Raw genomic sequence first — 57,671 nt, 5'->3', positions numbered from 1 at the left:
TTGCAAGGTAGTAAATAAATCGTCATATACACGCATTAACCTACCTTGACCAACTGCGGCTACTGCTTGTTTAAGGGCGATCGCTTTGGGACGTTCCGTTAAGCCCAATCTTGCGCAGCCCACACCTACAGCACCGGAGGAAACCAAAATTACTCGATTGCCCTGCTGCCTTAAATAGCAAAGTGTTTCTACTAAAGTGGCAATGGTAGAAAGTGCTAGTTGCCCTGTTTCTGGTTGGGTAAGGCTAGAAGTGCCGATTTTGACAACAATCGTTTTGGTCATTGGTCAATTGAAGTATGAAGTGTGTAGACGCGCAGCGGCTTGCCGCAGGCTAGTATGAAGTGTGAAGTATGAAATTACTCGACTCATCAATGGATGGTGCTTGTATCGAAAAAATCTCACTTCATCTTTTCTAGATAATGATTTTTGTTTTGGACTATTAAACGCCAGTGAGGGAGTCGGCAGAGCCGCCCACAGCACTGGCTCCTCTGGACTAAAAAGTAAAGCGCCAATCCTTCTATTGGTGAAGGCTGACGCTCTACTAGTTTATAGTTATTTACTATTTACTAGGGTCTTTTTTTGCTGACCCCATGTTATTAATACTTATAATCTCCCGTTTTTTGTGTTTCCAAATAATTTTTAATTATTTCTTTAGATTTACTTTCCTGATGATTTGTTAATTTTTGTCACTTGAGCTTTGTTTAGAAGTGATCGAGGCTCCCAAGATTTCAGAAAACCAAACTTCAAAGTTTCTGATGGGATGGGAACGCAGGGCTGCATCAGGATGAATAATCGGTTCTACAAGAATTGTAAACATTCCCAGACGATTACCTGCTAAAACATCAGTAAACAAGCGATCGCCCACCATTCCTACTTGATGTGCAGGTAAATTCATTGCCTGGAGAGCCTCTCTAATTTTTCGGCGAGAGGGCTTGGCTGCTCCCAAGTAGTAAGGTAAATTCAAGGAACGCGCAATGCTGCCAATTCGAGCTTCACTTAAGTTATTGCTTACCAACCACAAATCAAAATTGATGCGGATTTCTTCTACCCATTGCTTGAGTTCTGGTGACGCAGTCCCCACTGTAAAAGGAACTAAAGTTTCATCCACATCTAATACCAGTCCCTTCAGCCCATATTGTTGAATAATTTCTTTTGTCAATTGCAATACTGAACCGTGTAAAATCAAGTCAGGCTGTAAGAGATTGTTCCAGGTCATAGACAATATTTCAGAATTACAATTAAAAATGCTTTAAATCAAGAGCATTTCTTTAATACTCACGAATTAAAATCCAACCGTCAATAGTTAGAAGATAGTTTATGTTGGATTTAGAGAATTGGTACTGCCAAATCTTTCTAAGAGCGCCTAACCATGCGCTCTTAGAAAAATGGTTTGATGTGTGAATTTAATCTTGGGTTTTTAGAGAAAATCCTGAATTTTTTGCTAAAGTTGTGCAGAAAAATTCGCAATTAAAAATTTAAAAACGAGACTGTTTTATTTTTAATTTTGAATTTTTAAGATTTTATTCCACTTCGTTAAAAAGTTGTTCTTCTAAAAGTGGCTGCACTTGGCGAAATTCTTCTGGAGACAGTAATTCTGGTTCACCATTTTTTGTCATTCTGGCAAAAAATAACAGGGGATCGAGGGGGGTATAAATTGCATACTCCTGTTCTTCGTGATAGAAACTGGCGAGTAACTGTAGTTGCTCTGGTTCTAAATCTGTTTCGTCGTCTTCTATTTCTAATGTAAAAAGCTCAGACTCATCGACAGCAGGTAATTCACCAGCGACTGTCAAAGCGTAAGCAGTATTTTTGAGAACCAGGTTTTGCTCAGATAAAACTGCTTGGGCGGTACTAAAAATTTCTTCTAGGATGGCATCATCTTCTACTAAAACGGCTTCTTCTTCCTCGTCTTCACCTTCCCAAGCGAAAATTTCTATGGGTGAGTCCACAGGAAGAAGTAAGACATATTCTTGCCCATCTACAGAGAGCGAATGTTCTATATAACATTCGAGGGTTCGCCCTGTGTCATCAGTCAAGGTGATGGAAACTGTTCCATCGCGATCGTTATCTTCAGAAAATGGAGAGGAAAACATAGCCGATTAGTTAAACTTTATCTATACTCGCAACTGTGAAAATTGCTTTACTGTTGAATGACAAACAATGTCAAGCAAATAGTTTTATGCTAAAACACAACTGCTAAGTAATTGCTTTCAGAATATCATGTCAAAAGCTATCAATACTCGACAGCCGCTCAACTGCGGAAGCTCGTCTGGCATCTAGCCATTGTTGCAAAATTAAAGCTGCTGCTTTCCGGTCAATTAAACCTTTATTCCGAGATGGGGAGCGGTTTTCTGCTATAATCATTTGCTCTGCTTGAAAAGAGGTCAAGCGCTCATCCACATATTCAATAGGTAGCTTGAGAGCCTTACCTAGTCTGGTGGCAAATTTTTGCACCTGGCGAGCCTGGAATCCCAAAGAACCATCCATTGAATAAGGTAAACCAACTACTAAGATTTCTACCTGACGTTCATTGACTATATGTTGAAATTGCTCAACGTCGCGCTCAAAAGATGAACGTTCCACTGTCGTAATTCCGGTGGCGATTAAACCTGTGCGATCGCATCCTGCCACACCAATTCGCTTACGTCCAATATCTAAACCTAGTGCTGAAATATACTGCTTTGTGGTCATTGTCATAAGTGCTAAGTAGTGAGTGCTGAGTGCTAGATACTTATCCTGCACTTTGCACTGCTACCTTTTATCCTACTTTTCCTGCTGTGTATCTCCTGATTCATTTTGGCTAGATGTTTCAATGTTACAGTTGTTACACTTAAAGGCTATAGGCTCTGATTTGGTTGGCACTGGTATATCTGAGGATGGCTGCTGTCCAGTTTTTGCCCATGACATCCCGCCAGGTATTGGTTTACGTGCTGGTTGCAGACCTTGCAGTACATCAGTCCATTGAATGCCTTCGAGAGAGACAAATTTTGATTCTCTGAGTTTGTGCCACACTGAGCGGGACATAATCAAAGTATGCTCAATGCGTTTTGCCCCAATCCGTTCTAAATATTCTTCTCGTTCTGGCTGATAGTCTAAAGAAGCCAGTCGCAAAGATTGTTGAGGGAAGTCTTGAGCTATCCGCGCCAATTGCGAAAGTAACTCTGGATACAGCCAAGTGTAAGCAGGGTGAACAGTCAGCGTCGCCACATGGGGAGATTCTCCTTTGCGGTCAAGCTGCACTTGAAAATAGCCAATTGCGGCTTTGCGTTGAGGTTCAAACACATAACCGCTGACGACTTCTGTTTTGGTGATCCACTGCTTCACTGCGTCAGTTAAAGCACCGAATAAGCTGGTTTTAAAATCGCGGGTGTTGCGGTCAAATACCTGACGCACCAAAGGCGGCATTGATGCTGTATCCAGTTGGTAAAGTAACTGAGCATCAGCGTTACTCACTGGCAGCAAATTAGGTAAATCTGGTTCTGCTTGTGCTAATTCCGCGAGTAATTCGGGTTCAATTTCCCAGTATGTAATTTCTGCTAAACGTTGAAATCCATTTTGTCGATAAAGTGCTAGTGCTTCTATGTCGTTGATATTGACTTCTAATAGCCAAGTCCGCGCTTCTAAAATCGACTCAAAGCAATGACGCAACAATTGTGAGCCAATCCCTTGCTTATCCGCACTTTGATCTAGCATGACTCGATCAATGCGCCAGGTACTGCGGGTGCGGTTAAACGGTGACACTTTAATCATCCCCAACAGCGTCCGTCCCTGTTCAGCTACATAGGCGCAGAAACGATACTGTAGAGGATTAGGGAACCAACTCAAAAATTTGAGTAATCCATACCAACGACGAAGTGATTGCATCTGACGGTTGGCAATGCTAGAACCGTTGGGAGTCATAGCGGCGAATGACTCTTGATTTAATCGCTCAATTCCATCCAGATCCCGATAGTGGACTGGCCGGATGACAACGCTGAGATTTCGAGGAAGTAATGAAGTCATTTTGATTCAAGCGGCCATGTAGCCTTAACTAACTGCTCGTGGGTGGAACTGCTGCAATAATCTTAACGGCTTGCCGTTGCTGGCTATTGCTTCAAAAGGTGGATTTTAGTGATTAAATGCTTAAAATAGCAAAAAAGCAGATTTGATGAGTGCGCTATTGGCGTTAACCCAACAATACCTGCTTTTATTTTATTTGACTTTTAGTTAAATTTCCTATATTTACAAACCTTGCCGCGAAATTAACTTTTCAAAGGTGGCTTGGGTTTGATGGAGAAGTTGCTGGCGACTGTCCTCTACAGTGTGTTTTAGGGTTGGAACCAGATTGCGAGCTTGCAGGGTCATATGCATCTGTAAATGGGCAACGTATTCGCTAAAATCTTCGTTTTGTACAGTTTTGCCCGTTACTAAATTTGATTCCATTGCCACTGTTATCTCCTTATAGCGCTGTTGCTTCACATCATCAAAACTTATCATGTTGCTTGGATAATCTTTATTATTTTGCAATGAAGTTTAACGGTTGTTTGTAATTAGGGAACAGGGAACAGGGAAAAGATGAGGGATTATACCATTTTGGATTTTGGATTTTAGATTTTGCGAAAAGTTGAGCCAGTGCGTTGGGGAGACAGTGCGTTGCGGAGGTTCCCTCCGTTGTAGCAACTGTCGTCGGGTTTCCCGGCTTGAAGCGACTGGCGTTGTAAGGGTGTGAGGGGATAGGGTTTAAGAGTTTTGTTCACTTACGCCCTACACTCCTACACCCTTCATATTTCATACTTCACACTTCATACTTTACTCACGCAGGACGTAGCCAACACCGCGCACGGTTTGAATCAAGCGTTTTTCGTGATTGATTTCGAGTTTGAGGCGCAGGTAGCGGACGTAAACTTCGATAATGTTGGAATCACCCATGAAGTCGTAACCCCAGACTTCTTCTAAAATGCGATCGCGTGTGATTACTTGTCGGGGATGAGAAAGTAAATAATCGAGCAAATCAAATTCTTTGGCGGTGAGTTCAATTAACCTGTCGCCGCGATAGACTTCTCTGGTGCGGCGATTTAAGCTGAGATCTTCAAATTCTAATATGTCTGCTGCGTCTGCTTCCTGATTACGGCGCAGATGAGCGCGAACTCTGGCTAATAATTCTTCCACACTAAAAGGTTTAACTACATAGTCATCAGCACCTGCATCTAAACCAGCAACGCGATCGCTAACTTCATCTTTAGCTGTTAATAATATTACTGGGACTTTATCGCCAGTACTTCGCAGGCGGCGGCAAATTTCTAAACCCGATAACCCAGGTAACATCCAATCTAAGATAACTAAATCTGGATGCAGCTCCCGCGCCGCAGTAAGTGCAGTTAATCCATCGTAGGCGACACTGACTTGATAACCTTCGTAATTCAGTTCCAATTCGATAAATCGCGCCAGTTTGACCTCATCTTCTACAAGTAAGATGTGCGTCATATTGATGATTTGAGTGATTTCAGCAAGGTAAAGCAGTAATTAACACAGACTCAGAACTAGTTAGATGCATATCTAAATTGATTCTGAATTAGCTTAGTATAGATTACAGCAGATAACAAGTGTGCGTCTGTAATTACCGATAGCTGCGCTTATTGACTTCCAAAGTTTAGCAATAAACAGTTACATCTTCACCACATTCATCAGCAAGATAACACAGCGCCCGAAAACGCAGACTTACTAATTGCTCGTAAAGCGGGTTGAGTTTACACATTGCCGGAATGTGAAACAGTTTTCGACCAAACAAAGTGACATCTCGTTCAAACGGACATTGAGATGGTATAACTCTACACAAAAAATGAGCTAATTGAGCGTTATGAAATTCTCTGCTGTCCAACCATTCACGAACTGGTTGTAAGAGGTCTGTGTGTAAATGAACTAAAGTAATGGATGTCATAGTGTTTCACCTTAATGAGGTTATGAGGTTAGAACCTCTAGAAAATATAGATTTGAGTTAATTAACTTTATGCAGCGATCGCCTGTGTCTGCTACACTCACAGATGATGTTTTCTCTGTGGTAACGTATTTAAATACAAATCCTAACTCTTAGATTTCGGAATCATTTCTTGGGTTCCCACACTTGTTGTGCAGCACGCTAGGCTAGATATCGCTGCCATCCAAGTGCTAATACCAATGACTGACAACTTTATCACTAACAAAAAAGTCCTGTTTAACAGCTGGGCATCAAGCTACGATTGGATTTTTCCTTCAATATTTTATCGAGCTATCCATAAACGGTTATTAGAATACGTTGATCTATCAGAGCCAGTCAACGTACTAGATTTAGGCTGTGGTACGGGACGCTTACTCGAACGCCTAGCCACAAAATTTCCTCATCTGCGTGGTACAGGCTTAGATTTATCTCCGAATATGTTGCGTATAGCCAGACTCAGCAACCGTCATCATCCACGTTTAATTTATGTCGAGGGTAATGCAGAGTCTCTACCCTTTGGCGAAGCTCAGTTCGATGCTGTTTTCAACACTATCAGTTTTTTACATTATTTAAAACCTCAACAAGTGCTGAGTGAAGTAGCACGAGTGCTTACCCCTGGTGGACGCTTTTACCTAGTCGATTTTACCTCTAAAAAAGAGACAGAACCTGAAAAACTACCAATTTCTCCTTTGGGAGTCAGGTTCTACAGCCCCAAGCAACGAGAAATTTTAGGTTCTTCATCTGGGCTTGTGTGTGAGAGTCATCATTATTTATTAGGGCCTGTTTTGCTAACAATTTTTGCAAAAGCTCAATAGTCCTTTCCCCTGCTCTTTGTTACTGCCTTTTATATTGCATAAATACTACAGGCACTCTTAATAGCCTTTTAGCCAATTGAGAGACTCCAAATTTCCGCTTGAGAGATGGAGGTAGGTTTTCAAAAGAAACTGGTACAAAACCAAAGCGCCTGTAAAACTGTGATAGTTGCTCACCTAAGCACTCTAGGTATAGTGGTTCTGTAGCTTGATTAATCAGATGTTGGGTGAGCAAACTGCCTAAACCGCGACCTCGCCAATTTGGTGCAACAACCAAACTACCAAGTTCTTGTACGCCTAAAAAATTACGTAGTTGTCCGCAAGCGATTAAATTACCGTCACATTCGATAACGGAGAACTGTTGCCAACGTAATTGAGTAGGGTCAAGTTTAGCTGAAAATACTAATGATAGAATTGACCACTTATCAGCAGACTTTGCCCGACGCAGAATACATCCAGATGGTAAGGGTAAATTTTTTGAAGACATCAATTACTGTGAGGCTTTTTGTATTTTTAATCACTAAAATATACTGGTTAAATTAATTTTAAGTCTATAGTTAACACCAATTGATCAATTAACTTGTTCTTTCAATAGTACTAAATAATACTTATGGCAGAGCAGGCAATCAGTCAGAACCATATTTTAGATAGATAACTTTACATTCTTAATTTTTCTAAAATAAAGCCAACAATAAAAGGAGTTGAAAGTTATGACTGAAGAAAAAAAGTCTAAAAATCAAGATACTACCCCTACTGCTTCTGGTGGCTATCAAACCCCATTACAAGAAGATATTCGCAAAACTGGTGATGCTTCTCAATCTGATGCTAGAGATACTGCAAAACCAGAAGCACCTGGTGAAGATGATGTAGCAGGTAGCCCTAATCAAGGTACTGAATCTCGTTAATTTGATTCAAATAGATAGAACTGGAATAGTTTGCTCTAAGTTTTTTCATAATTTTGAGTCAGCAAATATTGAGTGGGTATATCTTATAAAAACGATAATTACCTGCTCAATTTTTAAATTTAATATAATTTTGTAACTTGTAATGACGAGTTATTGAAAAAATTAGATATCAAAAATAACAATATTTTATTTTGTCATCTATCAATAGAGGTATTTTGTTATATTCCCAACTTCTTTGAGAAGTTGGGGATATTTTTGCGCTTTGTTGTCTTTGATGGTTATTGACTTTTTAAAGCAGCTACTAATTCAGCCATCAATAAAGATAAATATTAAATATAAGCAAAACTTGTATGATTTTTTTCAATTGTGAATGTATCATTTGATTCAGATAACTGTTAATGAGCTATCTGATTCAGTTATCAGATGCACTCCTGCGAGTCGCTCATGAAGAAACTTTCAGAAAAATTTGTTGCAGGTGGTTTTGCTTTAGCATTACTACTACTATTTGGTGTTGGTATAACTTCTTTCATCAGCTTCAAGAAGTTAACAGAAGAAAAGCGATGGGTACTTCATACTCATAAAGTTATAGAAGCTTTAGATCATCTGCATCTTGGTCTGAGCAATGCAGAAGGCGCACGTAGTAGTTACATTTTCACGAAAAAGGTAGTTTATCAAAAAGTTTATGAGCAAGAAAAGCAAAAAGTTGCTCAACAGATTCAAATTATTAGGCAGTTAACTAGGGATAACTTCAATCAACAAGACCGAATTAACCAGCTTGAACTTAAAATTAAGCAGAAATTTGACTTATTACAGGAATCTATTGATATTTTCGAGCAACAAAATTTGTCAAAAGCTGTGGAAGTAGCTACAGCTGATCAGGCCATCAATATCGACAGACAACTCAAAAATATTACTCAAGCAATATATAGTGAAGAAAAAACACTATTGCAACAGCGGGCATTATCTACAAATGGACATTTTAGTCAAGTTGTTTTTGCAATGGCGTTAGGATATGGTTTGAGTTTTTTTCTGATAGTAGTTGTTTATTTGCTACTGCAAGAGCAAATTAGGATTAATAAAGTTTTGTCGGCAGATGCCATTTTGTTAGAACAACAAGCGGCAAAAGCAAAATTGGTCAATATTTTAGAGACTGTTACCGATGCTTTTGTAGCTTTAGATTGTAATTGGTGTTACACCTACGTTAATCAAAGGGCAGGACAAATTTTTAATCGTCGTCCTGAGGACTTGATTGGCAAAAATATCTGGGAAGAGTTCCCTGAAGGTGTGGGACAAAAATTTTATCATACTTATCACCAAGCTTTAGCAGAACAGAAAGTAATTGAGATAGAGGAGTATTATCCACCGTGGGAGCGCTGGTTTGAAAATCGGATATATCCCAGCCAAGAAGGGCTATCCATTTTTTTTCAAGACATCACACGTCGCAAATTGGCAGAACTGGCTTTAGAAAAAAGTGAAAAACGTTATCGCTCATTAGTACTTGCTACATCTCAAGCAGTCTGGATAGCTGATGATAGGGGATTTCCTAAAGAATATTCATCGTGGTTAACTTTAACAGGGCAAAGTCAGGAAGACATTCAAGAATGGGGATGGTTGAATGCAATTCATCCTGAAGACCAGGATTTTTCCCAGGTTTTATGGAATCAGGCGATGGAATGGAAAAGTCCTTATAAACTGGAACATCGTGTGCGAGTGGCTGATGGTAGCTATCGATTTTTTGCTGTGCGTGGAGTTCCCATACTGGATGCTGAAAACCAAGTTCAAGAGTGGATAGGTACTCATACTGATATTACAGACCGCAAACTAGCAGAGGAAGCACTGCAACAAGCGAAAGCAGAACTAGAAATTAAAGTTCAAGAACGTACAGCTGAATTACAAAAACTCAATGAAGAACTCAGAAACTCGAATCAAGAATTAGAACAGTTTGCTTATGTGGCTTCTCATGATTTGCAAGAACCATTGCGGGCTGTGACGGGCTATAGCCAACTATTAGTGGAGGAATATCAAGAGCGGTTAGATGAGTCTGCCCAGGAATATTTAGATTACATCATTGATGGTGCGAAACGAATGCAGCAGTTGATTCAAGACTTGCTGGCGTATTCTCGTGTAGGCACTCGTGGTCGAGAATTTACCCTGACTGACTGCAATGCTGTACTTCAGCAGACTCTGGGTAATTTGCATGTTGCGATCGCCCAAAGTCAAGCTATCATCACTTATGATCCATTGCCGGAAATACTCGCCGATAAAACCCAATTAGTGCAATTATTCCAAAATTTGATTGGTAATGCCATCAAGTTTCGCCGTAAAGATGTGCCTCCACGAATTCATATTAGGGCAGTAAGAAGACAGGATGCAGGGGTGCAGGGGTGCAAGGGAGTAGGGGAAGAATATCTGACTCAGGACTCAGCACTTAATACTCAGCACTACGTTTGGTTGTTCTCAGTACAAGATAACGGTATTGGCATTAAACCCCAGTACCTTGACCGGATTTTTGAAATTTTCCGTCGCCTGCATACTCGTCGGGAATTTCCGGGTACGGGTATTGGCTTAGCTATTTGTAAAAAAATTGTTGAACGTCACAATGGTCGCATCTGGGCTGAATCTCAGCTAGGGGTGGGTACAACATTTTATTTAACCCTTCATGAATCAGTTACCTGAAAAATTTTGGTCAAATACGTGTAATATATGGTTAATGACAGTATTAAAAATGGTCAGGCATTCCGGCGCATTGAAATTTTGCTAGTTGAAGATTCTCCTAGCGACGCTAATCTCACTATAAAAGGCTTTCTGAATGCCAAAATCGCCAATAACTTGCATTGGGTAGAAGATGGCGAAACGGCAATGAATTATCTGCGTCAGCAAGGAGAGTTTGCTGATGTTCCACGTCCAGATTTGGTTTTACTCGACCTGAATTTACCGGGGATGGATGGACGGGAAGTGCTGGCAGAAATAAAATCCGACCCCAGCTTTAAATGTATTCCTGTTGTTGTGTTGACCACTTCAACAGATGAACAGGACATACTACGTTCCTATAATCTCAGTGCTAATTGCTATGTCACAAAACCCCTTGATGTCTACCAATTTATTGAGGTTGTGCAGTTAATTAAAGATTTTTGGTTAGCAGCGGTCAAACTGCCACTAGATTCCTCAATTTAATAGTGTCTTTTTCGATTTGCCCAATATGAATTATGATTGAGCATTGTTTTCACAATGAAAGAATCAGATGATTGTTGGGCAAATTTATATAAACGGATTTTATGCAAAAAATGGTAATTCACGTTCTATTAGTAGAAGATAGCCCTACTGATGCTAAACTACTGCATCAAATATTTGTACATGCCTATCAACAGGAGGTACGGATGATGCATGTTGAACGATTATCTGAGGCGATAGATATAAGTTTGGCAGGTAATAACCTCACAGCAGATGATTCTGAAAATGATACTCTTAAACCAGATAAATTTGATGTTGTTTTGTTAGATCTGGGCTTACCAGATTCGGTTGGAATAGATACTTTAAAAGAATATCGAGCTGCTGTAGCAGATATTCCTGTGGTCGTTTTAACGGGATTTGATGATCAAGAGTTAGCTATGCAAGCTTTAGCAGAAGGCGCTCAAGATTATTTAGTTAAAGACCAAATTACTATCCAACAGTTAGTGCGTGCCATTCGCTATGCTATTGAACGGGAAGAAATTCTAAATAAGTTACGGGAGAGTGAAGAAATTAGCCGTCAAGCGTTAGCTAAAGAACAACAACTTAACGAGTTAAAGTCAAATTTTGTGGCAATGGTTTCTCACGAGTTTCGCAACCCAATGACTACAATTCGGACTGCTATAGATATACTCCAAAATAATAATAATCTGAGTGAGGAGCGAAAAAATTTATATTTTGAACGTGTGCAAGATGCTATCAACCACATGCTTCAGTTGTTAGATGAAGTGTTGTTTCTAAGCAGAAGTGAAGCTGCCAGATTAGAATACAAACCTGCTTCTTTAGATTTAATTAGTTTTTGTGAAGAAATCACAGCAGTATTTAATATGAAGGCTGCTGGCCAACAAAATATTACCTTTAGCTATGAGGGAGAATGCAATTTAACTTACATGGATGAAGAATTACTATATTGTATTTTGACTAATTTAATTTCTAATGCTGTTAAATATTCTCCGCCCCAAAGTCATATCAGATTTAATTTAAATTGCAGAGATGGTATGGCAATTTTTCAGGTTCAAGATCAGGGAATGGGTATTCCTGAAAAAGACCAAGTTAATCTCTTTCAAACTTTCTATCGAGCTAGTAATGTGCGGCGAATTCAAGGCACAGGTTTAGGATTAGCTATAGTGAAAAAGTGTGTAGATTTACATGGTGGTGAGATAAGCCTAGAAAGTCGGCAAGATATGGGGACTACGGTAACAGTAAGACTGCCATTAAATTATAGTAGTTAGAGTAAGTAACAGTCATATGAAAAAGAGATTAGGGATTAGAAATTATTGTTTTTGACTTGTTTTTAATGATTAATTAGGGATTAATAAATAGGCTGGCAAAGTAATTGTAAATATACTACCTTCACCTAAGCGCGATCGCACCGTTACATTACCACCCATACCCTCGATCAGTGTTTTGACTATTGATAATCCTAAACCACACCCACCAGTAGAACTAGTACGCGCTTCATCTAGTCGATAAAATCGCTCAAAAATGCGCGATTGGTGTTGTAAAGGAATTCCATAACCTTGATCGCAAACTTGAATGATGGCTTGGTCTGCTTGTTGATGAAACTTCACAGTTACAGTAGTTTCTGAATCAGAATACTTAACAGCATTATCAATTAAATTTAGTAAAACTTGTTTGAGGCGATTGTAGTCAGCTTTGACTTCAATTGGCTGGTTGGTGGATTCAATGGTAATCTGGCGATCGCTATAACTTTTAGCCATGACTACAACTTCTGTTACTAAGTCATTCAACAAGCAGCGTTCCAGGCGAAAATGCAAATGACCACTATCTGCTCTGGCTAAATCAAGTAAATCTTGTAAAAGCCGAATGGTACGTTCTGCTTCTGCTGCGGCTGTTGCTAATGCTTCTTGTTGAATTTCAGTTAAATTATTCTGCCGTCGTAAGACGCTTTGTAAGTAGCCATGTACGATGGTGAGGGGTGTACGTAACTCATGAGATACATTACTCACAAATTGTCGCTCTTGCTCCCACGATTGGAACAGACGCGATAACATCATGTTGTAGGTTTGGGTTAATTCTCTCACTTCGCTGGGTGCATTATCTAAATAAATTTGTGCTTTTCCTAAGTCTGCAATAGAAATGACTTCAGTCATTTGACTTAACTGGCGTAAAGGTTGCAATGAACGTTTGATATAAAATGCGATCGCTACAGAAATTGTTGTAATTGTCACAAGACTGCCTATTCCCAAACTCTGCACAATTACTAAAAACATCCTTTGTTCTTGGGTCACATCCTGCGCTACAAACAATGTCCCCATTACCTTACCTTGTAATGTTAATGTACTACCACACAAAACAAAGTAGCTTTTGCCCATTTGTTTTACTAGGGGTTCCATCGATATTTCAGTTAAATAAATTAACTCAGATGTTTTGTTATTTGGTAGTTTATTTAAATTATCAGATTGAGCTAATATCTGATTTTGAGAATTTTTTACCCATAAAAATGTCTGAGAACTGCTTAAATTATCAATTGCTTTTTGTAACCCATTTTCCGAGGGATTAATTTCAGTATAAAGTTCTACATTATCAGGTAAACGTTGAACAATTTGTTGAATATTGGTCTTATAGCTATTAATTAAAAATTGCTGCATTTTCCAGCTTGTCCAGATAGCAAGACTACCTAATCCTAAAGCTGAAACCGCAGCAATCCCAATTGTGAGTCGAACTCGTAACGAAAAAACGTCAATTATGCGAAATATTCTCGAAATTTGATTCACTTCGGTGCTTGCGTGTTTGGTGTTGGACAAGTTTTATTGACATAATCACACTGATAAATATAAGGTTCCTGCCAACTCAAGGGAATTTCTAATAAATCTCTTGTGCCTGTTAATCCTTGACCGATAAATAGTAACAGAGCTATACAATTTAAAATTGTGTGAATTACTCGCCAGCGATGAGATTTATAAATATCTTGTACAATTGCCAAAGAAAAAATCATCAGTAAAGCTGCTGTAATCCCAATATAGTAGTGTGACCAGTACCACTCGTTAGTCCGACGATAAACGCCATCTTGACAGCCTAAAATTACTAAACCAGCACCAGTTAAGGTGGCAAAAACACCTCGCCATGACTTCTGTTTTGCTTGATAAAGTAATACTAAAGAAGCAATAGTTGCTACAAAAATTAATAATATAAAAATCACTTGAAAATTAGCCGTATTCCATAATTGCTTTTTGATAATGTTTTTGCCAATCGGATAAGCTAAACCTACCAATGTTAATCCTACAACTGCACTGGTTAGCCAATCACCTAACTGTTTATGCTCTTTCCCGACTACAGGGGGAATTTTACTCTTACCTTCGTTTAAACTTTGCAAACGGCGTTGACGTGTTTGCCATGCAAAATTAACAACATTCCCAATTAAAGGAAAGACAAAAATAACTGCGATCGCTGGATGTAAAAGTCCAAGAAAATCTGCTATTTCCATAAAATATTTTGTCGTAGAATTATTGTGATTTTGTAATATTAACAGTATGCCAGAGTGATAAGTTTACTTATAAATATATTAATATAGCAATCCTACTTGATTTACAAACTCTTCGTGGAGGCAGGGAACAGAGAACAGATTTGTTTAGATCTCATTTAGGATTGCTATATCACCCAACTCTGCATAATGTAATGTTGAACTGAGGATTGGGAAAAATTTTTAGCTTCTTCAATTTAAAATCTAAAATTTCCCATCCTTAAATCAGTGTCTAGACTTTCAAATTATTTAACCGCCTATACTTGCGTAACCAAAAGTAGCATTAAATTTTCGACACCAGACCGCTACTGATTGATATCCAGACAAATTAAGATTGGCAGGTAAAGCGTAGGTTTGGCTACCACTAAACTTTCTGAGGCGAGCAATTAAAGCATAATCTTTTCTTTTCACACCATAAATTGGCGGTGTAGAAGAGCGATGTAAAATCACGAATACATCAGGGCCACTACTTGTTCTAAAATTCCGATCAAACTGTAAGTATCTTGTTTTGTTTCTAGTGACAATGCTAACTCTTCCTTGAGTTGCGTGTTCTCCACGCTGAAAGTAAGCAGACTGACCCACAGCAGCGGCTAATTGGGTAATTCCAGAAGTAGCAATAGGTGTGGCAGTTTGTGTCTGATATGCAGTTACTTCTTGAATTGAGCCGAGACTAACAGTTGCAATAATACCAAGGATAGCTAAACTATTAAATTTCATAGTGTTTATATCCTCAAATTCATTATATGAGGACAATTTATAGCTGTCTGTGATGACGAATATTAAATTACGCTGAGAATTAGTTAAAAATTTAGTTCAGCTATTTTTATCAGAATTTCATTCTAGTTAATTTTACAACTTATTCATTCACAAAAGGTACATATCAAGAAATTTAGTTGCCCATGATTGAGAATTAATAGAGCGAATAGCTAGGGCTAGTAACATGTTATTTACAATTTTTAACTATATAATGTTTTTATACAAATTAGCAACTTTTTTTAGTTATTTAGGAGATTAAGCAAGTGCATAAACCTGAAATCGACAGATTAAATCTGTTGAATATGAGGCGAAAAACTGCTGCCAATATTGTTGCTCAAAGAGTTTTAATATTTCGAGTAGTGACGCTAATGCTCTTGGGAATTGTTGTTTTATCTGGCTTAGTTGTAGGAGGTTGGTTTGCAGGTAACAGCACAATCAATAGGTTTTTTACTCAAATTTATATTTGGCAAGCCAACCCACCAATGTGGTTAGAAGCACCAATGGTAAATGATGAATATTTACTCTTACCAACTTTGGGATTGCTATTAACGATGTTTGTGGTGATGAAACTTTCTCCTCAGCCTCGGATTTGGTCACAGCGGTTGGTAGTTGGGATATTAATAATTTTAACTTTACGCTATATGTTATGGCGATCGCTTTCTACTCTCAACCTGATTGATCCGCTCAATGGAACAATTAGTTTGAGTTTATTTGTATTAGAAATTTTGATAATTTCTAGCACTTTAATTGAGCAATTTTTAATGTTAAATATCAAAGAACGTCACCGAGAAGCCGATGAAAAATCAATCGCGGTGATTGAGGATAATTTTACACCATCTGTAGATGTTTTTATTCCTACATACAACGAGCCAGAATTTATTGTGCGGCGCACGATAATTGGTTGTCAAGCTCTAGACTATCCGCAAAAAAACATCTATCTTTTGGATGATAATCGGCGCTTAGAAATGCGAGAACTAGCAGCAGAACTTGGATGTCACTACATCAGCAGGCCTAATAACCTACACGCTAAAGCCGGAAACTTAAATCATGCACTCGCGCAAACAAATAGTGAACTAATTGTTGTATTCGACGCTGATTTTGTCCCTACCAAAAATTTTCTTACCCGCACTGTGGGCTTTTTTCAAGATGAAACTATAGCCATAGTGCAAACACCACAAAGCTTTTATAATGCTGACCCTATAGCCAGAAATCTTGGCTTAGAAAATATTCTCACCCCCGATGAAGAAATTTTTCATCGACATGTTCAGTCGATTCGAGACAATGTAGAAAGCGCAATTTGTGCTGGTACTTCTTTTATTGTTCGCCGCGCTGCTTTAGAGAAAGTGGGAGGTTTTGTTACTGAAACTTTAGTCGAAGATTATTTTACTGGAGTTAATTTAACTTCTCACGGATATCGGATTATTTATTTAAATGAATTACTCAGTGCAGGCTTGGCAGCAGAAAATATACCTGCTTATGCGACTCAACGTTTGCGTTGGGCGCAAGGTACATTTCAAGGACTGTTTATTAAATCTAATCCTCTAATAATTCCCGGAATTAGTATAACGCAAAGATTAGCTCATTTAGCTATATTCTTGGGTTGGTTTTCGACTATTTCTCGAATTTATTTTCTTTTGATACCTTTAGCTTATTCATTTCTGGATGTAATTCCAATTAGGGCAAAATTACCAGAATTAGTTTATTTTTGGTTGCCTCTTTATTTAGTAAATATTTCAGTATTTGCTTGGTTAAATAAGCATTCTCGTTCAGCATTTTTATCAGACATTTATTTTTTAGTATTATGCTTTCCTTTAGCTTTGACGTTGGTGAAATCTCTGCTACGCCCTTTCTCGAAAGGATTTAAAGTTACACCTAAAGGAATCAGAAGCGATCGCTATACTTTCAATTGGAAATTAGCTTCACCCTTAATCATATTATTTATCGCTACAGCTATTAGTTTGTGGCATAACCTCTGTATCTGTGTAGTCAAACAATCTATGGCTACAGAAGTACCTGCAATGGCTGAACAAACTGTAGGTATGGGCTTAGGTTGGTTGTGGAGTGTCTATAATTTAGTCATGATTGGCTCGGCTATCCTAGTTTTTTTCGATGCTCCTAAGACCGATCAATTTGAATGGTTTGATTTACGGCGAGTCGTACAATTAAAAATTGGTAATGATAGTTTTTGGGGTGTGACAACAATGATTTCTGAAGTTGGCGCAGAGATAGCACTAACTCAGCAACCACCCATAAATTTAATTGTTAGTCAACCAGTAACCATTAAAATTGCCGAAGAAAATTTGCATCTAGCTGGGGAAATTATGAATATTGGATTTGCAAATGAATTTCCCACAATCCGCATCAATTTTGAATCAGTTAGTTTAAGTCAATATCGTCGTCTAGTAGAAATTTTATTTTGCCGCCCAGGACAATGGAAACGACAGAATGTGCCAGGAGAATTAGATTCTCTTTTATTACTGTTGAGAATCTTGCTGAAACCACGCATTATTTTTGACAGAAAAGTGAATGTTAGCCCAGTTGTAGTGGCTAAGGTCTAAAGTTTTAGTAGGGACGCACAGAAGTATGTCCCTACTACGCCACCCAATTCCAGATAGTAAAGTTAAAGGCGTAAGAAAAGAGCAATATGGCGAACCAAGTTAATATTGCGTATCCCCAACGATGTTGGCGAGAAAATAACAAGCCTAATGCAACTGAAAGCGATACAATGCCGTAAGCATAACGGTTAATAGACATTAGCGCTCCAGAGAATATTATTAGTAATAATGAGCAAAAACCATAGACTACAGCAGTTTTACTAAGCTGAGTGCGAAAGTACCACAATATGTAGCCACCACCAAAAACCATCACAACTTTAATTAAACTATCTTTGCCTAAAGAAATAGCTTCAGTAAATATAGACCACCAACTCGGTTGCGCCCATGCTTTTTGTACATGAACAAATGCTAAAGGTTCTTTGAAAGTAATAGCGCAATACAAACTAAATGAAAGCAGCCCTAATGGTATACAAAGTCCGGCAATATAGGCGTTTAATGGTCTTTTTTCTTTCCAGGCGACGAAGATAAAAGTAGGTAATAATGTAATTCCTGTGGCGCGAGTCGCACTAGCTAATGCACCACAAACAGCAGCCCAAAAATACTGACGATTATCGAATGCTCGCAACGCTGCCGTTGTCAAAAACAAAAATAATCCTTCAGTATAAATAACTGTACCGTATAAAGAAAACGGACACCAAGCCATGACCGCTGTTGCCCATCTTGCAACATTAGTACCATGACATTCTTTTACCCAAGAGTACAACAGAAGTAGCGCACCCAGAAAACTGATGTTATTTACTAATGTACCCGCTACTTCAAAGGGTAAGCCAAACATCATTAGCCCACGACTAATTAAAGGAAATAAAGGATAAAAGGCAATAGAATGCTGATTTCCATCGTTAGCGTAGTCATAACCTGCAACAGCAATTCTGCGATACCACTTACCATCCCAATGAGAAAAGAGTTCCCAACTGGGTTTAGGAATAAAGTCAGGAGAATAATCTAATGGATATGGAGGTTGCCAGTATGGATGCACAGTTGATGTGTAGATTAAAGGAGCAACAACTTGCATGGCAACAATAATTACGAGTCGGCTCACCAGCCACATTAAAATTACAAAAATGTAGTCATTAATTTTGAAATTAATATTTTTAAATGAAATTTGTTGATTAATAAGTTTTTTCATATAGCAGGGAACAGGCTTGAAAGCTGCTTATTGTCTATGTTTGATGATTAGTCTTTGTCCTAATCTATGCTTCGACTGCTGTATATAGCAATTCTAATTAATTCTGAAAAATTATTATGCTTTATATTCTCAACCTTTTAAAGAAGTCGGGAATATTGTTGTTTATGAATGATTTATGACTGCTATATATTACTATACTGTCAATTGCCAGAAATCTGATTACGTTGCCAAATCACACTTTGGCGAGATTTACGGGATTTGTTTAATTCCCAGAGTGAGTAATACTCATCTCGATAAGCAAGATTAATCGTAGATTTATATCGGGTAGCTAATTGCTTTCGCCAATTATCATCAAGATTGAGGAAAAAAATCTGAGTATAGTTGTCAGAAATATTAGGAATACTTTGATTTTTGACTAACTTAAACCGGACTCGTGGTTCTACAAGATAACTTAAAGAAAAGACATTGCCATAATTAATCCCCTCAGCATCACTAATTAAAAATGGAAGAGAAGAACGATGAATAATTTGTGCAACTTGGAGATTATGGTAACTTACGCCTTTATGCCACCAAGTTTCAGCTTGATAATATACCCGTGAAGAAACTAGTCCAGCAATAATTATCAGCGCCATAATTGTTTGCCAGATTCTTCGCCTTGCTAAACTACCATTATAAAGTTGTGTCGCTAACATATAAGCCACAGCAATTTGAATGCCTAAATAAGATGGCAAAAAATATGGCTCAGAACCTAGCTTAATCTCCCCAGACATGAAAGCTGGGAAGATTAAGGGTAGTGCTGGTACTACTATCAAAGTCACAATAAATAGCCAAACTTGATAGTTGGTGGTGCGACAAAGTAAATAAATAGCGCATCCTACTAAAATTACAAAAAAAGCACAAATTAAATAATTTGATGTGTTATCTAATGCCGAGTCTAAATCAAAAAATATTCTGCTGATCTGTTTTAACAAAAATGGTAATAAAGGTAGTGGTTGTAACTGTGTTTGTACTTTCTCATTAGATAGCAAGAATTGAAAAAATTTAGCTAATCCAATGATCATCCAAGGAATAAATGCAAAAAAGGCAACAATTGTTGCTAATAGATAAGTTCTGACAGTTTTTGTTAAACGGAATCTGGCAATTGTGATGACATAAATACCATGCGCGATCGCAACGAATCCACTCCATATACAGGTGTAGAGACTTAATACTAAAGTGATTGTATAAAGGCTCCAATTAGTAAACTGGTCTTCAGATTTTGATTCTAGTCGCAAGGCGCGAATGAGTGCGGTACTACTGATGATAATTGTGACTAACCAAAGAATATATTCTTGTGCTTCTGTGGCATATATCAGGTAAATTGGGGAGACGGCGGTAAGTGCGATCGCTAACCAAGGTAGTGATAATGGCACATGAAATAATTCTCGACATAACCAATAAATACCAGGAAATACTAACAAACTAATACAAGCTGATAAACTTCTAATTGCTGTTACTGAATTCCCAAAAATTTCTAGCCAAAATCGAGCGATCGCATAATAAAGTGGCGTATGTTGTGGGTCTTCTTTCGCTAAAGACATAATTGTATCACTCAGTCCTTTTTGTTGATTAACACCTTGAAACTGAGCAAAACTTTCTGGAGTAATTACACGACCATTAAATAATTGCTGCTTGACTTCCGCAACTGTATAACCAGAGATCCGCAATGATGTATATATTTCATCATGGGAATAAACTTTGCTGTTAATGTTAAAAAAGCGAAATGATATAGCCATTACCAGCAAAACAATAATTAAAAACCGCAACCAACTTGGAATGAGGGTGTTCTGCTGCATAGTTACATGAATTATGAAGATATTCAGGATGGCGATCGCCAGCCAAATTGACGGTTAAAGCTTTTTTGATAAAGGCAAATTTGATTTATTGGTAAAACACTTGGGTAAATGCCATCTTGTAAAGTTTTCTAGATTTGAGATGGTTAAAAAATCTATTGTTTTAAACTGCCGATCAATTGCGGGAAAACTACATATTTTAGCTCCAATACTTAAATAAGCTTGTAAAATTTTGGGAATTTCTACTTTGCATTTATCTAAGCAATGTTGAGTAATTTCTAAACAGTATTGCGAATTAGGATAAACTAAAATACTCGAATGCATGAAATTGTTTTTTTGAAAAAAATGATATGCACAAGCAGCTTGCCTAGAAGATTGAGTTAGTAATGAAGCACAGCCAAAAAAATATTTGTTTTGACTCCAGATCAGATAATTTGCTAATCCTTCCCACAGTAATAGCAGTGCTTGACTGTGGCGAAATTCTTTAGCAATGCACGCACGTCCAACTTCTACAGATGCTTGCAGCACATGATCAGGAATTGTGCTGAGATTAAACACGTCAGCAGCATCAAAACCCAACCCTTGAGAAGCCATTTGATAAGTTTGCATCCGATAAGTTCCAATTGTTTGACCAGTATGTTTGGAAATCAGCATTAAATGATGACAAACTTCATCAAATTTGTCTTTATCCATCTGGGTGAGGCTAGAACTAGAAAATCCCAAGCCTAGTTCCAGATTAAACACTTCAAACCGCAAGCGAAAAATAGATTCTAATTCTTCTTCAGTCGAAGCCAGTCGCAATATATACTTATCGGTTTGAAGCACTGGAAAATCTGACAAAGAGGAAGAAGGATTGAGTGAGTAATTAATGTTGCGGTAAGAAATTTCCATCTGTCTTCCAACTTAGATGTGCGGAGATATCCTAGTAAATTTACGCGCTTTAAAAACAAAACATTCGATGCACTAATATGCCAAAGCGTTACAGGCGTGATTTTCTAGAATATATTTCCAAAAAAGGTTTTCTGATAAATCTTGACTTGGTAGCGCGTCAGATTTATCTGAGAAGTCTCGCCAAACCTCTTCTGAAAACAGTGTTGATTTTCCCCATTTCAGCAACAATTCCTCTCCCCGTCATGATTTGAAAAGCTAGGAGAGTCAACAGGGTGAGAAATGGGTTTTTTTATTATGCATTTGGCTTTGAGAAAAATCTGGCAATAAGATACAAATTTTACGAATACATAAATTAAATTTGTTGTCAATAGACAATTTCCAGATATATAGCCGTTTCCAGTTGAGTCTAATACAAACCTAACCCCCAACCCCTTCCCTACAAGGGAAGGGGAGTAAGACTCAAAGCCTCTACGCCACTTGCTACAACGGAGGGAACCTCCGCAACGCAGTGGCTCCTCCTTGTAGGAGAGAGGTTTGGAGAGAGGTTTTCCAGATATTGTGAAAAGTCAGATATATTAATCACCTTGAGGAAAATCATTCCATAAAGTTGTAATTTCACGTAAACTTTGGTGATTTCCATTACCTAAAATTACATGATCTAACAAGGGAATGCCCAATAACTGCGCTCCTGCTAATAATTGACGTGTTAATTCTATGTCTTCTTGACTTGGTTCAACGTTTCCAGAAGGATGGTTGTGAGCGACTATCTTTCTTTTGTCACTCTAGGCAGAGGAAAAAGAGAAAAACTCTGACCAAAGGGATAAAAATAGATGATTATGCAAGGTATTCATGATGCTAATCAAGTAAGAAAATCCTGTAGAAAGTTGAGGAATAGGAAATACCTTGAGCCAAGGTTTAATCAAATTGAAAAGGATGAAAGGTTGAACAATCAGACGTAAATTATTTAAAATATTCTTCCAACCATAATTTTCATCCCACAAGGGATGCTCCGCAAATATTTTGAGGATATAGCTATGAGATTCATGGAAGACACTTGAATGAAGGCTGACCATGAGATAGGTACTACAAACTATTTCCCACCACTTTTGAATGTCAGAATAATGGGTCAGCCGAAAATCTGCCCATCCGAGTTCATTTTTACTTTGTTTAAGTCCATATTCTACCCATGTTCGTAAACCGTAAAGATTACCAACTTCTGAATACTTAATATCTGGAACATGGGTCATTAAAAACCACGTTGAATTTTCAGGTAGCTTCTCCGTGTCCGTCGTGACTTGCCAATAACGAATATCGCGCCGCTTGCCGAAGATAATCTCTCTAATATATCGAACTTCTTGTTTACCATTCGAGAAAACACGGTTAAACTTTCGCCATCTGTTATACCTAATTCTTTGCCCTTTTGGCAGCCAAACTCCGTGATTACTACGTATAGCTACAACAAAATTGAGTTGTAATTGATTCAAAACACTAATAAAATTTCCATCACTTTCTCCATACAGGCTATCTGCCAAAACTAATTCAAATTTAAACCCCATTCCTTGCAGTTCTCTGATTAATTCTGCTGCGATTTCTGGCTTGGTTTTATATTTATCTCCTGGCTGCAATCTCTCTCTTGGTTTATAGATTTGAAATGTTAAAGGAAAGGTCATATCCTCAATTATGCCATAGGCTGTTACTACAACTATGCCATTTTCTATTTTGCCTAAGTTCCCAATATACTGCCTTTTCACATAGTCTGTAGTATGACCTTGTTTTTTGTCTCCAGTTTCATCAATTATTAGAATTAATGATCGCCCATTTAATACTCGTAGTATTAGTTCTAATCTTTGCTTCTTTAATGATTCTACTGACCACGGTGATTCTGTTAAAAAATGATGTAATGATTGCTGATTTTCTAATCCCACCACAAGAGCTATTTCTGGTAAAGATTTTCTTTTTATCTCCGATATCATTCCTAAATGTAGGTTTCGGAAATTTTCAAAACTTCTCACTTCTGGAAATAGGTTTTGGTAGATTGCACAATATTCGTCCACAAATTTTATGCTTGGTTTGGGGCTTCTTGGCTGTGTCATAGTCCCCTCCTGCCTTTCAGACCTCTTTTCTGATTTTACTCTTCCCGGAGTGACAAAAGAAAGCTATTGCGCGTGTTGCGCCTTGACGAATGACTTCCCGAAAAATTTCTCGTGGCGAAGCTAAGGTTTCGGTGGCTGTACCAATAGTAATTACTTGTGTACCTAATAAACGGTTTTTAACATCTAATAACAATACGGCAAAACGTTCTTGCGTTTGCCACATTAAGTCTTGACTAAGTGCAGCCGCCGCAGCCATTGGACTATCAATTGGTGTACGGTCTAAAGGACGGGATTGAAAGGCGCGTTTGCCTAGTTCTACCGCAGCTAAAATGGTTGTGGCTTTGGCTGGGCCAATACCAGGAACTTGCATTAACTCAGCCGGGGTGACTTCTCGTAAAACTGCTAATGGGTCTCGTTGGTGTTTGCTTAATTCTTGTAAAAGATATTGTCCCAAACCTACGGCTGAGAGTTTTCCAGGCCCTTGACCAGTGCCTAAAAGAATTGCAATTAACTCCGCTGTTGCTAAAATTTTTGGGCCATAAGTCATCAAACGCTCACGCGGACGTTCATTTGTGGGGATGTCAGCAATTCTTAGGCAATATGTCATAGAAGCATTTAGAAAATAGTTACCTATATGAAACTATTTTTAGTTATCCCTTGTTTGCGCTCAAAATTATCTTAAATTGAGAAAATCTTTAATTTTGGCAAGCACAATACCTATCCCGCCTCGGAATTCATTCCGAGGCGGGATACTTTACGCTCCTTCAACAGCAGCAACTACACCAAAAATTAGAAATAAGCATCCACCAATAAAGGTAAGTTGGCGTTCAGAAATGCGTCCAGCAATGAGTTTACCACCAATAACTGCGATCGCCGCACAAATGCTATGTCCTAAAATTGCTCCAGTCGTAACTCCAATTGGGTTATTACCAGCTGCTAAAGCAATGGTAGCTATTTGGGTGCGATCGCCCCATTCGGCGATAAAGGTTAAGAAGAAGGCTTCTGTTAAAATTGCCCAGGGGGTTTTTCGCTTTGGTAGTTGTAAGTCTGCTTGTTTGACAGCCGCTTCTGCTTCTTCTACTACGTCCTGATTACAAGTAGCCGCAGGCATTTTACTCGCGTCGTACAACAGCTTAATACCGAAGGCAACAAACAAAGCGATTTCGGCGTAATGAATATAAACTTTTGGTAGTAAAGATGCGGCTTGCCCAAATAGCACTGACAAAATAGTCATCGCGGCTAAGGCGGCTGTTACTCCAGTGAACACTAACCGCCGTGAATGGTGCATTGCCAAAATCACGGCAATGAAAAAAGTTTTATCACCAAGCTCTGAAACGGTAATTAATAACAAACCTGCGGTAAAAGCTGTTAACACTCTCTCAAGCTCCTAAACAATTCTTAGCGATGTGAGCTTGAAGAGAGCCAAAAGACCTCACCAAGCTCACATCTTATCTGTGAACTTAGTGAAGGTCTCGCTTTCAAATACTGAACATTTGACATCTGAACCAGGTTCATCACCAGTATGTTGATTCAGATGGACTGGCTTTAAACTTTCACATTTATGCCAGTAGCTACTCCCCTTCTGTTAACCAAAATATTACATCTATCTAAAGTTAGAGTCAATCATTAAGTTTTAACGATTGTGGGAAACTACGATCATCTTAGCAGTTGGCGCAGTTGTCATAGACTTCTAACGAAACAATATCCTATTGCTGTAATTAATAATTATTGTTATTTAATATTTGTCACATTTCATCTACAAAATTATAAGTTTTAGTTGTGTATAAATGCGGAAAACGTTGTAATTTTTTTGTATTTATATAATTTCTGATAAATAATTAATAAAAATAGCACCTATCTAAAGACATATTTTTTAAAGTTCACTGTTGTTCTCAGTATTCTTTGTAATTAGTTATGCAAAAATGATGTTACTTACTAGATGAATTTCAATAGATTCTTCCAGAAACCTGCTGACTGCATCAACCAAAAACAAATATCTCTATCAAGAATATGGAGTTTCACAACCTAAATAAAAATCTCCCTGGAGAACTTTTAAAAGCACCAGTTTTTGAAAAATCAGGGCAAGAAATAGATGCGCTCAACGTTTGTATTGATATTACCGAACGCAAAAAAGTAGAAAAGCTACTTGTTATTTCTAATTCGATTTTAGAGCAAAAAGTTGCTGAACTGACTCTAGCACTACAACAAGAAATAGCAGAACGCCAGCAGGTAGAGCAAGCACTGCGAGAAAGTGAGACACGATTTAGGCTATTAGCAGAAGCAACATTTGAAGCGATCGCTATCAGCGAAAATGGCATAGTTTTAGACACTAACCAAACCTGTGCTGAGATGTTTGGTTATGAACGTTCTGAAATTATTGGTACGCATGTCTTGAATTTTACTGCTCCTGAATATCACGAACAAGTCATGCACGAGATTTGCGCAGGTAATGAAGGATTTTATGAAACTGTTTGTCTGCGCAAAGATGGAACCACCTTTCCCGCAGAGATCAGAGCCAGAGTCATGTCATATAGTGGGCGTACCATTAGAATATCTGCAATCCAAGATATCACTAATCGCCAGCAAGCCAAACAGGCAACTGTATTAGCAGAAAGTAACCGTTTGGCACAAGAAATTCACGATACTTTAGCCCAAGCCTTCGCCGTTGTCATTGTTCACTTAGACACCGCCTCTAGAAAACTCACAACTGATATAGAAGCAGCACAGAAATTAATCAAAGTAGGGCGAGACTTAGCTCATTCTGGGCTAACTGAAGCACGCCGTTCGATTAAAGCAATGCGTAGACGCGAAGCGACTTGTCGCCAGACATCGCAATTATTAGAAGAAGGGGATCTATGCAATGCTATCAATCGCTTTGCAACGCAGATGTTTGGCTCTAGCAATACACAGATTAATTTTCAAGTAATAGGGGAAAGCTATCCTCAGCCTCCAGATGTGGAGAACAACTTGCTTCGTATTGGGCAAGAAGCATTAACCAATGCCTTCAAATACGCCAAAGCTCAAGAAATTCAAATAAAACTAGCTTATCAAGAACAACAGTGTAGCTTGCGAATCAAAGATGATGGGCAAGGATTTGACATAGCTAGTGTATCTATTATTAACAGTTTTGGGTTGTTAATCATGAGCGAACGGGCTGAACGCATCGGGGCAAAACTAACAATTTGGAGTTCGCCAGGGCAAGGAACAGAAGTGACTGTAACGGTTAACGGCAAGAAAAATAATGATATTTAAGCTTCTCTCCGCCTCGGAGACTCTTTGGGGAGAGGTTCATCGACTTCACGTTGAGTTAATCTCAAAACTGCATAAGTTAATTTTGCTTTCACTTATTAAGAATACAGAGAGGAAGCAAACAAGCTGAATCTTCAATTTAATTAACTGACAATTTCTTACCTACACAATTAGACGTAAATTCTAATTGCTTCTTGAGTAATTGTCTTAGCTCTCCTGATTCCATTTTTTCAGGTTGCATCTTACATTAAGCAAGAGTAAATGAGATGAACCAATCTAATGTTATTCGCCTCCTGCTTGCTGACGATCATCCCATTTTGGGACAAGCATTAACAATGTTGCTCCAATGTGAGCCAGACATGAGTGTAGTCGGTCATGCTTGCGATGGGCAAGAAGCAATAAAACTTTTTCAGCAACATCAGCCAGACGTGACGCTGATGGATTTGCAAATGCCAAAGATGGAAGGTGCTGAGGCGATCGCAACCATTTGTAGTAAGTTTAAACACGCCCGGATTATTGTGTTGACTACCTTTGATGGTGACGAAGATATCTATCGCGGATTGCGGGCTGGTGCAAAAGGTTATATTCTCAAAGGTGCTGAACCAAACGAACTCTTGAATGCGATTCGCACTGTTCATCAAGGTCAAAAGTACATTCCGCCGCATATAGCAGCCAAGTTAACAGAGCGGATGGGTAATGAAGAGTTGAGCGATCGCGAGTTAGAAGTGATGCGCCTCATCGCCAAAGGTAAGAATAACCAGCAGATTAGCAATCTCCTGAATATTGCTGAGAGTACCGTCAGGTTCCATGCCAATAATATTTTTGGGAAGTTGAACGTGAGCGATCGGACTCAAGCCCTAGTCACCGCCCTCAATCGCGGAATTGTGAGGTTGTAGTTTGCATTTTCTCAACCTCACATTTTGATAGGTTTTAAACCCAACATTTAGCTAGTGACAAAGTTGAGCCTGTTTTTTAGGCTTGGTATATTCACTGAGGTTTGATTTGTATAGGTTTGAGGAGGGCACTCATAATCATGCCTAGTGTATCAATAAATCCCATTGGACTAATAAATATAAAATATTGGATAAATATTATGGATGAAAATACTAACTTCATACAAAAAATTACCAACCTGATAGCAGATTTAATTGAATTGACAAAAATTTTATACATAAATAAAAACTATATATATATTGCTTTAATTGTTGCAACTGCATTTATAACTACCTTAGTTAACTATTTTTTTAGCCCAACAAATCCACTGCTATCAACAACAACAAATATTGATTATCAAATTTCCGCAACTTATCTATCTGCTGGCACTTTTTCTGAGGATTTAGCTCCCGTTAGGAGCAGTGATACTGGGAATATGTTATACATTGATAGAAATGGTAAACCTATAATTAACGAAGATTTTGATGGTGCTTTGCCATTTTCTAAATCTGACAAACTAGCACTAGTTTGGAAGAGAGGCAAGAATAGAGGCTATATAAACAAAGAAGGTGTTTATGTAATTCCACCTCAATATCCTATTCGCGCCGCAGCTAATTTTTCTCAAGGATTAGCCAGGGTATGTCTTCCTAATTGTGGTTATATCGACATTACTGGTAAAGAAGCAATTAAACGACAATTTACTGGTGCTGGTGACTTTTCGGAAGATGGTCTAGCTCCTGTACAAAGAAATAGTCGATGGGGTTATATAGACACTAATGGTAACTTTATAATTCAAACCTATTTCGAGGAAGCTCATGCTTTTAGTGAAAAACTCGCTCCAGTTAAAACAAATGCAAATGGACAATGGGGTTATATAAATACTAATGGTGTGATAACAATTCAACCACAATTTGATTCCGTTAGTCTTTTTTCAGAAGGATTGGCAGCAGTCAAAAAAGGTAATAAATGGGGTTATATAGACATTAGCGGTAAATTTATAATTCAACCACAATTTGATTCTGCATCTGAGAAAAAACAGTCTTATATGTGTGATGTGTTAGAAAGCTTTAATGGCGAAGGTGTTAATTGCAAAAATTTAGATCGTCGCTATGACTTTTCAGAAGGATTGGCAGCAGTCAAAAAAGGTAATAAATGGGGTTATATAGACACTAGTGGCAAATTTATAATCCAGCCACAATTTGATGAAGCTTATAAGTTTTCACAAAATTTAGCCGCAGTGTGTATGAACAATGCTAGTCAAAAGCGATGCGGTTACATTGCACATCCTTAAATGTATGAGTAATATACCTTGTCTATAAATTTTTAGGCATTCTCTGCAACTACCTTAAGTGTTTTTGCTAGTAATTTATGTTTAGCCTAGATTAACCTTTTATCTAAATTAGAGGTGTTCAAAAAATGTATGGATCTGAATTGCCAAATAATCTTCAGATTTTTGGTGGAGTTAAGGGTTGGGTTCATGAAAATAAAGGAGTTGTACATCAAAACTTTACTTTTGAACTATCTAACTTTTTTGGGTTAAGGTCATCAGATGCAGCAAAAAAATTTACTCAGTCTGAGCGGGAACAGAAAAAGGTCTTACTCAATAAGGTTAAAAATTATTGGATTAAAAATATCTTAGAAAATTCATTACACACCAAAGTAATGATAGAACTTGGTTTAAAAGAAGAATTAGATGCAGTCAAAGATATTTTTACTGAACAAAAAGAGCAGTCGGCTCAGCTAAATCGACTACCAACAGGTGCAGATGCGACTGATATCTTTAATCAAATGGGAGAGGGAAGAACCTTGTTAATTCTTGGAGATCCAGGATCAGGTAAAACAATAACCCTTCTCAAATTAGCAAAGAGCTTGATTGAGCGTACCGAACAAGACATGAGCCGACCGATTCCAGTAGTGTTTACTTTATCTTCATGGGTAAATAAACGACAAAAGATATCAGACTGGCTAGTTCAAGAACTCTGGAATAGATATCAAGTTCCTAAGAGTCGTGGTAAAAGCTGGGTAAAACAGGAAAAAATACTACCGTTGCTAGATGGACTGGATGAAGTCAAGCCGGAACTGAGGCAAGCCTGCGTTGAAACTATCAACCAATTTATGCAAAAACACGGACATACTGAGATTGTCGTAACCAGCCGTATTAAGGACTACGAAGCTCTCTCTTCTCAGTTGCAATTGCAAGGTGCAATCCGCATCTTACCTTTAAGCGATGACCAGATTAAGCAATATTTGGATAAAGCTGGTAGGGAACTGGAAGCCGTAAAACATCTACTTCAGACAGATACGAAGTTGCATTCCTTAGCATCGTCACCCTTAACCCTCAGTGTGATGACGCTGGCTTATAAAGGCAAGAAACTAGCAGAATTACCCCAAACAGGTTCAGTGGAAGAACGTCGTCAGCACTTGTTCAATACTTATATTGAGCAGAGGTTCCAACGCAAAAATCACAAATATCCTAAAGAACAAGTGATTCGATGGCTGAGTTGGTTAGCTTATAAAATGTCTCAAGCATCTCAAACGGTTTTTCTGATTGAGCAAATGCAGCCCAACTGGTTGGACACAAACATTCAACAAAGCCGCTATCGGTCTAGATGTATGTTGGTTGGGGGTTTAGCTACTCTGTTGATATTATGGCCAATTTATGCTTGGGATCCTCTTTATGAGTTAGGTTGGCAAGCAGTCGAACATCAGAGAGGGGGACTGATGAATGCCTTGAGGTGGGGAATAGTTTTAGCGCCGATTTTTGGATGGGGTGCAGCAGAAATTAAAACATATGAAACCCTGACTTGGCCTTGGAAAAAAACATTGAATAACTTGCTTGCAGGATTAATTACTGGACTAAAGTGGGGACTAATTTTTGCGCTCAGTTTAGCACCGCTTGGTGGCCTGTGGATTGGCCTGACAAAGTGGCAAGCTTACGGAGGAGCAAGATCAGGAATAATGTGGGGGATAGAATACGGACTGAAGTGGGGGCTGAGTTTGGGTCTGTGTTTGGGTGTAATTGATGCCTTGAGAGGATCTGAAATAGAAACAAAAACTCTTCCCAACCAGGGTATTTGGAAATCTGCGAGCAATGCCGTAATTACTGGGTTAATTAGTTGGCTAATTTTGATTCCGATTTATTTGTTTAATTCGCAGCAAATTTCTAATATTTATTTGCGACTAATTTATGGGCTAGACAATTGGGTAAAAAGCACGCCACTTGATATAGCAACTCCTGCTCTAAGATGGGGGCTGATTTTGGGTTTAATATTTGGTGGTGGCACAGCCTGTATTCGACATTTCACGTTACGTTTTATTCTTCATCGTCAAGGTTTTATGCCTTGGAATTATGCCCACTTCCTCAACTACGCTAGTGAACTTGTCTTTCTACACAAAGTTGGTGGTGGCTATATATTTATTCATCGTATGCTTTTGGAACATTTCGCTCATATTTATAGGAATAACACTCAAATAGACCTAGGCTTAAAAAATACTGAATATATCGATCACCAAACTTTAAAGCCAGAAGAAAATTATATTTTCTGTAGTAATTGCGGACATAAAAATTCGGTAAATTGTAATTTTTGTCCCAAATGTGGTACTCCAACAGTTAAACCAAGTCATGTGTAAAACTGCTGGAATTTATCTGAGAGTTGCAGAAAGCTGCTTATTTTGTGTAGTAATAATTTTTCGGAGATGAGTTTATGGATCCTATTTCTCTTATTCTTTCAGCATTAGTAACTGGTGCTACTAAAACTGCTGGTGATATTGCTCAAGATGCTTATAATGCTTTAAAAGCTTTGATTAAGCGTAAGTTTGAGACCCAAGATAAATTAAGTGCAGGATATATTTTAGATAAGCATGAGGAAAAGCCTAAAGCTTGGCAAGAGCCACTTAAGGAAGAACTCGTTGAGTCTGGCGCTGATAAAGACGAAGAAATTATCAAGGCTGCTCAGAAAGTTATGGAATTGGTGAAACCGCAGGAGGCAGCCACAGGCAAATTCAATGTAAATATTAGTGGTGGTGATATCAAGGGTTTTGTGCAGCAAAATACAGGAACTGTCAATCAGACGTTTAGTTAAATAGCAGAAGTTTCACCTGGAAATATTTACTTTATACAAGTTTGGCACTTTAAAAGATTGCTTTTATTTTAGCGATCGCATCTATTCCTTTAGTAGGTGTGATCGCCTTTCTGATCATAGGCTTAAAACAGTTTCTCTACTAATCTTCTTCAATTACCCATTTAACTTTAAAAATTTCTCAAGTTTGTTTTCTTGTAAATGAGTAATTATACTATTAAAAATTTTACGTTTCTTCAATATTGAATTTGTCAAAAAAATTGATGTTTATTGATTTGAGAATATCATGCTATATTGGCTAAAATAAGGAAAATAAGGTATAAAACTGTTGATGTAAAGTTTTATGTCACTATCAACATGGACGAGGAAATTTAGAATATCTTCATAGTTGGCAAAGAAAATTTCAGCTAATAATTGAAATTAATAAAAAGATGGCTGCCAACCTGCCTGGGTACTTACTCAACGAATATCTGTATGAAGGTGTAGATACCTCTATCTATCGTGGTCGTAGCGAGTCAGATTTCTCTACAGTTATTATTAAAACTACCAAGGCGGAATATCCGACTCTCGAAGAAATTACAAGTTTACGCCATGAATACACAATTCTCCAGGCTCTAGAGGATGTCAAAGGAATTGTCAAAGTACATGGCTTAGAAAAATCTGGTAATAGTTTGGCTCTGATTTTAGAAGACTTTTGGGGCATATCTTTTCAACAATTATTAGCTTTAGGGAAATTGCCAGTTTTGACATTCCTCTCTATTGCCATTCAATTAGCTGAAATTTTACATAACATACATACAAAGCAGATTATCCACAGAGACATTAACCCTCAAAATATTCTGTTAGCGCCGGAGAGTTTGACAGTTAAATTAATTGATTTCGGTATTGCTGTGCAGCTGTCAAAAAAAAATCCCTGCATTAGCCATCCTGAAAAATTAGAAGGAACCTTAGCTTATATTTCACCAGAGCAAACCGCAACAACCAATCTGTCAGTAGATTACCGTACAGATTTTTATGCTTTGGGTGTAACTTGCTACGAAATGTTGACTGGTCAGTTACCGTTTACAATGACCGATGCTTTAGAGTTAATAAACTGTCATTTTGCCAAAAACCCAGTACCACCGCACGAAGTTGACTCAGAAATTCCTAAACCAGTGTCGGATATTGTGCTGAAGTTAATGGCTAAAGCGCCTGAAGACAGGTATCAAAATGCTCTGGGATTAAAAGCAGACTTAGAAACTTGCTTGTATCAGTTACAATCTCAGGGTGAAATTATTGAATTGAATTTGGGTGAGTTAGATCAATTTGGTAAATTTCAAATTCCCCAAAGACTTTATGGACGTACTCAGGAAGTGCGATCGCTTCTTGACGCATTTTATCGAGTAGCCGCTGGTAGCACAGAGATGATCCTGGTTTCTGGGGATTCTGGGATTGGAAAAACCAGTCTCGTCAATGAAATTTCCCAAACCATAGTTCAGCAACAGGGATCTTTTATTTCTGGTAAGTTTGACCAGTTGAAGCAAAATGTTCCCTACTCTGCATTTATTCAAGCTTTTCAACAATTAATTAGGCAGATATTAACAGAAAGTACTGAAAAAATTGCTGGTTGGAAAGAAAATATTGTCACAGAATTAGGTTCTAATGCTCACGTCATTATTGACGTTATTCCCGAAATAGAACAAATTATCGGAGCTCAACCTACTGTAGCAGAATTAGCAGCTACCGAATCTAAAAATCGCCTACCTCATGTTTTACAACAATTGTTCGAGGTTTTTGCCAAGCCCGAATACCCACTAGTTGTATTTTTAGATGACTTACAATCGGCAGATGCAGCATCACTCAAATTACTTGAGAAGGTAATCTGCAATCAAAATAGTCAATATTTATTGATAATATGTGCGTATCAGGATAGTGAAGTTCACTCAAATCATCCCACAATTAATACAATTGAAAAAATCCACTTCCGCCAAGCTGTAGTACATAACATTGTGCTTCAGCCATTAAGTTTTGAGGATATCTGTGAATTAATTAGTGATAGCTTGAATGCCACTTTAACACTCCAGAGCTTTCACTTACATCATAAAAATCATGACAGAATTAAAGAATTAGCGCAATTAATTTATCACAAAACTCAAGGTAATCCCTCTCTCATCAATTACATACTGCAAACACTGGACACAGAAAATTTATTGCAGTTTGATTTTGCTGAGAAACAATGGCAATGGGATATTCAGCAAATTCAAGCAATAGAAATTACTGAACATAAAGTTGTAGAATCGGCAGTACAAAAACTGCATAAACTCCCAGATACAACCAAGCAAGTTTTGCAGTTAGCAGCTTGTATCGGTAATCAATTTACCTTGAAAAATCTGGCGATCGCAAATAAAACCTCCATACAAGATACTACTGAGGCGCTGTGGGATGCACTGCAATTCAATCTGATTTTACCAGTATTGCAAACAGAGCAAATTACCTACAAATTTCTGTGCGATCGCGTGCAGCAAGCAGCATATTCTCTTATTCCTAATGACCAAAAGCAAAAGACACACTTGAGTATTGGCCGCTTGTTATTACAGAAAACCCCTGATTCTGCTCTTGAAGAAAACATCTTTGATATTGTCAACCAACTTAATCTGGGTTTGGAATTAATTACTCAAACACCAGACAAAGAACATTTAGCTGCTCTTAATTTAATTGCTGGAATTAAAGCCAAAAAATCAACAGCTTGTGAAGCTGCTGTTAAATATTTAAATGTTGGGTTAGGACTCCTGCCAAAAACAGTTTGGTCTACTAATTATGATTTAGCTTTAAACCTACATATTGAAGCTATAGAGGCTGAATACTTATACAGCAATTATGAGAAGTTTAAACAACTATCAGAAATTGTTTTGACAAAAGCTAAAAAGCCTCTAGATAAAATCAAAGTCTACGAAATTAAAATCCAATTTTATATTGCTCAAAACCAAATTGTAGAGGCAATTAATACTGCTTCAGCCGCATTAAAAATGCTGGGTGTTTCTTTGCCGCAAGAAACTGATCAAATTAATATTCTCGGCAACACTCTTGTTACTAAAATGCTTGTCAAAGCCAAAGGCATTGATAACTTAGCTTATTTGCCAGAGATGACTGATCCTTATAAAATTGCGGCAATGCGGGTTTTAATTAGTATACTTCTTCCTGCTTATCTGACAACTCCAAATCTGTTTTCACTCGTCATATTTAAGATAGTTAATCTGAGTATGCGATTTGGCAATTCTCCACAGGCTGCTTATGGGTATGCTCTTTATGGCTGGCTACTGTGCGGAGCATTAGGAGATATTAAGTCTGGGTATGAATTTGGTCAGTTGGCAATGAAGGTAGTGACTCGATTTGAGTCTACAGAATTACAATGCAAAATTGTCAATATATTTAATGCTTTTGTTCGCCCTTGGCAAGAACATGCTAAAGAAACAATCCCAGCTTTTGTAGACGCTCTGCAAATGAGTTTAGCAGCAAGTGATATAAAATATGCAGGTTACAGCATTATTAATTATTGTCAGCATAAATTTTTGCTTGGGGATCATTTAGATGATATTTGTGATTCTCAAAAACCCTACATTAATTTAATGTGGCAGCTGCAACAAAACAATGTGATTCATACAATTGGTATAGTCGGACAAACAGCAGCTAATTTAGCAGGTGAATCAGCTAATCCCTGCCGTTTAATTGGTGATGAATTTAATGAAACAGAAATCATCCCGGTTTTTCAAGAAGCTAATAGGGAGACTTCACTGTTCATGACTTATTCTTACAAAGCTATGCTGCTGTATTTATTTAAAGAGTATGACCAATCTGTAGCACATGCAGAGTTTGCAGAAATGTATGCAGCAAGTTGTTGGGGATTTATGACATTAGCAACGCACAATTTTTACTATTCTTTGGCGTTGTTAGCTAGTTATGCAAATCAGCAGCATCCAGAAGCTCAAAAACAAATTTTGAAAAAGATTGAAAATAATCAGAATAAGATGAGAAATTGGGCAGCACACGCTCCCGAAAATTATCAACATAAATATGAACTAATTGCAGCCGAAAAAGCGCGAGTTTTAGGCAATAATTTGAAAGCGCTCGCTCATTACAAAGCAGCGATTCAAGGAGCCGCCAATTATGGCTATATTCAAGAAGAAGCCTTAATTAATGAATTAATATCTGAGTTTTATTTCGCTTACAATCAAGTACCCATAGCTGAGCTTTATTTAATTAAGTCTTACTATGGCTATATTCGTTGGGGAGCGAAAGCAAAAGCAAAGAATTTGGAATCTAGATATCCAGGATTCTTTGCTAGAATTCTCCACCGCCAAAATACTAACATTGATATTCATCAAAAAATAGCTACTGCTAAATCAGCATACATTCAATAGATCACTAAATTGATTTTTTTGATTCTATACAATAGAATCTCCCCCTTGCTGATTAATAGCTAAGCGTAAAACTGACAAACCCAAAATTATTAAAAATAATATCAAACCAATTGTGCAAGCATAGCTAATTTCTAAATTACTAAAGGCTTGTTCGTATAAATAATAAACAATAGTTTTAGAACTATCTAGCGGGCCGCCTTGGGTCATAATATACACTTCTTCAAAAACTTTCGTTGCAGAAATAGCCGAAATTACTGCTACTAAAGCTAGATAAGGCCTCATTAAAGGTATGGTAATATCCCAATGTTTGCGGATACCATCTGAACCATCAATAGCTGCGGCTTCATACACATCAGTAGGGATTGATTGCAACCCAGCCAAATAAATTACCATGTAGTAGCCTAATCCCTTCCAAATCGTGACAGCCATCACACTGGCTAGAGAAATTGGTACAATCCCTAAAATTTTATCTGGACTTGTTAACCAAGGAACTCCCTCTGGGAAAATCCCCAAAGTTCTGAGTAACTGATTAAGTAAGCCGTTTTCTGCATACAACCATTTCCAGGCGATACCTGCAACTACCATTGAGATAACTACTGGTGTGTAATATGCAGCTCTAAACCAGCTAACTCCCCGTAGTTTTTGATTTACTAAAATTGCTAACCCTAAAGGGGTAATCACCAAAATTGGGACTACACCTACAAGATACAGAAAAGTGTTTTCTAAAGTTTTCCAAAAAACTGCATCCTTCCACAAGCGCAGGAAGTTAGCAAAACCTATCCACTGTGGTGGTTGGCTAATATCTTCGTAACTGGTGAAGCTGAGGTAAAAGGCTTGTAATGCAGGCCAAAAAACAGTTAACCCCAATAAAACTAAAGCAGGTAACAAAAATAAATACGGAGTAAGTCGTTGTTGGAAGATAATCCAATCTTTAGATGTCAGTTGACTCATAGAAGTGTTGGTTAGCAAAGCTAACTCATATTACACGAATAGATGAGGTTGGAGAGCGATCGCTTAACTTCCATCTAAGTAGTTCTTGGCTGTTCTTTGTATCAATCACTTAAATTTATTAATTTAAAAAGCAATAATATTTGTATTTATCAGAGTAACACCATAAATTAAATGCATAAAGAAAAACACAGACAGCAATTACCCAAAGAGGTAAATTATGAATCCAGTAGTTAAACAAAAATCAGAGCTACAACAAATTACAACTGAAGAATTAACTCCAGGTCAACGCCTTGCTGATAAACTAGCAGCTCATGTAGGTTCTTGGAAATTTCTAATTTGCCAAAGCACCGTTTTAGCAGGATGGGTTGGTTTGAACTTAGCACCAGGAGTTCCCCATTGGGATGAGTCACCATTCATTATGCTCAACTTGGTGTTTTCTTTCGCTTCAGCTTACACAGCACCAATAGTTTTGATGAGTCAGAACCGTCAGTCTGATACTGACAGAAGAAACGCTGAAATTGACCACCGAGTAAATTTGCAAGCCGGACAAAACATTGAACTACTCCACGAAAAGTTAGACGCATTGCACTCTCAACAAATCGCAGAACTCACTCAAATTGTCAAAGAACAACAGCAAATGCTACGGGAAATGAAAGTAAATTTAGCGGCTGCTTCCAAAGAAATTAAAGAGAATCGAGTCACTTTAGCATCAGGACTCATTGTTCAAATTAACGATAAATTTCCTAAAGAAGCTGCTGTTAATCAAGTCAGCAAAAGTGATCACTCAATTGCAGATAATGCCAAAGTAATTGATAAATATATTCGTCGATAACAATGAATAAGCAACTATTTTGTCATTTTTTCACTAGAGTGAGAGTCTAAATTTTAAATATCTTGAGCCAGTTCTAGACTAAAATCTTGACTCTTCCACTCTTAACTTATTACAAGCATTAGCAGCAATTTAATATAAGAATCCGGTTTGATTAATGAAATTAATTGCACAGGGAGGGAATAGGGAACAGGAAAGAAGAAATAAAGGGATACTGAGTTTTTTCAGAAATCAAATACTAGTCTCATATAATCAAATATTTGGATTAATTTAGCACTTCAGTTAACTTTAAATGCTACGTCTCCACACTTAACAAAGTAGCAACCAGAATTTGCAAAAATCAATCAGTCACAGCACAACATCAATGTGCAGATAAAGGAGAGATAGAAATGAATGGAATCATTACAGGAATTCCCACTGGGATAACAGCTTTTACCGCTACAAATTTGGATGATTTAGTCATTTTGACGCTGTTATTTTCTCAAGTGAATGCCAATTTCCGTCGTCGGCACATTGTAATTGGTCAATATCTTGGTTTTAGTACATTGGTTGTTGCAAGTTTAGTTGGTTTTCTCGGTAGTTTAATCTTACCATCTCATTGCATTGGTTTTCTCGGTTTTGCACCTATCGCCATTGGATTAAATCGTCTACTGAACCCAGACAAAGATTCGTCCTCAACAACAGAATCAGAGCAAGAATTAACTAAATCTTCACCCATTACTAGTTTTTTATCTCCCCAAAGTTTGAGTGTCGCGGCTATTACTATTGCCAATGGTAGTGATAATGTCAGTATTTATATGCCATTATTTGCTAATGCAGACTTCTCTAGTTTATTAGTCATAATTGCAGTATTTTTGTCCCTAGTTGGAGTGTGGTGTTATGGAACATATAAACTTACCCGCCAACCTATTATCTGTAATTTGATTTCTCAGTATGGGAACAATATTGTTCCTTTTGTGTTGATTGGTTTAGGTGTATTTATCATTTTAGATAGTGCTTCATTACCTCCAATTGCTCTGGCTGTTAGCTGTCTAGTTTTGATGGGATTAGTCAAACTATATGGGATTAATACACAGGTAGAAACATCTGCGGATGTTGACTGGCGAATGTAATTATCAATGTTTGTTACTCAATCAAGACAAATTGAAAACATTTTCATACTCCATAGGAGAAATATCATGAAACTCTTCCGAATTGCTCTCGTTGCTTTAGTACTTATAGTCAATTTAGTAGTTGCCCCACCTTCTTGGGCTGATAAACCAAATCTGACCCAGGGAACTGAATATACTGAAGTTAATCAAGCAATTGATAACCTTTTGAAATTAAAAGAAACTCCTGCTGATACGCAATATACACCAGAAGAAATTGAACATAAATTGGGTGATTTAAAATTACAAAAATATATTTTAGAAACAGCACAAAATTGGGCGCAGTGCCGCAATGAAACAGGTAAAACCTTAGCTGTATATGCTCATAAACCCAAAAAATTAGCTCAAGGCAATAATCTTTATTTTTTGGGAAATGGTCAAGTTACAGATGATGATTGGGATTGCGATGGTGTTTATTTACCAATTGGGACTAAATTACCTGGAGAACCTGAAGGATTAACAGAACCTTTGGCTGTTAAAGTTGTAGATGGAACTCAATTAGTAGCTAAAACAAATCCCGAAACGGGTGTGCTGGAATTTAACATCGCTCCTGCTAATGTCTTCAAAGTCGGTGATATTGATTGGTTAATTCCGAATTTGACTCAAGCTGATATTTATGCCAAAGTTCCTGACGCACCAATTGAAGATTAAAGTTCATTGAATTCTGACACAAAGTAATACCTGAACATCAGCCCTTAGACAAAAAATCTAAGGGATTTTTTATGGCGATCGCACCTTTAAATCTGAATACAAATTATTTCTCTCACACAGCAGAAATAGCACAAACTTGTAAACCTACTGGTGTTTGTATAATTACAGCTTCTACACCAAAAACTTGAGCGATCGCCTGTGGTGTTAACACTTCTTCTGGTATGCCAACTCCCCAAAGTTTTCCTTGTTTTAATAAAGCAATACGAGAACTATAGCGTGCTGCTAAATTTAATTCATGTAAAACTGTAACTATAGTTAATTCCTGTTGTTGATTTAAATCTTTCAGCAGTTCTAATAATTGCAATTGATAATTAATATCTAAATAAGTTGTCGGTTCATCTAAGAGTAAAACTTTTGGTTCCTGTGCCAGTGCCAAAGCTAAAAATGCTCGTTGTCTTTCACCGCCTGAAAGTTGTTCGACGGGGTGATCGCTAAATTTCTCTAACTGCGTTTTTTGAATTGCCGCATCAACTTTCTGCCAATCTTGCGCTGTTAATTCCCATTGCCACCAAGGTTGATGCGGTGTACGTCCTAAGCTGACTAATTGTCTAACATTTAAACCTGCTGGCACAGTTTGTTGTTGTGGTAACAGTGCCAATTTCTGTGCTACTACATTCGGCGGTTGAGAATGAATTGCTTTGCCGTCAAGTAATACTATTCCCTGTTGGGGTGTCAGAATTCGACTCAATAATTTCAGTAAGGTCGATTTACCAGAACCATTAGCACCAACTAAACTTAACCATTCTCCTGTTTGCAAAGTGAGGTTAATATCTTGAACAATTGGTTCTGCGGTGTAACCACCAGTGAGATTTTGCAATTCTATAGGCATTTTATAGTAGGTGATAGGTTACAGGGGAAAGGTTACAGGTGATAGAGGATAGATTTAACAGCTTTTGAATTTGTTAGTTTTATCGTCCATTTTGAATTCTACATTCTGCATTCTTCTTTTAAGAGTATGTTTGAAAAGTCTAAAATTCTATTAAAAACCCCTCTCCAAACCTCTCCCCTGCCAGGAGAGAGGCTTTGAAACCCCCCTTCCCTTGTAGGGAAGGGGGGCTTGGGGGGTTAGGTTTTTAAAATTTTGATGTTACCGACAATACTTTTCAAACAACCTCTAAGATTTACCCAAGCCAGCAGAACGACGATACAGTAACCAGATAAATAAAGGTGAACCTAATAAAGCCGTGACAGAACCTACTGGTAATTCGACTGCACCTAGTCTAGATAGTAAATCTGCAAAGGTAAGCAACCACGCACCCGCCAGCGCTGACAGTGGTAAAACAAAGCGGTGGTCTGTACCTACTAGCAACCGGACTCCATGCGGTACTACCAAACCAACAAAGCCAATCAAACCACTGATGCTAACTGCACCAGCTGCTAATAAAGTTGCAACACCACCAATTAATAAACGCGATCGCGTCAATGATACTCCCAAACCAACAGCTAAATCATCTCCCAACGCCAGCACATTCACAGACCGCGCCAGCAACCATCCGCCAAGCAACGCCACAATAATATAAGGCCCCGCAGTCGTAATTTCTTTCCATCCTCTAGCGTTCAAGCTACCTACTAACCAACTCAACGCTACTTGAATTTGACCGTCTTCGGCGAGTAACAGCAATGTACTTTGGACTGCACCTAATAAAGAACTGACTGCTACTCCTCCCAAAATTAACCGTTCAATCGAAATTCCCGAACCTGCACGACCGAGAAAAATTACTATGGCTGAGGTTAAAATTGCCCCTAGCCACGCCGCAAAGGGAATGGCGATAGGGAAAACTTGCCAAGTAATCATGAGAATCACAATCAACCCTGCACCTGCGGAAATTCCCAAAATAAAAGGATCAGCCAGACTGTTGCGTAACATCCCTTGCAGCAATGCGCCGGACATTCCCAAAGCTGCACCAACAATTACAGCAGCGATGATTCGGGGCAGCCGCAAATCCCAGATAATAGTTTGGTTTATAGAATCGCCTTGATGCAGAATCGCTTGCCACAATTGCGCAAGACTTAGAGGTACTGCGCCTTGAGACAACGACAGCACTAAAGTAATAATTAGCGCTGTACTGATGAGCAAAACAGCCCAGAGTATACGGTTTTTACTAACAGCAGCTAGTGATGAAATTTTCATTAACAGATTTTATCTCTGGTGCGTAGACGCGAAGTGGCTTGTCTTAAGACATCGCTGTTATTCTACCTTATGCACAAACTTAAACTGCGGTTGCATCTTCCCTGACTTTCACAATTAACTGCTCAACAAAGGTGAGCATCAAGACAGAATCTAGTTAAGTTTTGCACTAACTAAGTCAGTAATTGCTGCAACCAGCTTCTTTGCTTCTACTGGTTTAGAAATATGCTTTTGAAAACCTACTTTTAAAGCTTGTTGGTGGTCACATTCTCCAGCATAAGCAGTCAAGGCGATCGCGGGAATCTTTCCTCCTTGCTCAGAGGGCAGGGTTCTTAACTGCTGCATCAACATATATCCATCAATATCTGGCATACCAATGTCGCTCAAAAGTAAGTCTGGCTGAGATTTGGTGAAAGTAATTAGTGCTTCACTTGCTGAGGCAACTGCTGTGACACTTGCTCCGTATTCCTTTAGTAAGCAAGTAGTAAATTCCCGCGTATCTGCATCATCTTCTACTACTAAAATCTTGATGCCATTTAAATCTAAAGATTGCTCAGATTGTTCACTATTTTGGTTTGTCAAAGGTTGAGTCGGCATCAGTGGTAATTTCACTATAAAAGTTGCTCCCTGATTAATACCTTGGCTTTGAGCCTCAACTGTTCCGCCATGCAGTTCGACTAAGTGCCGCACAATTGCCAAACCTAAACCTAATCCACCAAAATTTCGGGTTGTGGTGCTATCTGCTTGGCGAAAATAGTCAAATACGTAGGGAAGGAAGTCTGGCTGAATGCCTTTACCTGTATCGCTGACGGTGATTAAAGCTTGAGAACCAAGGCGTTCTAGCCGGATGTCTACACTTCCTCCTACATCAGTGAACTTAATTGCGTTGGAAAGGAGATTCCAGATGACTTGTTGTAATCGACTAGGATCGCCGGAAACTTTGTCTAAATTCGTTTCTAGCATTGTATGTATTTGAATTGATTTGGCTTGTGCCGCCAGACGCACTGTTTCTATTGCTGCTTGAATCGTTGCTCCCAAATCTACAGGGCGAATACTCAGGGTTAGTTTACCTCTCAAAATCCGAGAAATATCCAGCAAGTCGTCAATTAGTTCAGCTTGCAACTGAGCATTGCGCTCAATGACTTTTAGTGCTTGAGCGGTCTGAACCTCATCTAACTTTTTGCTTTGAAGTAACTGTGACCAACCAAGAATAGGATTCAATGGTGAGCGAATCTCATGAGATAACACTGCCAAAAATTCATCTTTGATGCGATTTGCTGCTTCTGCTTCTGAGCGTGCGGCTTGTTCCCGTTTGAGCAGTTGTTCTCGCTCTTGTTCTGCTTGCTTGCGATCGCTGATGTCAAGACAGAATGAAATTACTTCTTCTTGGTTATTGTCAGCTGCTCGCAATAAAGTACCACCAATTAAAATAGATATAAGCTTACCATCTTTGCGGCGATATTCTTTTTCTTGCAGTTGAAATACTCCTGTAGCTGCTAGTTCGAGAATCGAGAGATCGCTTAGCCCTAAATCTTCTGTCAGTGTGAGATCTTGCCATCGTATTCTGCCTACTAAAATTTCTGCGCGTGAATAACCTATCATTTTCAGAAAGGCTTCGTTAGCTTCAACAATCTCACCTTTACTATTGCTGACAATTACACCAATGATATTAGATTCAACTAAATGCCTAAACTTAGCCTCACTCACTTGTAGCTGCTTTTCTCGTTTTTCTAGGTGTTGCTGAGAAATGTGTAATTTTCTCTGAAGCCCACTCATAATAATTGCTACTATTACAAACACGCATAGATGCACTATGCTATCTATACGGTAAGCAAACAATGTAAATAATGGCTCGATAAAAAAATAGTCTATAAATACAGTTGACAAAGCAGTTGCAAGTAGCCCTGCTTCCATCCCGCCATACCAAGCACTAACTGCTACAGCCCCAAAAAAAAGCATAAACATCGTTGGTTTAAGTAGCGAACTTAGTAGCACTGACAGTAATAGTGAAATCGTTACGGTTAGTAATGCCACAATATAAGGTGCCAGACGTTGACGTATTTTTTTTAAAGAATTTAGATTGAATTTGTATCGCATGATGCAGCTTTCCCACAGCCAAAAAAAACAAAAGTGTGATCACATACGATTTTCAAATTAGGGCTGAAATATACTAAGTCTTAAAATTATCTCTTATGTTTTCAAGAAGAGTATTACGTAAATGTGACAAATACTTGACTAAAGTTTGCTGATTATAGCAATGGAAAAAGTTATAATTACTTTGAAAGTAAATACTTATACACCTTATCTCTTTAGAGATATCACTAAATTTGATTTTAATTAAATGACACAATATTGACACAGTTTCGTCAAAATTTTTATTTGGAAAAAAGCCTAAATTAGAAAATAAGTTCAAATTATTACTTTGTAGATTACGTGGTATATTTCAATCTCTGGATTTTTTGGTAAACTCTGCAATTTCTCTTCGATTCTCACCAGTATCTCGCCGTAAAAAGCGATCGCATCCTGAATATAAGCAATCAAAACCCTCTGACCCCTGTACAGTGGAGCAAATGTAAAAATTTACACTCTTAAACCGCTAAACCCTTTTAACTTTGACAAGGGGCTTGCCATTGCACGATGTTTGTGAAATACTACTTTAAAAATACGGTAAATCGATATAGGTTTAGTAGTATTTATCAGGACATACTGTAAAAAACCCTGTTCTCAAAGGAATTGCGGACTAATCCTTAAGATGACAAACACAGGAATTCGTACTAATCAAGTTAAAGTCCCAAACGGAGATTTGCAGATTGATGCTTACCTAGCGGAACCTGCAAAAGAAGGGAAATTTCCCGCCGTCATCGTGATTCAAGAAATTTTTGGAGTCAACATCCATATTCGGGAAGTTGCAGAAAGACTAGCTAACGAAGGGTATGTAGCGATCGCACCAGCCTTATTTCAACGGACTGCACCTGGTTTTGAGGCTGGTTACACCCCCGACGATATTCAACGTGGACGCGCCGCCAAGGATCAGACAAAAGCTGAAGAGATATTGAGTGATATTCAAGCAGCGATCGCTTATTTGCGAACTTTACCCAATGTCCAAGGAGATGCGATCGGTTCCATCGGCTTCTGTTTTGGTGGACACGTTGTTTACTTAGCAGCCACCTTACCAGATATCAAAGCCACAGCGTCCTTCTACGGTGGTGGAATTCCGACCTCCACTCCTGGCGGTGGAGAACCCACAATTACTCGTACTCCAGATATTAAAAACCCAATTTACGCCTTCTTTGGTACAGAAGATAAAGGCATTCCTTTAGAACAAACCGAACAAATAGAAGCGGAATTAAAGAAACACCGAATTCCGCATCAAATCTTCCGTTATTCTGGCGCACAACATGGCTTTTTCTGCAACCATCGCGCCAGCTACAATGCCGAAGCTGCGGCTGATGCGTGGAAGCATGTTTTAGAACTATTCCAGAAGAACTTGCAATTGCAGCCAGTCTAAACCCTACTCCTCCCTACCTCAACAACAACCTCTGCCATAAATTTGATGACTTGGTAATCGGTAATTGATTCATCATTACCAATTACCAATCTTTACTTGTGTGAATTTCTTCATATTTCCCGTCCCAGAAATTAATTTTTGGGAACTACCTTAAGTCAGATTTCACTGGCTTTAATTTGTCGTGTCTACCTTTTTACGAATACTTGCAAAAACATGGTAACAGCAGTAAAACAAACAAAAATCAATATTTTTCAGCGTGTTTCTCTTTTTATACTTCCTGGAATATTTAGCATTTCTACAACCTTAGTTAGTTGCTCAGTTGATACCCCAAAATCGGAGAATAAAACCACAGGTTTTACCGCCAAAGTAGTTCACATGGGCTATCAAAGTTCAGGTGATTTAGTCAGACTTCGAGGAGTATTAGAAAAACGCTTACAACCCCTGGGCGTTACTGTAGACTGGGCGCAATTTGCCGCAGGGCCACAATTAATGGAAGCGATGAATGTTGGTAGAGTTGATATAGGTTCTGTAGGTGAAACTCCGCCGATATTTGCTCAAGCTGCTGGCACAGAGTTAGTATACATTGCCAGCAATAAGCCGGGGAATGGTCAAGGAAGTGGAATTATCGTTCCAAACGATTCTTCAATTAAAACATTAGCAGATCTGAAAGGTAAAAAAGTAGTTTTTCAAAAGGGTTCTGCTTCTCATTACTTATTAATTAAAGCTTTGGAAGAAGGTGGTTTGAAATATAGTGATATTCAAGCAATTAGTTTGCCGCCGACAGAAGCTCGTGCTGCATTTATTCAAGGAAAAATCGAAGCTTGGGTAACTTGGGATCCCTACTTAGCATCAGCCCAAAAAGTTGCCAATGCCAGAGTTTTAAGAGATGCAAGTGGGATTGCTACTCAAGGTGGATATTACATGGCATCACGCAAATTTGCAACTGAAAATCCAGAGTTAGTACGAGTAATTCTAGATGAAATAAATAATGTCGGTAAATGGGCAGAACAGAATACAGATGAAGTTGTAAAAATAACTGCGCCTTACCTCAAATTGGATCAAGACATTTTAAGCACAATGATTAAAAGGCGTACTTACGGCTTAAGACCAATCACACCAGAAATCATGGAAGGTCAACAGAAAATTGCTGATTTGTTTGCCCAAGAAAAAGTAATTCCGAAACGCATTGATGTGAAAGACGCAATGCTAACTACCGAACAATATGCAGCGATAACACCAAAAACTATTAGCCAGAGATAAGATTATGGAAATATTTTGGTATTTACCGACTCAAGGCGATGAACGCTATTTAGGCACAACAATTGGCAGACGACAAGCCAATTATCCATATATGCAGCAAATAGCCCAAGCTGTAGATAAATTAGGCTATGGCGGGATGTTAATTGGTACTGGACAAAAGCAGGATACATGGATTGTTGCTGCTTCTTTGATTCCGGTTACACAATGCTTACGATTTTTAGTTGCCTTTCGTCCAGCGATTATGTCACCTTCACTATCAGTGAGGATGGCTGCTACCTTTGACCAACTTTCTAACGGTCGAATTATTTTAAACGTGGTGACTGGTGGCGACTCTAAAGAATTAGCCAAAGATGGCATTTTTTTAGACCATGATCAGCGTTATGAACTGACTGATGAATTTTTAACAATTTGGCGATCGCTCATGCAAGGTGATGAAGTAACATTCAATGGTCGCCACTTGCAAGTTGAGAGTGCGAAATTACAATTCCCCCCAATACAAAAACCTTACCCCACCTTATATTTTGGTGGTTCTTCCGATGCGGCTTTGCAAGTAGCCGCCAAACACATTGATGTCTATTTAACTTGGGGCGAACCACCAGCACAAGTAGCCGAAAAAATTAGTAAAGTCCGCCAACTAGCCGCAGAACAAGGGAGAACAGTGCGCTTCGGTATCAGGATGCACGTTATTGTCCGGGAAACCACTCAAAAAGCTTGGGATGCAGCTAACGAACTGATCAAATATCTAGATGATGACACAATTGCATCTGCTCAAAAACGCTTCTCCCAGTCAGAATCAGAAGGGCAACGCCGTATGGCGCAGCTACACAACGGTAGCCGCCAAAACTTAGAAATCAGTCCTAATTTATGGTCTGGTGTAGGCTTAGTGCGGGGTGGTGCAGGTACAGCCTTAGTCGGAGATCCAGACACAATAGCAGCGAGAATGCTAGAATATGCCGATTTAGGAATTGATACCTTCGTATTTTCCGGCTATCCCCATTTAGAAGAAGCTTATCGTGTAGCTGAATTACTTTTCCCCCGCTTACCACTGCAAACTTCTCAAATCGCTATACCGCAGCAGCTACCAACACCCTTTAACGAGTTTGTCACCAAGACAGATTTACTCAAACCCCAGCCTGTTTAGTTTCAGGCGATCGCAATTGTTTCCAGCATAAAGATAAAGTAGGGGCGCACATCTGTACGCCCCTAATATCTGAACTTGTTACATTCTTTGTTTAAACTAGTAAAAAGTGTTAATAAACTGCTTAAAAAAGGTTTTCTGTTGTAATTTTGTATTCAAAAACCTAACACCTGCATTGATTTTTCCAACACTTCTTTAGGTCGAAATGGTTTGGTTAGATATAAGTCAGCACCAACATCAATTCCTTTTTGCTTATCAAATTCTTGTCCCTTTGCTGTCAACATCACAATGTATATATCATTCAGTTTTAGGTCATGTTTAACTATCTGACAAACTTCCAAACCACTCATTTTAGGCATCATCACATCAAGAAAAACTAAGTTTGGTTTTTCAGTTTTAATAGTTTCGAGGGCTTCTTCTCCATTTCTAGCAGTTAAAAGTTCTACCCCCTCATCTTCTAATGCTTCTAGAGCTTGTTCCATTAAAATTACAATGTTAGGTTCATCATCTACAATGAGAATTTTTTGAGTCATAAAGCAATCCGATTTAATTCCTAAAATGATTTGTGTAGGAGGGGAACTGGAAATAGAAAAACCCTCTAGAAGCTTTACCATGCTTGGCAACAATCTACTAGGAGTTATAAATGAAGGATGAAGTAAATATTTCATCCTCCTGCCCATTCAATTTTTGATTTGTAATTAACCAATCCAAAATTCAAAATCTAAAATCTAAAATTTTTTGCCTCCTGCCTTCTGTTATTAGCGGTCAGACAACATGATGAAAAATACATTTTCTAAATCTTTCTCAAACCGTAGGGTTTTCACCAAGTCGGTTTCATGAGAAAAGATTGAATCAATGATAATCATGTCAGGTTTAGCTGAACGGGCTTTGTGGATGCATTCTTGCGGATCGGAGGCTTCAATCACACTGTATCCCTGAGTTTGTAGTACATCTGAGATGGTTTTTAAGGTTGAGGCATTTTGATCAACAACTAATACCTTTTTACTAGAAGTTCCTTGAGAAAGTAGTAAGCCAATTTCGCTCAAAAGTTGTTCTGAGTTAATGGGCTTGGTGAGATAGCGATCGATGCCTATATGGTAACCCCGTTCTTTGTTTTCAATAATTGACAGAATGATGATGGGAATATCTGCTGTCTGGGGGTCATTTTTCAGGACGGCTGCCACATCAAAGCCGTTAATTTGCGGCATCATCACATCCAGGAGAATCAAATCGGGACGGGCAATTTTAATTTGATGAATTGCATCCATACCGTCTTTCGCTTCTCGAACTTTGTAGCCTTCGTTTTCTAGTTGCTGCCGGAGTAATTCTCGAATGTTGGTATCATCATCTACTACCAGAATGGTTTTACGGTTTTCGTTCAACACCTTATTTGTGGTGATGACGTGTTCTTTTAGTTGTTTAACCAAGGCCTCTAGATTGATTTGTCCATTGGTTTTGTCGTCACTGGCGTAGATGGGAATTAGGAACGAGAACGTGCTACCTTTACCTGGTTCACTCTCAACCCAGATTCTACCGCCATGATGTTCGACGATTTGTTTACAGATGGGCAGTCCTAGTCCTGTACCTTTGGGTTTGTCGGTGAGGGTGTCGCCAACTTGGCGGAATTTCTCAAAAACTTTTGGTTGGTCTTCTGGTGCAATGCCAATACCTGTATCGATGACGCTGATACATACACCGTCGTGCTGTTGCTTGACACGACAGGTAACAGAACCGGATTGGGTGAATTTAACAGCATTAGAAATCAGGTTGATCAGAACTTGCAATAGACGGTTGCGATCGCCCACAATTTGCGGTAGTCCAGTTTCAATCTCACTCACCAGTTGCAAGCCATTAGTTTCAAACAATGCTGCTGTGGAAGTCGTCGCCCAATCAAGTAACTCACCAGGATCAAGGGGCTGCATTTGCCATTCCACTTTCCCAGCTTCCATCTTGGCAATGTCTAAAACATCGTTAATCAACGACGTGAGTCGTTCTGCTTCCGACACAATAATGTTGAGATTGTCGCCCACCCGCTTAATTGTTTTTTGCAGCTTGCGGTCTTCGCTAGTCAACATCGGGAAGACATCGGTTTCGAGCTTTTCTTTAATGATGGAGGCAAAACCCAACACAGAAGTTAAAGGTGTCCGCAGTTCGTGAGAAACTGTGGAGATAAAATCGGTCTTCATTTTGTCAACTTCTTTTTCTGCTGTTACATCCCGAATCAAAAGTGCCGAACCGAAACAAGTAGCAGGTTCGTTAGCTGCTGTCTGCTTAAAGATGGCGGTTGCTACTGCTTGACCGATGCGTTCCTTCGCCAGTTCAATTTCGGCAGCAAATACCTCTTGAGGATGGGATTGAGTTTGTTCAATTAGATGTGCTAAACCCGATATTGGTAGTTCTTGATAGTTACCTTTGAGAGCCTTGGTTGTCAATCCGTGCATGGCTAAAAAGGCAGGATTGAAGTGGGTAATTTGTCCTGAGGTATCTACTACCAACAAACCATCCGCTAAGTTATCTAAAATTGCATTTAACCCCTGGGCTTCGGCAAGGGTATTTTGTAGAGCAGCTGTCCGTTCGGCAACTCTGAGTTCCAGTTCTTGATTGAGTTGGCGTAGAGCAATTTCTGCTTGTTTGCGGGCTGTAATATCAGTATTAATTTCCAACACTGCGCAAGGCTGACCAGAACTATCCCGTTGCAATGTCCATCGGCTCTGCACAGTGATTAATTTGTCATCATGGGTGATGTGTTGGACTTCTCCTTCCCAATTGCCTTGCTGTAATAACTCTGCTGTGATTTCTTCTTTTGGTTTGGGAAAGATTTTGTTGAGAAATGTGTAAATGTATTGGTCTTTGACTTCCTCTCGCGTCCAATGGTAAAGCCTTTCAGCACCTTGATTCCAGTAGGAAATTTTGTCGCTCATGTCGCGGACAATGATCGCATCGCTGGAATGATTCAACATATCCAATAAACGTTGATTTTCCGCTTCTGCTAATTTGCGATCGTGTATGTCGGTGCAAGTACCAATCCATTCTCGAATGCTACCATCTGCTTCTAAAACAGGAGCGCCACAAACTGAGAAATAACGGTAAATCCCATCCTTGCCACGTATCCGATATTCGGTTTGGTAGAGACTTCGATTTGCTACAGCTGTATTCCAAGTTTCTAAGGAATGAGGACGGTCATCGGGATGAACAACGTCGATCCGGCCCCAACCATCGACCTCTGCTTCAGTTTGGCCTGTGTAAGCTATCCAAGTCAGCATTTCACTGCTAATCCCTGCCCCTTCTGCTGTCGCTCCCCAGACAATTTGAGAAGTAGCAGTTACTAAAGTACTATATTTTTCTTTCAGCCGTTGATTTTCGGCTTCTGCCAATTTGCGATCGTGAATATCTGTACAAGTGCCAATCCACTCTCGCACACTGCCATCATCTTCAATTACGGGAGCGCCCCAAACCCAAAAGTAGCGATAGTTGCCATCTTTGCCGCGAATGCGGTATTCAATTTGATATTGGCTGAGGTTGGCTACGGCAATACCCCAAGCTTCTCCGGTGTAGCCGCGATCGTCAGGATGAACTGCATCAATCCAGCCTCCATTCTCTGCTTCAGCTAAAGTTTGCCCTGTGTAGGCGATCCAGTCTGCAAGTTCAAAGCAAATTCCTTCTGGTGAGCTAACCCAGATAATTTGCGTGTTAGTTTTTACCAAAGAGCGGTATCGTGCTTCGCTCTGTTTCAAACTTTTTTCGGTTTCTTGGCGTTCTTGTTGAGCTTTTCTGAGGTCGCTAATATCCTCCACACTTGACCAAATCAGTTTTTCCCCATCTTTTTCAAGCATCACTGCGGAGATTTTGACTGGAACCAAATGTCCGTCTTTGTGAATGTACTCTTTCTCATAAGGGCCGTAGCGACCAGTTTGTTCTAGGGAATCTAGTATGCCTTGCTCGGTGGCAACATAGTTTTCAGAAGTAATCTGCCAGTGGTTAAGGTTAAGAGTTTCTGGAACAGTACGCCCCAAAATGGCAGCATAGGCAGGGTTAATGTCAATCAGCGTTCCATCTGTTCGGCAAAGTACCAGACCAACGGGACATTTTTCTAAAAGCTGACGGTTAAATTCGTCAAGTTGGCTAGACATAGTTATAGTTTCCTGATATGGATTTTGAATTAATGGTGGATTTGGGTAGGGTTAGAGCAACAGAACCAAGACAACAAGGTGGCGTAAAGCTTTAAGGAAATGGGGTGACGTTGGAACATCTGGTAAATTTGCTCAGGTGAAGTTGCGCCAACATCTGGATTTTGCTGCGAAAGTCGGCGAATCAGTTGAGTATGGCGAATCAGCAGTTCAGTTGGTTTGAGTATGGGGGTTGTTGATGCAATGAAGCCTTCTGCATCGGATGTGGCATTTGATGGGTCGATGCTCAAGATGGGTTGTGCCGAACTTTTGGCGGTATAACTTTTACTATCCTGACTTTCCTGCGCTTCTTCTACTGCACAATTCACCGGAATTTGAATCCAGAATTCTGTGCCTTGACCTGGTTGAGAGCGACATTTGAGAATTCCTTGGTGTCTATCGACAATGATTTGGTGACTGATTGCCATACCCAAGCCAGTTCCCTTGCCAATTTCTTTGGTGGTGAAAAAGGGATCGTAGATGCGTCGGAGGATTTCTTCCTTCATACCTGGGCCGTTGTCGCCAATGCGAATCACAACCCACTGGTTATCTATGTTTTGAGTACGAATGGTGATTTGGGCAGTAGAACTAGATATTTCCCCACTCCCGATTGCCTCTTCTAAAGCATCAATGGCATTTGCCAGGATGTTCATAAACACCTGATTCAACTGTCCGGGATAGCATTCAATTAGAGGAAGTTCGGTATAGTCTTTGATAATTTCAATTTCTGGGCGGTGAGTAGCGGCTTTGAGGCGATGGCGTAGAATCATCAGTGTGCCGTCAATACCATCGTGGATGTTGACGGCTTTCATTTGGGCTTCGTCATGACGGGAGAAGTTTTTCAGAGATTTGACAATTTCGACGATGCGATCGCTCCCCAGTTTCATTGAATCCAGCAGTTTGGGCAAATCCTCCATGATGAACTCCACATCGATATTGTCTAACTCTGGTTCTAAATCTGGGGGAGTTACAGGTATGAATTTCTGATACGCTTGCAGCAGATACAACAAATCTTGAGCATATTCGTCAACGTAGCGCAAATTACCGCAAATAAAGTTCACCGGATTGTTGATTTCGTGGGCAACTCCAGCAATCAGTTGCCCCAAGCTGGACATTTTCTCACTTTGAATTAATTGGGTTTGAGCTAGTTGCAAATCTTGCAGAGCCTGTTGCAGCTTTTCTGTCTGGGCTTTTGCTTGGGCGGTTGCTTGAATGCTGTGTTCATAAAGCACAGCTTTTTCAATGGCTACGGCTGTTTGTGAGGCAAAGATACTCACAAGTTTGAGATGTTCAGCTTTATAGGCATCGGTTTTGTTTGTGCCAATAGCGATCGCTCCTAGTATCCGTTCTTTAGCCCGCAACGGCACACAAATCAGCGCTTGAATGTTTTTCTCTCCCCATAATCGCGGATCGGCTGGCACATCATTGACAAGTTCTGCACGACCAGATTGCATAATATTGTCAATGATTTCTTTGCCTAGGTTTGGCTGATTTTGGTCAAAAAACAGCCCAAATTCGGCAATAATTTCACAGGTTTTGGCATCAGGATTGAGGAGCAGAATTACCCCCGCAGAAGATTCAATTAATTGACTCATTTCCTGAAGCACAAGTTGGGCAATTTGTCGTGTATCCAAACTCGTTGTCAGTTGTGTCGAGATATCTTGAAACAAATCAATTTCTTGATATCGCTCTAGCAATTCTTTAGCTAGTTCTTTTTTCTCGGCTTCTTGTTTCGCCAGCAAGGAGAGCAAGGTTGCAACTGTGTTTGTCTGTTCTTCTCCAACAACCCAACCGATGTTTTCTCCTGACACCTCAATTGGATATCGGTTTTTTGCTGTTTGTTCGCCAATACTCATCAGTTTTGTGCCGTCTGCCAGTTCAATATCAATCGCACTGTTAATGTGGCAGGCTAAGTTCTGAAGCAGCGAAGGCAACTCTTTTTTGTTAAAAATCTTTCTGAGGCTAACTATGGACATGAAACACCTCATCTAGAGTAAGTTGCCAATTGTCTGCAATTAAGTTGTCGCTTTGCATCAGTTGCAGTCGTATATTTTGATCAAGCTGTGCATTTTCTGGTGAAATCGCGGCTTGAGCGCCGAGCCAATTGAAGATTTTCGGGCGATCGCGTCTAAATACTTCCATAAACTGTTTGATGATTATAGGGAATTGCTCAGCATCGCTAACTGCCCAATCAAGTAAGGTTTGACTCTGAAAGTAATTTTCTTTAGCTATAAAACAGCTAGGAATCTGAACTTTTGTGTCAGCGTAGCCATGCTTTCCCCTCGCATCCCCGAAAAACAGAGGAATTGTCATAACAGTGTATGAATATAATCGTTTACTAATAAAATTATTTTTCCCAAAAAAATTGGCTATATAACGTTGCAGTTGAGTAGCAACAAATTCTCTGAATCTCCACATATTTGCGGAATTTCGAGAATTTCAACAATAATGGCACAAAATAATAAGTACAAATTAGAACATTGAAGTTGAAAAATTACCTATGGGAAAGCGAAAAATTTTAAGTATAAAATATGTTCTGATTTGATGTTACCGCCAGGTAAGAGGCAATTTCAGCCTTTAGCCTATCCCGCAAGCTATCCTTGGGCGTAGAGGAAGCTAACTCAAAGGTGTCTACATCCTTCGCACTCCTCAGCCTCTCGAATAAAATTTTTAGTTTAAATATTTATTAAGCAACTGTATGTGAAATTTATCTGTCCACTTATGACTTGCTTGACTACACTTAGAAATTAGCAACTGCATTGCTTTCCTTAAGCGTAATTATTATGAATTTATCTTTGAAGCAACTGGCTATTTATTTATCTTTACTATTGGTTGGTGGTGGTGCAGGTTTGTTTGGGAGTCGCTATCTGCTGATACAAAATCGCTCGTTTCGAGAGTTAAAAAATGTGACGGTGGCTTTACCATCAGAATCTGTGTCTCCTTATGCTCCTGGCGGCAGTATTGGAGCTACTGGCGGCGATAACGTGAATTTTATCGCCACAGCAGTACAGAAAGTCGGCCCCGCGGTGGTGCGCATCAATGCGACTCGTAAAGTGGCAAATCCTATATCGGAAGCTTTAAAAAATCCTTTATTGCGCCGCTTTTTTGGTGAAGAGGAACAAGCAATTCCGCAGGAGCGAATTGAGCGCGGTACAGGGTCAGGATTTATTTTGAGTGAAAATGGTGAATTGCTGACCAATGCCCATGTAGTGGCAGACACAGATACAGTACAAGTAACCCTCAAAGATGGTCGAACTTTTGAGGGTAAGGTGCTGGGCATTGATACGATTACAGATGTGGCAGTTGTGAAAATTCCTGGTGATCAATTACCAACTGTCAAGCTGGGCAATTCTCAGAATTTAATTCCTGGACAGTGGGCGATCGCCATTGGCAATCCTCTTGGTTTAGATAACACTGTTACTATCGGCATTATCAGCGCTACTGACCGGACTAGCGCTCAAGTTGGTGTCCCAGATAAACGCGTTAGTTTTATCCAAACCGATGCGGCTATTAACCCTGGTAATTCTGGTGGGCCTTTGCTAAATGCCCAAGGCGAGGTAATTGGCGTGAATACAGCTATTCGCGCTGATGCCCAGGGATTAGGTTTTGCAATTCCCATTGAAACTGCCGCCCGTGTTGCTAAAGAACTATTTACTAAGGGGCGTGTAGATCATCCTTTTTTGGGGATTGAAATGGTAGATCTCTCTCCAACCAAAAAACAGCAAATTAATCAGGAAAACAAGCTTAACATCCAGCAAGATTCCGGCATTGCCATTAAAGGAGTCTTAGATGACTCGCCGGCAAAACGGGCAGGACTGCTCCCTGGAGACGTAATTCAAAAAGTTAACACGAAGCCAGTTAAAACATCTGCCCAAGTGCAAAAACTAGTAGAATCCAGCACAGTCGGAGATATCCTCGTACTTGAAATCAACCGCAGTGGAAAAATTCAGACTTTGAAAGTGCAGTCAGGAGCTTATCCGAAAAAATAGTCAGTGGTCAATGGTCAATAGTCAATAGTCCAGAGTTTATGAACTTTTGACTTTGACATTACTTATAGCAGCAGTCAGGTAGATTAGGAAATAAGCTAATCATAAAACACTGACAGCAAAAGACTCTTAAGCCTATTTCCTGCTTCCTGTTCCCTGCTATCACTATTGGCCGTCAGACAAATAATCTAACTGCATTCTTTGTTCCATCTGCCGTAGGAAATACCCTGTCATCATTGCCGATGCTAATAGCCCAGCGAGATTTTCTCGGTCTGTGGTAATTTGCACGTTGAAATTTTCTGCGGGCAGCATCCCCACCAGCCCTTGGACGTTTTGGGAAATGATTTGTTTAATTTCGGGGCTGACAGACTGGGCGACACGAGCCAGAACATCAGGCGACTGATGTTGCAAATACTGGAGTAACTGATTGGGGTTTTCCTCAAAGTTCTCGCTTAGAAGTTGATTCGGGTGTTCCTCAGAGTTGTCATTCAAAAAGTTAGGATCAAACACCATTGGCAGTCTTTTTTAGCTTAGTTGCTAATTCTACTCTAAACCATAGTACAAGAGTAGGGCCTTTTCCACAGGTATGGGTTTTAGATCTACCTTCAAGAAGGTAGGGTGCAGGGGTGCAAGGGTGCAGGGGAGTAGGGGTAGGGAAGCTAGGCAGCAATTATGTTGGGTTACTTAAATAATTTTCACTCAATTTCTAGCTCACCCAATAAAGGCTCTGGGACGATATTTGCTAATTTGACTGACTCTAAAAGACTTTGCCAATCTGTTTGCAAAGCAGCATCATTTGGACGTTGACGACGTAACTGTGCCAGGATAGCCAGACTATCGTACCAAATACCATTGGCAGCATATAAAGCTGCACGTTCTCTTGGAGAAGCTTTTTTTAACTTACTAGTTAAATCTTTGTCAGGAACGATTTGTTTCACTGTTCCAGCCACAACCAGATCACGAGAACGGTCTGGGCCTGGACAAATCACTGCTAAATACCAATTATATTCTTGACTAATTTTGAATAATTTCTGATTCTTATCAGCAGGTAAATCAAGGCTAAAAATGCCTGGTTGCTGATTCACCTTATATTTTTTCTGATAAATTACTTTTTGAGCAGCATCTTCTACAAATAACTCAAATCTTTGTACAGAAGTTTTTGCAGTTTTGGGAATATATAAAAATAGTTTGGGACGTTCAACAGTAGTCAGTACAGGATTATTTTCTGGGACTAAAATAGTTAAACTATTTTTACCTCCGCCTAACAAACAATGCTCTCTTACTCCTCCTGGTATTCTGCTCATCCGTTGTCCGTTGCCAATGTGTTGATATTTGATTGGCGCTCCTAGTAATATTTTTGTGCTATCTATATTTGGCTCTAAAGATATAGACTGCGACTGAGCGGTGGTGGCATTTATCCAAAATAATAATGTTGAAAATAAAATGCCAATTACAATTTTTTTAACAATCCTGCGCTTCATAAAAATTCCTCA

At 39.0% G+C, this 57,671-nt stretch carries 47 protein-coding genes and 2 pseudogenes (1 of these 49 running past the window's edge); 19 read left to right on the top strand and 30 right to left on the bottom strand.

Features of this window, described 5'->3' with window-relative positions:
• The 9 genes from proB to ACMX3D_RS14185 form a co-directional block, all read right to left on the bottom strand.
• A protein-coding gene (proB, locus tag ACMX3D_RS14225; protein ID WP_482752042.1) for a glutamate 5-kinase crosses the window boundary here: on the bottom strand, window positions 1-282 show its 5' end (the start). It extends 828 nt beyond the left edge of the window; only the first 282 of its 1,110 coding nucleotides appear in the window; the start codon lies at window positions 280-282; its stop codon lies off the left edge, out of view.
• 394 nt (window positions 283-676) lie between these two features.
• The gene (locus tag ACMX3D_RS14220) at window positions 677-1,216 is read right to left on the bottom strand and encodes a YqeG family HAD IIIA-type phosphatase (protein WP_482752041.1); all 540 of its coding nucleotides are present in this window, start codon (window positions 1,214-1,216) and stop codon (window positions 677-679) included.
• A gap of 304 nt (window positions 1,217-1,520) precedes the next feature.
• Window positions 1,521-2,093 carry a DUF3727 domain-containing protein gene (locus ACMX3D_RS14215; RefSeq protein WP_482752040.1) on the bottom strand — a complete coding sequence of 191 codons (573 nt, stop codon included), beginning with the start codon at window positions 2,091-2,093 and terminating at the stop codon, window positions 1,521-1,523.
• A gap of 130 nt (window positions 2,094-2,223) precedes the next feature.
• On the bottom strand, window positions 2,224-2,697 hold the full coding sequence (gene ruvX / locus ACMX3D_RS14210) for a Holliday junction resolvase RuvX (RefSeq protein ID WP_482752039.1): 474 nt from the start codon (window positions 2,695-2,697) through the stop codon (window positions 2,224-2,226).
• Between the two features lie 66 nt (window positions 2,698-2,763).
• Window positions 2,764-4,002, bottom strand: a complete 1,239-nt coding sequence (locus tag ACMX3D_RS14205) for a GNAT family N-acetyltransferase (protein WP_482752038.1) — start codon at window positions 4,000-4,002, stop codon at window positions 2,764-2,766.
• Window positions 4,003-4,221: 219 nt separating this feature from the next.
• Window positions 4,222-4,422: a hypothetical protein gene (locus ACMX3D_RS14200; protein ID WP_482752340.1), complete on the bottom strand. Its 201-nt coding sequence runs from the start codon at window positions 4,420-4,422 to the stop codon at window positions 4,222-4,224.
• Between the two features lie 164 nt (window positions 4,423-4,586).
• Window positions 4,587-4,736, bottom strand: coding sequence for a hypothetical protein (locus tag ACMX3D_RS14195; protein WP_482752037.1), 150 nt, complete (start codon window positions 4,734-4,736; stop codon window positions 4,587-4,589).
• A gap of 52 nt (window positions 4,737-4,788) precedes the next feature.
• Window positions 4,789-5,463 carry a response regulator transcription factor gene (locus tag ACMX3D_RS14190; RefSeq protein ID WP_482752036.1) on the bottom strand — a complete coding sequence of 225 codons (675 nt, stop codon included), beginning with the start codon at window positions 5,461-5,463 and terminating at the stop codon, window positions 4,789-4,791.
• Window positions 5,464-5,629: 166 nt separating this feature from the next.
• Window positions 5,630-5,917: a Mo-dependent nitrogenase C-terminal domain-containing protein gene (locus ACMX3D_RS14185; RefSeq protein WP_482752035.1), complete on the bottom strand. Its 288-nt coding sequence runs from the start codon at window positions 5,915-5,917 to the stop codon at window positions 5,630-5,632.
• Window positions 5,918-6,153: 236 nt separating this feature from the next.
• Here ACMX3D_RS14185 and ACMX3D_RS14180 point away from each other — a divergent pair, with 236 nt between their 5' ends.
• On the top strand, window positions 6,154-6,768 hold the full coding sequence (locus tag ACMX3D_RS14180) for a class I SAM-dependent methyltransferase (protein WP_482752034.1): 615 nt from the start codon (window positions 6,154-6,156) through the stop codon (window positions 6,766-6,768).
• Between the two features lie 19 nt (window positions 6,769-6,787).
• On the opposite strand, the gene ACMX3D_RS14175 is transcribed toward ACMX3D_RS14180, so the two are convergent.
• Window positions 6,788-7,252, bottom strand: a complete 465-nt coding sequence (locus tag ACMX3D_RS14175) for a GNAT family N-acetyltransferase (RefSeq protein WP_482752033.1) — start codon at window positions 7,250-7,252, stop codon at window positions 6,788-6,790.
• 223 nt (window positions 7,253-7,475) lie between these two features.
• Between ACMX3D_RS14175 and ACMX3D_RS14170 the strand changes: the two genes are divergently transcribed.
• The 4 genes from ACMX3D_RS14170 (at window position 7,476) to ACMX3D_RS14155 (ending at window position 12,130) form a co-directional block, all read left to right on the top strand.
• Entirely contained in the window at window positions 7,476-7,670 is a 195-nt protein-coding gene (locus tag ACMX3D_RS14170; protein ID WP_482752032.1) for a hypothetical protein, read from the top strand.
• A gap of 444 nt (window positions 7,671-8,114) precedes the next feature.
• A complete protein-coding gene (locus tag ACMX3D_RS14165; protein ID WP_482752031.1) occupies window positions 8,115-10,346 on the top strand; it encodes a PAS domain S-box protein in 2,232 nt (743 codons plus the stop codon).
• Window positions 10,347-10,373: 27 nt separating this feature from the next.
• Window positions 10,374-10,844 carry a response regulator gene (locus tag ACMX3D_RS14160; protein ID WP_482752030.1) on the top strand — a complete coding sequence of 157 codons (471 nt, stop codon included), beginning with the start codon at window positions 10,374-10,376 and terminating at the stop codon, window positions 10,842-10,844.
• A 101-nt stretch (window positions 10,845-10,945) separates the two neighbouring features.
• On the top strand, window positions 10,946-12,130 hold the full coding sequence (locus tag ACMX3D_RS14155; protein ID WP_482752029.1) for a sensor histidine kinase: 1,185 nt from the start codon (window positions 10,946-10,948) through the stop codon (window positions 12,128-12,130).
• A gap of 69 nt (window positions 12,131-12,199) precedes the next feature.
• On the opposite strand, the gene ACMX3D_RS14150 is transcribed toward ACMX3D_RS14155, so the two are convergent.
• The 3 genes from ACMX3D_RS14150 to ACMX3D_RS14140 all read right to left on the bottom strand — a co-directional run bounded on the left by ACMX3D_RS14150 (window position 12,200) and on the right by ACMX3D_RS14140 (window position 15,099).
• Window positions 12,200-13,636, bottom strand: coding sequence for a sensor histidine kinase (locus ACMX3D_RS14150; protein ID WP_482752028.1), 1,437 nt, complete (start codon window positions 13,634-13,636; stop codon window positions 12,200-12,202).
• Window positions 13,633-14,346 (bottom strand): DUF4079 domain-containing protein, encoded by a 714-nt coding sequence (locus tag ACMX3D_RS14145; RefSeq protein WP_482752027.1) that lies wholly within the window; start codon window positions 14,344-14,346, stop codon window positions 13,633-13,635. Before ACMX3D_RS14145 ends, ACMX3D_RS14150 begins: the two co-directional genes overlap by 4 nt.
• A gap of 285 nt (window positions 14,347-14,631) precedes the next feature.
• Window positions 14,632-15,099, bottom strand: coding sequence for a DM13 domain-containing protein (locus tag ACMX3D_RS14140; protein WP_482752026.1), 468 nt, complete (start codon window positions 15,097-15,099; stop codon window positions 14,632-14,634).
• 302 nt (window positions 15,100-15,401) lie between these two features.
• Between ACMX3D_RS14140 and ACMX3D_RS14135 the strand changes: the two genes are divergently transcribed.
• Window positions 15,402-17,696, top strand: coding sequence for a glycosyltransferase (locus ACMX3D_RS14135; RefSeq protein ID WP_482752025.1), 2,295 nt, complete (start codon window positions 15,402-15,404; stop codon window positions 17,694-17,696).
• A gap of 34 nt (window positions 17,697-17,730) precedes the next feature.
• On the opposite strand, the gene ACMX3D_RS14130 is transcribed toward ACMX3D_RS14135, so the two are convergent.
• The 7 genes and pseudogenes from ACMX3D_RS14130 to ACMX3D_RS14100 all read right to left on the bottom strand — a co-directional run bounded on the left by ACMX3D_RS14130 (window position 17,731) and on the right by ACMX3D_RS14100 (window position 25,070).
• Window positions 17,731-18,879, bottom strand: coding sequence for a hypothetical protein (locus ACMX3D_RS14130; protein ID WP_482752024.1), 1,149 nt, complete (start codon window positions 18,877-18,879; stop codon window positions 17,731-17,733).
• A gap of 200 nt (window positions 18,880-19,079) precedes the next feature.
• Window positions 19,080-20,714 carry a glycosyltransferase family 39 protein gene (locus tag ACMX3D_RS14125; RefSeq protein WP_482752023.1) on the bottom strand — a complete coding sequence of 545 codons (1,635 nt, stop codon included), beginning with the start codon at window positions 20,712-20,714 and terminating at the stop codon, window positions 19,080-19,082.
• Between the two features lie 54 nt (window positions 20,715-20,768).
• Complete coding sequence (locus tag ACMX3D_RS14120; protein ID WP_482752022.1) at window positions 20,769-21,602, bottom strand: GNAT family N-acetyltransferase; 834 nt, start codon at window positions 21,600-21,602, stop codon at window positions 20,769-20,771.
• Between the two features lie 575 nt (window positions 21,603-22,177).
• Window positions 22,178-22,375 (bottom strand): annotated as a pseudogene (locus ACMX3D_RS14115) (JAB domain-containing protein); the annotation flags it as partial.
• A 9-nt stretch (window positions 22,376-22,384) separates the two neighbouring features.
• Window positions 22,385-23,695 carry an IS701 family transposase gene (locus ACMX3D_RS14110; protein ID WP_482748684.1) on the bottom strand — a complete coding sequence of 437 codons (1,311 nt, stop codon included), beginning with the start codon at window positions 23,693-23,695 and terminating at the stop codon, window positions 22,385-22,387.
• 49 nt (window positions 23,696-23,744) lie between these two features.
• Window positions 23,745-24,302, bottom strand: a pseudogene (gene radC, locus ACMX3D_RS14105) (RadC family protein); the annotation flags it as partial.
• 147 nt (window positions 24,303-24,449) lie between these two features.
• Window positions 24,450-25,070: a TMEM165/GDT1 family protein gene (locus ACMX3D_RS14100; protein ID WP_482752021.1), complete on the bottom strand. Its 621-nt coding sequence runs from the start codon at window positions 25,068-25,070 to the stop codon at window positions 24,450-24,452.
• A 635-nt stretch (window positions 25,071-25,705) separates the two neighbouring features.
• On the opposite strand from ACMX3D_RS14100, the gene ACMX3D_RS14095 reads away from it, so the two are divergent.
• The 6 genes from ACMX3D_RS14095 to ACMX3D_RS14070 all read left to right on the top strand — a co-directional run bounded on the left by ACMX3D_RS14095 (window position 25,706) and on the right by ACMX3D_RS14070 (window position 36,353).
• A complete protein-coding gene (locus ACMX3D_RS14095; protein WP_482752020.1) occupies window positions 25,706-26,947 on the top strand; it encodes a PAS domain-containing sensor histidine kinase in 1,242 nt (413 codons plus the stop codon).
• A gap of 263 nt (window positions 26,948-27,210) precedes the next feature.
• Window positions 27,211-27,840: a response regulator gene (locus ACMX3D_RS14090; RefSeq protein WP_482752019.1), complete on the top strand. Its 630-nt coding sequence runs from the start codon at window positions 27,211-27,213 to the stop codon at window positions 27,838-27,840.
• A 137-nt stretch (window positions 27,841-27,977) separates the two neighbouring features.
• On the top strand, window positions 27,978-29,168 hold the full coding sequence (locus tag ACMX3D_RS14085) for a WG repeat-containing protein (RefSeq protein ID WP_482752018.1): 1,191 nt from the start codon (window positions 27,978-27,980) through the stop codon (window positions 29,166-29,168).
• Window positions 29,169-29,293: 125 nt separating this feature from the next.
• Window positions 29,294-31,507, top strand: coding sequence for an NACHT domain-containing protein (locus ACMX3D_RS14080; protein ID WP_482752017.1), 2,214 nt, complete (start codon window positions 29,294-29,296; stop codon window positions 31,505-31,507).
• Window positions 31,508-31,581: 74 nt separating this feature from the next.
• Complete coding sequence (locus ACMX3D_RS14075) at window positions 31,582-31,959, top strand: hypothetical protein (RefSeq protein ID WP_482752016.1); 378 nt, start codon at window positions 31,582-31,584, stop codon at window positions 31,957-31,959.
• 428 nt (window positions 31,960-32,387) lie between these two features.
• Window positions 32,388-36,353: an ATP-binding protein gene (locus tag ACMX3D_RS14070; protein WP_482752015.1), complete on the top strand. Its 3,966-nt coding sequence runs from the start codon at window positions 32,388-32,390 to the stop codon at window positions 36,351-36,353.
• Between the two features lie 24 nt (window positions 36,354-36,377).
• Here ACMX3D_RS14070 and ACMX3D_RS14065 read toward each other — a convergent pair whose 3' ends face one another.
• Window positions 36,378-37,304, bottom strand: coding sequence for a carbohydrate ABC transporter permease (locus ACMX3D_RS14065; RefSeq protein ID WP_482752014.1), 927 nt, complete (start codon window positions 37,302-37,304; stop codon window positions 36,378-36,380).
• A 217-nt stretch (window positions 37,305-37,521) separates the two neighbouring features.
• Here ACMX3D_RS14065 and ACMX3D_RS14060 point away from each other — a divergent pair, with 217 nt between their 5' ends.
• From ACMX3D_RS14060 to ACMX3D_RS14050, 3 genes are all read left to right on the top strand, one after another.
• A complete protein-coding gene (locus tag ACMX3D_RS14060; RefSeq protein ID WP_482752013.1) occupies window positions 37,522-38,136 on the top strand; it encodes a DUF1003 domain-containing protein in 615 nt (204 codons plus the stop codon).
• A 386-nt stretch (window positions 38,137-38,522) separates the two neighbouring features.
• Window positions 38,523-39,245: a cadmium resistance transporter gene (locus tag ACMX3D_RS14055; protein WP_482752012.1), complete on the top strand. Its 723-nt coding sequence runs from the start codon at window positions 38,523-38,525 to the stop codon at window positions 39,243-39,245.
• Between the two features lie 66 nt (window positions 39,246-39,311).
• Window positions 39,312-39,932: a hypothetical protein gene (locus ACMX3D_RS14050; RefSeq protein ID WP_482752011.1), complete on the top strand. Its 621-nt coding sequence runs from the start codon at window positions 39,312-39,314 to the stop codon at window positions 39,930-39,932.
• A 112-nt stretch (window positions 39,933-40,044) separates the two neighbouring features.
• Here the strand turns inward: ACMX3D_RS14050 and ACMX3D_RS14045 are convergent, their stop codons facing one another.
• The 3 genes from ACMX3D_RS14045 to ACMX3D_RS14035 all read right to left on the bottom strand — a co-directional run bounded on the left by ACMX3D_RS14045 (window position 40,045) and on the right by ACMX3D_RS14035 (window position 44,217).
• The gene (locus ACMX3D_RS14045) at window positions 40,045-40,821 is read right to left on the bottom strand and encodes an ABC transporter ATP-binding protein (protein ID WP_482752010.1); all 777 of its coding nucleotides are present in this window, start codon (window positions 40,819-40,821) and stop codon (window positions 40,045-40,047) included.
• A 285-nt stretch (window positions 40,822-41,106) separates the two neighbouring features.
• Window positions 41,107-42,123, bottom strand: a complete 1,017-nt coding sequence (locus tag ACMX3D_RS14040) for a FecCD family ABC transporter permease (RefSeq protein ID WP_482752009.1) — start codon at window positions 42,121-42,123, stop codon at window positions 41,107-41,109.
• Between the two features lie 150 nt (window positions 42,124-42,273).
• Complete coding sequence (locus tag ACMX3D_RS14035; protein WP_482752008.1) at window positions 42,274-44,217, bottom strand: hybrid sensor histidine kinase/response regulator; 1,944 nt, start codon at window positions 44,215-44,217, stop codon at window positions 42,274-42,276.
• Between the two features lie 655 nt (window positions 44,218-44,872).
• On the opposite strand from ACMX3D_RS14035, the gene ACMX3D_RS14030 reads away from it, so the two are divergent.
• From ACMX3D_RS14030 to ssuD, 3 genes are all read left to right on the top strand, one after another.
• Window positions 44,873-45,628, top strand: coding sequence for a dienelactone hydrolase family protein (locus ACMX3D_RS14030; protein WP_482752007.1), 756 nt, complete (start codon window positions 44,873-44,875; stop codon window positions 45,626-45,628).
• Window positions 45,629-45,841: 213 nt separating this feature from the next.
• On the top strand, window positions 45,842-46,888 hold the full coding sequence (locus ACMX3D_RS14025) for a sulfonate ABC transporter substrate-binding protein (protein WP_482752006.1): 1,047 nt from the start codon (window positions 45,842-45,844) through the stop codon (window positions 46,886-46,888).
• Between the two features lie 4 nt (window positions 46,889-46,892).
• The gene (gene ssuD / locus ACMX3D_RS14020; RefSeq protein ID WP_482752005.1) at window positions 46,893-48,029 is read left to right on the top strand and encodes an FMNH2-dependent alkanesulfonate monooxygenase; all 1,137 of its coding nucleotides are present in this window, start codon (window positions 46,893-46,895) and stop codon (window positions 48,027-48,029) included.
• Window positions 48,030-48,181: 152 nt separating this feature from the next.
• Here ssuD and ACMX3D_RS14015 read toward each other — a convergent pair whose 3' ends face one another.
• The 4 genes from ACMX3D_RS14015 to ACMX3D_RS14000 form a co-directional block, all read right to left on the bottom strand.
• Window positions 48,182-48,559: a response regulator transcription factor gene (locus ACMX3D_RS14015; protein WP_482752004.1), complete on the bottom strand. Its 378-nt coding sequence runs from the start codon at window positions 48,557-48,559 to the stop codon at window positions 48,182-48,184.
• Between the two features lie 225 nt (window positions 48,560-48,784).
• Window positions 48,785-52,156 (bottom strand): PAS domain S-box protein, encoded by a 3,372-nt coding sequence (locus ACMX3D_RS14010; RefSeq protein WP_482752003.1) that lies wholly within the window; start codon window positions 52,154-52,156, stop codon window positions 48,785-48,787.
• Window positions 52,157-52,185: 29 nt separating this feature from the next.
• A complete protein-coding gene (locus tag ACMX3D_RS14005; protein WP_482752002.1) occupies window positions 52,186-54,168 on the bottom strand; it encodes a sensor histidine kinase in 1,983 nt (660 codons plus the stop codon).
• On the bottom strand, window positions 54,155-54,505 hold the full coding sequence (locus ACMX3D_RS14000; RefSeq protein ID WP_482752001.1) for a hypothetical protein: 351 nt from the start codon (window positions 54,503-54,505) through the stop codon (window positions 54,155-54,157). The genes ACMX3D_RS14005 and ACMX3D_RS14000 overlap by 14 nt, the downstream gene beginning before the upstream one ends.
• 470 nt (window positions 54,506-54,975) lie before the next feature.
• Here ACMX3D_RS14000 and ACMX3D_RS13995 point away from each other — a divergent pair, with 470 nt between their 5' ends.
• Complete coding sequence (locus ACMX3D_RS13995; protein WP_482752000.1) at window positions 54,976-56,181, top strand: HhoA/HhoB/HtrA family serine endopeptidase; 1,206 nt, start codon at window positions 54,976-54,978, stop codon at window positions 56,179-56,181.
• A 162-nt stretch (window positions 56,182-56,343) separates the two neighbouring features.
• On the opposite strand, the gene ACMX3D_RS13990 is transcribed toward ACMX3D_RS13995, so the two are convergent.
• Both ACMX3D_RS13990 and ACMX3D_RS13985 read right to left on the bottom strand, forming a co-directional pair.
• Complete coding sequence (locus ACMX3D_RS13990; protein ID WP_190692109.1) at window positions 56,344-56,691, bottom strand: DUF760 domain-containing protein; 348 nt, start codon at window positions 56,689-56,691, stop codon at window positions 56,344-56,346.
• A 182-nt stretch (window positions 56,692-56,873) separates the two neighbouring features.
• Complete coding sequence (locus ACMX3D_RS13985) at window positions 56,874-57,659, bottom strand: DUF928 domain-containing protein (protein WP_482751999.1); 786 nt, start codon at window positions 57,657-57,659, stop codon at window positions 56,874-56,876.
• Window positions 57,660-57,671 lie beyond the last annotated feature (12 nt).

The sequence above is a fragment of the Anabaena sp. TISTR 8404 genome, from assembly GCF_056847745.1.
This window is presented reverse-complemented; position numbering and strand designations above follow the sequence as displayed.

Bases quoted from the DNA above. Each gene is read 5' to 3' on its own strand.
- ACMX3D_RS14220 (WP_482752041.1), bottom strand. From the start codon at position 1,216: ATGACCTGGAACAATCTCTTACAGCCTGACTTGATTTTACACGGTTCA.
- ACMX3D_RS14215 (WP_482752040.1), bottom strand. From the start codon at position 2,093: ATGTTTTCCTCTCCATTTTCTGAAGATAACGATCGCGATGGAACAGTT.
- ruvX (WP_482752039.1), bottom strand. From the start codon at position 2,697: ATGACAATGACCACAAAGCAGTATATTTCAGCACTAGGTTTAGATATT.
- ACMX3D_RS14205 (WP_482752038.1), bottom strand. From the start codon at position 4,002: ATGACTTCATTACTTCCTCGAAATCTCAGCGTTGTCATCCGGCCAGTC.
- ACMX3D_RS14200 (WP_482752340.1), bottom strand. From the start codon at position 4,422: ATGGAATCAAATTTAGTAACGGGCAAAACTGTACAAAACGAAGATTTT.
- ACMX3D_RS14190 (WP_482752036.1), bottom strand. From the start codon at position 5,463: ATGACGCACATCTTACTTGTAGAAGATGAGGTCAAACTGGCGCGATTT.
- ACMX3D_RS14185 (WP_482752035.1), bottom strand. From the start codon at position 5,917: ATGACATCCATTACTTTAGTTCATTTACACACAGACCTCTTACAACCA.
- ACMX3D_RS14180 (WP_482752034.1), top strand. From the start codon at position 6,154: ATGACTGACAACTTTATCACTAACAAAAAAGTCCTGTTTAACAGCTGG.
- ACMX3D_RS14175 (WP_482752033.1), bottom strand. From the start codon at position 7,252: ATGTCTTCAAAAAATTTACCCTTACCATCTGGATGTATTCTGCGTCGG.
- ACMX3D_RS14170 (WP_482752032.1), top strand. From the start codon at position 7,476: ATGACTGAAGAAAAAAAGTCTAAAAATCAAGATACTACCCCTACTGCT.
- ACMX3D_RS14165 (WP_482752031.1), top strand. From the start codon at position 8,115: ATGAAGAAACTTTCAGAAAAATTTGTTGCAGGTGGTTTTGCTTTAGCA.
- ACMX3D_RS14160 (WP_482752030.1), top strand. From the start codon at position 10,374: ATGGTTAATGACAGTATTAAAAATGGTCAGGCATTCCGGCGCATTGAA.
- ACMX3D_RS14155 (WP_482752029.1), top strand. From the start codon at position 10,946: ATGCAAAAAATGGTAATTCACGTTCTATTAGTAGAAGATAGCCCTACT.
- ACMX3D_RS14145 (WP_482752027.1), bottom strand. From the start codon at position 14,346: ATGGAAATAGCAGATTTTCTTGGACTTTTACATCCAGCGATCGCAGTT.
- ACMX3D_RS14140 (WP_482752026.1), bottom strand. From the start codon at position 15,099: ATGAAATTTAATAGTTTAGCTATCCTTGGTATTATTGCAACTGTTAGT.
- ACMX3D_RS14130 (WP_482752024.1), bottom strand. From the start codon at position 18,879: ATGAAAAAACTTATTAATCAACAAATTTCATTTAAAAATATTAATTTC.
- ACMX3D_RS14125 (WP_482752023.1), bottom strand. From the start codon at position 20,714: ATGCAGCAGAACACCCTCATTCCAAGTTGGTTGCGGTTTTTAATTATT.
- ACMX3D_RS14120 (WP_482752022.1), bottom strand. From the start codon at position 21,602: ATGGAAATTTCTTACCGCAACATTAATTACTCACTCAATCCTTCTTCC.
- ACMX3D_RS14110 (WP_482748684.1), bottom strand. From the start codon at position 23,695: ATGACACAGCCAAGAAGCCCCAAACCAAGCATAAAATTTGTGGACGAA.
- ACMX3D_RS14095 (WP_482752020.1), top strand. From the start codon at position 25,706: ATGGAGTTTCACAACCTAAATAAAAATCTCCCTGGAGAACTTTTAAAA.
- ACMX3D_RS14090 (WP_482752019.1), top strand. From the start codon at position 27,211: ATGAACCAATCTAATGTTATTCGCCTCCTGCTTGCTGACGATCATCCC.
- ACMX3D_RS14085 (WP_482752018.1), top strand. From the start codon at position 27,978: ATGCCTAGTGTATCAATAAATCCCATTGGACTAATAAATATAAAATAT.
- ACMX3D_RS14080 (WP_482752017.1), top strand. From the start codon at position 29,294: ATGTATGGATCTGAATTGCCAAATAATCTTCAGATTTTTGGTGGAGTT.
- ACMX3D_RS14075 (WP_482752016.1), top strand. From the start codon at position 31,582: ATGGATCCTATTTCTCTTATTCTTTCAGCATTAGTAACTGGTGCTACT.
- ACMX3D_RS14070 (WP_482752015.1), top strand. From the start codon at position 32,388: ATGGCTGCCAACCTGCCTGGGTACTTACTCAACGAATATCTGTATGAA.
- ACMX3D_RS14065 (WP_482752014.1), bottom strand. From the start codon at position 37,304: ATGAGTCAACTGACATCTAAAGATTGGATTATCTTCCAACAACGACTT.
- ACMX3D_RS14060 (WP_482752013.1), top strand. From the start codon at position 37,522: ATGAATCCAGTAGTTAAACAAAAATCAGAGCTACAACAAATTACAACT.
- ACMX3D_RS14055 (WP_482752012.1), top strand. From the start codon at position 38,523: ATGAATGGAATCATTACAGGAATTCCCACTGGGATAACAGCTTTTACC.
- ACMX3D_RS14050 (WP_482752011.1), top strand. From the start codon at position 39,312: ATGAAACTCTTCCGAATTGCTCTCGTTGCTTTAGTACTTATAGTCAAT.
- ACMX3D_RS14045 (WP_482752010.1), bottom strand. From the start codon at position 40,821: ATGCCTATAGAATTGCAAAATCTCACTGGTGGTTACACCGCAGAACCA.
- ACMX3D_RS14040 (WP_482752009.1), bottom strand. From the start codon at position 42,123: ATGAAAATTTCATCACTAGCTGCTGTTAGTAAAAACCGTATACTCTGG.
- ACMX3D_RS14035 (WP_482752008.1), bottom strand. From the start codon at position 44,217: ATGCGATACAAATTCAATCTAAATTCTTTAAAAAAAATACGTCAACGT.
- ACMX3D_RS14030 (WP_482752007.1), top strand. From the start codon at position 44,873: ATGACAAACACAGGAATTCGTACTAATCAAGTTAAAGTCCCAAACGGA.
- ACMX3D_RS14025 (WP_482752006.1), top strand. From the start codon at position 45,842: ATGGTAACAGCAGTAAAACAAACAAAAATCAATATTTTTCAGCGTGTT.
- ssuD (WP_482752005.1), top strand. From the start codon at position 46,893: ATGGAAATATTTTGGTATTTACCGACTCAAGGCGATGAACGCTATTTA.
- ACMX3D_RS14015 (WP_482752004.1), bottom strand. From the start codon at position 48,559: ATGACTCAAAAAATTCTCATTGTAGATGATGAACCTAACATTGTAATT.
- ACMX3D_RS14010 (WP_482752003.1), bottom strand. From the start codon at position 52,156: ATGTCTAGCCAACTTGACGAATTTAACCGTCAGCTTTTAGAAAAATGT.
- ACMX3D_RS14005 (WP_482752002.1), bottom strand. From the start codon at position 54,168: ATGTCCATAGTTAGCCTCAGAAAGATTTTTAACAAAAAAGAGTTGCCT.
- ACMX3D_RS14000 (WP_482752001.1), bottom strand. From the start codon at position 54,505: ATGACAATTCCTCTGTTTTTCGGGGATGCGAGGGGAAAGCATGGCTAC.
- ACMX3D_RS13995 (WP_482752000.1), top strand. From the start codon at position 54,976: ATGAATTTATCTTTGAAGCAACTGGCTATTTATTTATCTTTACTATTG.
- ACMX3D_RS13990 (WP_190692109.1), bottom strand. From the start codon at position 56,691: ATGGTGTTTGATCCTAACTTTTTGAATGACAACTCTGAGGAACACCCG.
- ACMX3D_RS13985 (WP_482751999.1), bottom strand. From the start codon at position 57,659: ATGAAGCGCAGGATTGTTAAAAAAATTGTAATTGGCATTTTATTTTCA.